This is a genomic window from Dactylosporangium sp. CA-139066 (genome assembly GCF_050936175.1).
GTDB lineage: Bacteria > Actinomycetota > Actinomycetes > Mycobacteriales > Micromonosporaceae > Dactylosporangium.
The window spans coordinates 1-47,885 of sequence record NZ_JBNJNH010000004.1; the positions used below are offsets into that span (position 1 = coordinate 1).

Annotated in this window: 64 protein-coding genes and 1 pseudogene; 42 read left to right on the forward strand and 23 right to left on the reverse strand. The window is 69.3% G+C overall.

The annotated features are described in order from the left end of the window. The first annotated feature begins 591 nt into the window (after positions 1-591). On the forward strand, positions 592-861 hold the full coding sequence (locus ACQEVU_RS58685; protein ID WP_433335483.1) for a hypothetical protein: 270 nt from the start codon (positions 592-594) through the stop codon (positions 859-861). A gap of 6 nt (positions 862-867) precedes the next feature. Here the strand turns inward: ACQEVU_RS58685 and ACQEVU_RS58690 are convergent, their stop codons facing one another. After that, the gene (locus ACQEVU_RS58690) at positions 868-1,377 is read right to left on the reverse strand and encodes a hypothetical protein (RefSeq protein WP_433335481.1); all 510 of its coding nucleotides are present in this window, start codon (positions 1,375-1,377) and stop codon (positions 868-870) included. Between the two features lie 101 nt (positions 1,378-1,478). Between ACQEVU_RS58690 and ACQEVU_RS58695 the strand changes: the two genes are divergently transcribed. The 5 genes from ACQEVU_RS58695 to ACQEVU_RS58715 all read left to right on the forward strand — a co-directional run bounded on the left by ACQEVU_RS58695 (position 1,479) and on the right by ACQEVU_RS58715 (position 3,508). After that, entirely contained in the window at positions 1,479-1,613 is a 135-nt protein-coding gene (locus ACQEVU_RS58695; protein WP_433335479.1) for a hypothetical protein, read from the forward strand. Positions 1,614-1,680: 67 nt separating this feature from the next. Beyond that, positions 1,681-1,992, forward strand: coding sequence for a hypothetical protein (locus ACQEVU_RS58700; protein WP_433335478.1), 312 nt, complete (start codon positions 1,681-1,683; stop codon positions 1,990-1,992). A 91-nt stretch (positions 1,993-2,083) separates the two neighbouring features. After that, positions 2,084-2,530 (forward strand): hypothetical protein, encoded by a 447-nt coding sequence (locus ACQEVU_RS58705; protein ID WP_433335476.1) that lies wholly within the window; start codon positions 2,084-2,086, stop codon positions 2,528-2,530. A gap of 391 nt (positions 2,531-2,921) precedes the next feature. Beyond that, entirely contained in the window at positions 2,922-3,128 is a 207-nt protein-coding gene (locus ACQEVU_RS58710; protein ID WP_433335474.1) for an Arc family DNA-binding protein, read from the forward strand. After that, entirely contained in the window at positions 3,125-3,508 is a 384-nt protein-coding gene (locus ACQEVU_RS58715; protein ID WP_433335472.1) for a type II toxin-antitoxin system death-on-curing family toxin, read from the forward strand. The genes ACQEVU_RS58710 and ACQEVU_RS58715 overlap by 4 nt, the downstream gene beginning before the upstream one ends. Before the next feature lie 57 nt (positions 3,509-3,565). Here ACQEVU_RS58715 and ACQEVU_RS58720 read toward each other — a convergent pair whose 3' ends face one another. Continuing rightward, positions 3,566-3,793 carry a hypothetical protein gene (locus tag ACQEVU_RS58720; RefSeq protein ID WP_433335470.1) on the reverse strand — a complete coding sequence of 76 codons (228 nt, stop codon included), beginning with the start codon at positions 3,791-3,793 and terminating at the stop codon, positions 3,566-3,568. Between the two features lie 207 nt (positions 3,794-4,000). Between ACQEVU_RS58720 and ACQEVU_RS58725 the strand changes: the two genes are divergently transcribed. Further along, positions 4,001-4,288 carry a hypothetical protein gene (locus ACQEVU_RS58725; RefSeq protein ID WP_433335468.1) on the forward strand — a complete coding sequence of 96 codons (288 nt, stop codon included), beginning with the start codon at positions 4,001-4,003 and terminating at the stop codon, positions 4,286-4,288. Between the two features lie 107 nt (positions 4,289-4,395). Here the strand turns inward: ACQEVU_RS58725 and ACQEVU_RS58730 are convergent, their stop codons facing one another. Together ACQEVU_RS58730 and ACQEVU_RS58735 are read right to left on the reverse strand one after the other, a co-directional pair. Continuing rightward, the gene (locus tag ACQEVU_RS58730; protein ID WP_433335466.1) at positions 4,396-4,647 is read right to left on the reverse strand and encodes a hypothetical protein; all 252 of its coding nucleotides are present in this window, start codon (positions 4,645-4,647) and stop codon (positions 4,396-4,398) included. Further along, a complete protein-coding gene (locus ACQEVU_RS58735) occupies positions 4,644-4,919 on the reverse strand; it encodes a hypothetical protein (protein WP_433335464.1) in 276 nt (91 codons plus the stop codon). Before ACQEVU_RS58735 ends, ACQEVU_RS58730 begins: the two co-directional genes overlap by 4 nt. Before the next feature lie 118 nt (positions 4,920-5,037). Between ACQEVU_RS58735 and ACQEVU_RS58740 the strand changes: the two genes are divergently transcribed. From ACQEVU_RS58740 to ACQEVU_RS58750, 3 genes are read left to right on the forward strand one after another with little or no spacing between them, the layout of a single operon-like run. Continuing rightward, positions 5,038-5,196 carry a hypothetical protein gene (locus ACQEVU_RS58740; protein ID WP_433335462.1) on the forward strand — a complete coding sequence of 53 codons (159 nt, stop codon included), beginning with the start codon at positions 5,038-5,040 and terminating at the stop codon, positions 5,194-5,196. A gap of 11 nt (positions 5,197-5,207) precedes the next feature. After that, complete coding sequence (locus ACQEVU_RS58745) at positions 5,208-5,606, forward strand: hypothetical protein (protein ID WP_433335460.1); 399 nt, start codon at positions 5,208-5,210, stop codon at positions 5,604-5,606. Continuing rightward, positions 5,603-5,824, forward strand: a complete 222-nt coding sequence (locus ACQEVU_RS58750; protein WP_433335458.1) for a hypothetical protein — start codon at positions 5,603-5,605, stop codon at positions 5,822-5,824. Before ACQEVU_RS58745 ends, ACQEVU_RS58750 begins: the two co-directional genes overlap by 4 nt. Positions 5,825-6,101: 277 nt before the next feature. Here ACQEVU_RS58750 and ACQEVU_RS58755 read toward each other — a convergent pair whose 3' ends face one another. The 3 genes from ACQEVU_RS58755 to ACQEVU_RS58765 form a co-directional block, all read right to left on the reverse strand. Next, positions 6,102-6,587, reverse strand: a complete 486-nt coding sequence (locus tag ACQEVU_RS58755; RefSeq protein WP_433335456.1) for an NUDIX domain-containing protein — start codon at positions 6,585-6,587, stop codon at positions 6,102-6,104. Then, entirely contained in the window at positions 6,587-7,957 is a 1,371-nt protein-coding gene (locus ACQEVU_RS58760; protein WP_433335454.1) for an XRE family transcriptional regulator, read from the reverse strand. The genes ACQEVU_RS58755 and ACQEVU_RS58760 overlap by 1 nt, the downstream gene beginning before the upstream one ends. Positions 7,958-8,198: 241 nt before the next feature. After that, a complete protein-coding gene (locus ACQEVU_RS58765; RefSeq protein ID WP_433335452.1) occupies positions 8,199-8,507 on the reverse strand; it encodes a hypothetical protein in 309 nt (102 codons plus the stop codon). A 182-nt stretch (positions 8,508-8,689) separates the two neighbouring features. Between ACQEVU_RS58765 and ACQEVU_RS58770 the strand changes: the two genes are divergently transcribed. The 21 genes from ACQEVU_RS58770 to ACQEVU_RS58870 all read left to right on the forward strand — a co-directional run bounded on the left by ACQEVU_RS58770 (position 8,690) and on the right by ACQEVU_RS58870 (position 22,165). Continuing rightward, positions 8,690-9,148, forward strand: a complete 459-nt coding sequence (locus ACQEVU_RS58770) for a hypothetical protein (protein WP_433335450.1) — start codon at positions 8,690-8,692, stop codon at positions 9,146-9,148. Between the two features lie 79 nt (positions 9,149-9,227). After that, positions 9,228-9,548, forward strand: coding sequence for a hypothetical protein (locus ACQEVU_RS58775; protein WP_433335448.1), 321 nt, complete (start codon positions 9,228-9,230; stop codon positions 9,546-9,548). After that, positions 9,545-9,724, forward strand: a complete 180-nt coding sequence (locus ACQEVU_RS58780) for a hypothetical protein (RefSeq protein ID WP_433335446.1) — start codon at positions 9,545-9,547, stop codon at positions 9,722-9,724. Before ACQEVU_RS58775 ends, ACQEVU_RS58780 begins: the two co-directional genes overlap by 4 nt. A gap of 138 nt (positions 9,725-9,862) precedes the next feature. Continuing rightward, positions 9,863-10,303 (forward strand): hypothetical protein, encoded by a 441-nt coding sequence (locus tag ACQEVU_RS58785; protein WP_433335444.1) that lies wholly within the window; start codon positions 9,863-9,865, stop codon positions 10,301-10,303. Further along, positions 10,300-10,611 (forward strand): DUF6907 domain-containing protein, encoded by a 312-nt coding sequence (locus ACQEVU_RS58790; protein ID WP_433335442.1) that lies wholly within the window; start codon positions 10,300-10,302, stop codon positions 10,609-10,611. The genes ACQEVU_RS58785 and ACQEVU_RS58790 overlap by 4 nt, the downstream gene beginning before the upstream one ends. Continuing rightward, positions 10,608-10,949: a hypothetical protein gene (locus ACQEVU_RS58795; protein ID WP_433335440.1), complete on the forward strand. Its 342-nt coding sequence runs from the start codon at positions 10,608-10,610 to the stop codon at positions 10,947-10,949. Before ACQEVU_RS58790 ends, ACQEVU_RS58795 begins: the two co-directional genes overlap by 4 nt. Then, entirely contained in the window at positions 10,936-11,382 is a 447-nt protein-coding gene (locus ACQEVU_RS58800) for a hypothetical protein (protein ID WP_433335438.1), read from the forward strand. The genes ACQEVU_RS58795 and ACQEVU_RS58800 overlap by 14 nt, the downstream gene beginning before the upstream one ends. After that, positions 11,379-11,786 carry a hypothetical protein gene (locus ACQEVU_RS58805; RefSeq protein ID WP_433335436.1) on the forward strand — a complete coding sequence of 136 codons (408 nt, stop codon included), beginning with the start codon at positions 11,379-11,381 and terminating at the stop codon, positions 11,784-11,786. The genes ACQEVU_RS58800 and ACQEVU_RS58805 overlap by 4 nt, the downstream gene beginning before the upstream one ends. Further along, the gene (locus ACQEVU_RS58810; protein ID WP_433318548.1) at positions 11,783-12,142 is read left to right on the forward strand and encodes a hypothetical protein; all 360 of its coding nucleotides are present in this window, start codon (positions 11,783-11,785) and stop codon (positions 12,140-12,142) included. The genes ACQEVU_RS58805 and ACQEVU_RS58810 overlap by 4 nt, the downstream gene beginning before the upstream one ends. Next, positions 12,139-12,768: a sigma factor-like helix-turn-helix DNA-binding protein gene (locus ACQEVU_RS58815; RefSeq protein WP_433318551.1), complete on the forward strand. Its 630-nt coding sequence runs from the start codon at positions 12,139-12,141 to the stop codon at positions 12,766-12,768. The genes ACQEVU_RS58810 and ACQEVU_RS58815 overlap by 4 nt, the downstream gene beginning before the upstream one ends. Then, positions 12,765-13,523 carry a sigma-70 family RNA polymerase sigma factor gene (locus ACQEVU_RS58820; RefSeq protein ID WP_433318554.1) on the forward strand — a complete coding sequence of 253 codons (759 nt, stop codon included), beginning with the start codon at positions 12,765-12,767 and terminating at the stop codon, positions 13,521-13,523. The genes ACQEVU_RS58815 and ACQEVU_RS58820 overlap by 4 nt, the downstream gene beginning before the upstream one ends. Beyond that, positions 13,520-14,443, forward strand: coding sequence for a hypothetical protein (locus ACQEVU_RS58825; RefSeq protein WP_433318557.1), 924 nt, complete (start codon positions 13,520-13,522; stop codon positions 14,441-14,443). Before ACQEVU_RS58820 ends, ACQEVU_RS58825 begins: the two co-directional genes overlap by 4 nt. Further along, positions 14,440-15,183, forward strand: coding sequence for a hypothetical protein (locus ACQEVU_RS58830; protein WP_433318560.1), 744 nt, complete (start codon positions 14,440-14,442; stop codon positions 15,181-15,183). The genes ACQEVU_RS58825 and ACQEVU_RS58830 overlap by 4 nt, the downstream gene beginning before the upstream one ends. Continuing rightward, entirely contained in the window at positions 15,180-15,386 is a 207-nt protein-coding gene (locus ACQEVU_RS58835; RefSeq protein WP_433318563.1) for a hypothetical protein, read from the forward strand. The genes ACQEVU_RS58830 and ACQEVU_RS58835 overlap by 4 nt, the downstream gene beginning before the upstream one ends. After that, complete coding sequence (locus ACQEVU_RS58840) at positions 15,374-15,682, forward strand: hypothetical protein (RefSeq protein ID WP_433318566.1); 309 nt, start codon at positions 15,374-15,376, stop codon at positions 15,680-15,682. Before ACQEVU_RS58835 ends, ACQEVU_RS58840 begins: the two co-directional genes overlap by 13 nt. A gap of 9 nt (positions 15,683-15,691) precedes the next feature. Next, positions 15,692-15,949 (forward strand): hypothetical protein, encoded by a 258-nt coding sequence (locus tag ACQEVU_RS58845; protein ID WP_433318569.1) that lies wholly within the window; start codon positions 15,692-15,694, stop codon positions 15,947-15,949. A gap of 1 nt (position 15,950) precedes the next feature. Then, positions 15,951-16,304, forward strand: a complete 354-nt coding sequence (locus ACQEVU_RS58850; protein WP_433318572.1) for a hypothetical protein — start codon at positions 15,951-15,953, stop codon at positions 16,302-16,304. Next, positions 16,301-18,856 carry an ATP-binding protein gene (locus ACQEVU_RS58855; RefSeq protein WP_433318575.1) on the forward strand — a complete coding sequence of 852 codons (2,556 nt, stop codon included), beginning with the start codon at positions 16,301-16,303 and terminating at the stop codon, positions 18,854-18,856. Before ACQEVU_RS58850 ends, ACQEVU_RS58855 begins: the two co-directional genes overlap by 4 nt. Continuing rightward, positions 18,853-20,484, forward strand: coding sequence for an MFS transporter (locus tag ACQEVU_RS58860; RefSeq protein WP_433318578.1), 1,632 nt, complete (start codon positions 18,853-18,855; stop codon positions 20,482-20,484). Before ACQEVU_RS58855 ends, ACQEVU_RS58860 begins: the two co-directional genes overlap by 4 nt. Continuing rightward, the gene (locus tag ACQEVU_RS58865) at positions 20,481-21,026 is read left to right on the forward strand and encodes a hypothetical protein (RefSeq protein WP_433318581.1); all 546 of its coding nucleotides are present in this window, start codon (positions 20,481-20,483) and stop codon (positions 21,024-21,026) included. The genes ACQEVU_RS58860 and ACQEVU_RS58865 overlap by 4 nt, the downstream gene beginning before the upstream one ends. A 56-nt stretch (positions 21,027-21,082) precedes the next feature. Beyond that, positions 21,083-22,165 (forward strand): M23 family metallopeptidase, encoded by a 1,083-nt coding sequence (locus ACQEVU_RS58870; RefSeq protein WP_433334724.1) that lies wholly within the window; start codon positions 21,083-21,085, stop codon positions 22,163-22,165. A gap of 7 nt (positions 22,166-22,172) precedes the next feature. Here ACQEVU_RS58870 and ACQEVU_RS58875 read toward each other — a convergent pair whose 3' ends face one another. Continuing rightward, positions 22,173-22,508, reverse strand: coding sequence for a hypothetical protein (locus ACQEVU_RS58875; RefSeq protein ID WP_433318584.1), 336 nt, complete (start codon positions 22,506-22,508; stop codon positions 22,173-22,175). Between the two features lie 140 nt (positions 22,509-22,648). Here ACQEVU_RS58875 and ACQEVU_RS58880 point away from each other — a divergent pair, with 140 nt between their 5' ends. The 6 genes and pseudogenes from ACQEVU_RS58880 to ACQEVU_RS58905 all read left to right on the forward strand — a co-directional run bounded on the left by ACQEVU_RS58880 (position 22,649) and on the right by ACQEVU_RS58905 (position 28,405). Next, a complete protein-coding gene (locus ACQEVU_RS58880) occupies positions 22,649-24,088 on the forward strand; it encodes a hypothetical protein (protein ID WP_433318587.1) in 1,440 nt (479 codons plus the stop codon). 32 nt (positions 24,089-24,120) lie between these two features. Further along, a complete protein-coding gene (locus ACQEVU_RS58885) occupies positions 24,121-24,597 on the forward strand; it encodes a hypothetical protein (RefSeq protein WP_433318590.1) in 477 nt (158 codons plus the stop codon). Positions 24,598-24,600: 3 nt separating this feature from the next. Continuing rightward, entirely contained in the window at positions 24,601-24,831 is a 231-nt protein-coding gene (locus ACQEVU_RS58890; protein ID WP_433318592.1) for a hypothetical protein, read from the forward strand. Between the two features lie 110 nt (positions 24,832-24,941). Beyond that, positions 24,942-25,235: a hypothetical protein gene (locus ACQEVU_RS58895; RefSeq protein ID WP_433318595.1), complete on the forward strand. Its 294-nt coding sequence runs from the start codon at positions 24,942-24,944 to the stop codon at positions 25,233-25,235. 760 nt (positions 25,236-25,995) lie between these two features. Beyond that, a pseudogene (locus tag ACQEVU_RS58900) lies at positions 25,996-27,324 on the forward strand (DNA translocase FtsK); the annotation flags it as partial. A 457-nt stretch (positions 27,325-27,781) separates the two neighbouring features. Then, a complete protein-coding gene (locus tag ACQEVU_RS58905; RefSeq protein ID WP_433318598.1) occupies positions 27,782-28,405 on the forward strand; it encodes a hypothetical protein in 624 nt (207 codons plus the stop codon). Positions 28,406-29,739: 1,334 nt separating this feature from the next. On the opposite strand, the gene ACQEVU_RS58910 is transcribed toward ACQEVU_RS58905, so the two are convergent. From ACQEVU_RS58910 to ACQEVU_RS58930, 5 genes are all read right to left on the reverse strand, one after another. Continuing rightward, a complete protein-coding gene (locus ACQEVU_RS58910; protein ID WP_433318601.1) occupies positions 29,740-30,030 on the reverse strand; it encodes a hypothetical protein in 291 nt (96 codons plus the stop codon). Positions 30,031-30,032: 2 nt separating this feature from the next. After that, complete coding sequence (locus ACQEVU_RS58915) at positions 30,033-30,767, reverse strand: hypothetical protein (RefSeq protein ID WP_433318603.1); 735 nt, start codon at positions 30,765-30,767, stop codon at positions 30,033-30,035. Continuing rightward, positions 30,764-31,102, reverse strand: a complete 339-nt coding sequence (locus ACQEVU_RS58920) for a type VII secretion target (RefSeq protein WP_433318606.1) — start codon at positions 31,100-31,102, stop codon at positions 30,764-30,766. Before ACQEVU_RS58920 ends, ACQEVU_RS58915 begins: the two co-directional genes overlap by 4 nt. Then, positions 31,099-31,422 (reverse strand): hypothetical protein, encoded by a 324-nt coding sequence (locus ACQEVU_RS58925; RefSeq protein ID WP_433318609.1) that lies wholly within the window; start codon positions 31,420-31,422, stop codon positions 31,099-31,101. Before ACQEVU_RS58925 ends, ACQEVU_RS58920 begins: the two co-directional genes overlap by 4 nt. A gap of 593 nt (positions 31,423-32,015) precedes the next feature. Further along, positions 32,016-32,624, reverse strand: coding sequence for a hypothetical protein (locus ACQEVU_RS58930; RefSeq protein WP_433318611.1), 609 nt, complete (start codon positions 32,622-32,624; stop codon positions 32,016-32,018). Positions 32,625-33,664: 1,040 nt separating this feature from the next. On the opposite strand from ACQEVU_RS58930, the gene ACQEVU_RS58935 reads away from it, so the two are divergent. Beyond that, positions 33,665-33,859: a hypothetical protein gene (locus tag ACQEVU_RS58935; protein ID WP_433318614.1), complete on the forward strand. Its 195-nt coding sequence runs from the start codon at positions 33,665-33,667 to the stop codon at positions 33,857-33,859. Positions 33,860-34,434: 575 nt separating this feature from the next. Continuing rightward, complete coding sequence (locus ACQEVU_RS58940) at positions 34,435-34,656, forward strand: hypothetical protein (protein WP_433318617.1); 222 nt, start codon at positions 34,435-34,437, stop codon at positions 34,654-34,656. Between the two features lie 5 nt (positions 34,657-34,661). On the opposite strand, the gene ACQEVU_RS58945 is transcribed toward ACQEVU_RS58940, so the two are convergent. From ACQEVU_RS58945 to ACQEVU_RS58965, 5 genes are all read right to left on the reverse strand, one after another. After that, the gene (locus ACQEVU_RS58945; protein WP_433318620.1) at positions 34,662-39,086 is read right to left on the reverse strand and encodes a hypothetical protein; all 4,425 of its coding nucleotides are present in this window, start codon (positions 39,084-39,086) and stop codon (positions 34,662-34,664) included. Between the two features lie 3 nt (positions 39,087-39,089). Further along, positions 39,090-39,440 (reverse strand): hypothetical protein, encoded by a 351-nt coding sequence (locus ACQEVU_RS58950; RefSeq protein WP_433318622.1) that lies wholly within the window; start codon positions 39,438-39,440, stop codon positions 39,090-39,092. Beyond that, positions 39,437-39,568, reverse strand: a complete 132-nt coding sequence (locus tag ACQEVU_RS58955) for a hypothetical protein (RefSeq protein ID WP_433318624.1) — start codon at positions 39,566-39,568, stop codon at positions 39,437-39,439. The genes ACQEVU_RS58950 and ACQEVU_RS58955 overlap by 4 nt, the downstream gene beginning before the upstream one ends. Before the next feature lie 71 nt (positions 39,569-39,639). Further along, positions 39,640-40,026, reverse strand: coding sequence for a helix-turn-helix domain-containing protein (locus ACQEVU_RS58960; protein ID WP_433318627.1), 387 nt, complete (start codon positions 40,024-40,026; stop codon positions 39,640-39,642). Between the two features lie 224 nt (positions 40,027-40,250). Then, positions 40,251-40,730 carry a helix-turn-helix domain-containing protein gene (locus tag ACQEVU_RS58965; RefSeq protein WP_433318630.1) on the reverse strand — a complete coding sequence of 160 codons (480 nt, stop codon included), beginning with the start codon at positions 40,728-40,730 and terminating at the stop codon, positions 40,251-40,253. 6 nt (positions 40,731-40,736) lie between these two features. On the opposite strand from ACQEVU_RS58965, the gene ACQEVU_RS58970 reads away from it, so the two are divergent. Then, complete coding sequence (locus tag ACQEVU_RS58970) at positions 40,737-41,018, forward strand: helix-turn-helix domain-containing protein (RefSeq protein WP_433318633.1); 282 nt, start codon at positions 40,737-40,739, stop codon at positions 41,016-41,018. Positions 41,019-41,255: 237 nt separating this feature from the next. Here ACQEVU_RS58970 and ACQEVU_RS58975 read toward each other — a convergent pair whose 3' ends face one another. The 5 genes from ACQEVU_RS58975 to ACQEVU_RS58995 all read right to left on the reverse strand — a co-directional run bounded on the left by ACQEVU_RS58975 (position 41,256) and on the right by ACQEVU_RS58995 (position 45,635). Continuing rightward, the gene (locus ACQEVU_RS58975; RefSeq protein ID WP_433318636.1) at positions 41,256-41,897 is read right to left on the reverse strand and encodes a single-stranded DNA-binding protein; all 642 of its coding nucleotides are present in this window, start codon (positions 41,895-41,897) and stop codon (positions 41,256-41,258) included. Next, positions 41,897-42,196, reverse strand: coding sequence for a hypothetical protein (locus tag ACQEVU_RS58980; RefSeq protein WP_433318639.1), 300 nt, complete (start codon positions 42,194-42,196; stop codon positions 41,897-41,899). Before ACQEVU_RS58980 ends, ACQEVU_RS58975 begins: the two co-directional genes overlap by 1 nt. Continuing rightward, entirely contained in the window at positions 42,193-42,516 is a 324-nt protein-coding gene (locus ACQEVU_RS58985) for a hypothetical protein (protein ID WP_433318642.1), read from the reverse strand. Before ACQEVU_RS58985 ends, ACQEVU_RS58980 begins: the two co-directional genes overlap by 4 nt. 361 nt (positions 42,517-42,877) lie before the next feature. Next, positions 42,878-45,148 carry a DUF927 domain-containing protein gene (locus ACQEVU_RS58990; RefSeq protein ID WP_433318645.1) on the reverse strand — a complete coding sequence of 757 codons (2,271 nt, stop codon included), beginning with the start codon at positions 45,146-45,148 and terminating at the stop codon, positions 42,878-42,880. 235 nt (positions 45,149-45,383) lie between these two features. Then, the gene (locus ACQEVU_RS58995) at positions 45,384-45,635 is read right to left on the reverse strand and encodes a hypothetical protein (protein ID WP_433318648.1); all 252 of its coding nucleotides are present in this window, start codon (positions 45,633-45,635) and stop codon (positions 45,384-45,386) included. A 147-nt stretch (positions 45,636-45,782) separates the two neighbouring features. Here ACQEVU_RS58995 and ACQEVU_RS59000 point away from each other — a divergent pair, with 147 nt between their 5' ends. Together ACQEVU_RS59000 and ACQEVU_RS59005 are read left to right on the forward strand one after the other, a co-directional pair. Beyond that, positions 45,783-46,502 (forward strand): helix-turn-helix domain-containing protein, encoded by a 720-nt coding sequence (locus ACQEVU_RS59000; RefSeq protein ID WP_433318651.1) that lies wholly within the window; start codon positions 45,783-45,785, stop codon positions 46,500-46,502. Then, positions 46,502-47,734 (forward strand): tyrosine-type recombinase/integrase, encoded by a 1,233-nt coding sequence (locus tag ACQEVU_RS59005; protein ID WP_433318654.1) that lies wholly within the window; start codon positions 46,502-46,504, stop codon positions 47,732-47,734. The genes ACQEVU_RS59000 and ACQEVU_RS59005 overlap by 1 nt, the downstream gene beginning before the upstream one ends. The last annotated feature ends 151 nt before the right edge of the window (positions 47,735-47,885 follow it).

A 47,885-nucleotide genomic window follows, 5' to 3' on the forward strand; every position in this document is an offset into this window, starting at 1 on the left:
GGTGACGTGCGCGGGGTACTTCCGGTGCGTCGAGTGCAGGTCAGGCGGCATTTGGCCCTACCCGATATGTGACGTTTGTGCGCTCCGTGCGTCCGGTGCGTCGAATACAGTGACACGTCCGTGAGACGTGATGTGCCTCCCGGGCCGGTCTGGAGGGCGGGCGGAGATCTCATGAGCGCCAGCAGTGCGCTGGCTGCACGCTACCTTCTGTAGTTGTCGGTCGGCCCGCGAGATATTTAGTTTCTCCCCTTGTAGGGGCTCTTAGGTGTCAGGAACCTGTGACACCTGTGATACGTGTGACATTCGCAGGTCAAGGGCCATTTTTGCCGTCACAGCCTAGCCGTCTGTCACAGGTCGGCACCTGTGACAGCGCCTCCGAAAGCTGTGACAGGGCGGCAAACCGACGCGGCCGACGTCGGACGCGGGTCGCCGCCCTGGTAGCTACCGAGGTCCATTCTCACTCTGCGTGTGGTCGGCGGCTAGTGGGACCATTTGCTTACGCGGGCACCCGCCAAGCCGTTATCAGTGACGGCAGGCAGCGTCGGCGGTACGGTCTGCTGCGACGCGACCCGACCGCGACAGGGGGCACTGATGGCCGCTGAACGCTTCACCTTCACGCTGCGCCTGAACGGCAAGCGGGTGCGCGAGGTGGACTCGTTCACCCGGGCCCTCGACCTCGACGAGGCGCGACGCACCGACCGCATCCTGCTCAACTGGATGGTGGCGGCGATCGAGCGGGCCGGCTTCGACCCGGCGAAGATGGTCAACCAGTTCGACCTGTCCGTGTGCCGAGAGGGTGAGGTCAGGTCCGCGTTCGTGTTCGCGGCCTCCGTCGATGAGGTGCCCGACGCCGAGCGGTAGCGCCGGCTAATTGCCGCGGGCGATTTTGCGTCCGACGAGGATGCCGTCGTGGATGTCGAGTCGCAGGGTTACCCAACCGTGTAGGACCAACGCCGCGCATTCAGCGACGGTGCGCGTCCGGTCCACCAGGCCCATGCCCTGCACGACGGCGCATGCAGCTTCCAGTCCCTCGGCCTGGAGCGCGTTGATCGCTGGGGCGGCGCCGACCTGCTCGAGTGCGAGGGCGTAGATCATCGGCTGGCGGGGGAGGCCGACGATCACACTGGCCGCGATGAGATGCGTCGTCAGATAGGGATCGCTTGCGACCTCGGCTCGATGGGCATCGAGGCATGGTGCTTCCCAGATGTTGGCGGCCATCATGCGCCACGTGGGCGTGGTGTCGACATCGAGCATGCCGTTGCTGCCTGGCCGCCGTTCGCGTGCTCCGTACTCTCTGGAGTCGATCCAGTCCATAGCGCTCGGCGCGGGGAACGGATGGGTCGGATCGCAGCGTGTACCGTCCAGTCCCTGGCGCATGGCGTGCCACCCTTCGACTATAGATGGTCGTGCATATCTTACTGGGCCACTGCAGGGGGCAATAGGGTGAATACGATTCGTTCACTTGAGGGTGGCGGGACGTGCCTGAGGAGACCGCCGAGGATCGGCAGGCACTCGAGAACCTGCAGCGGGCGGCGAACGCCAACAACAAGGCAGTGCGCGAGCAGATGGCCCGCGGGGAGAAGCCCATCGAGCGGCGGGCGGGGCGATCGTAAGCGGCTCGCGAGCGCTATGGCAGAGGCGCTCCCGCTGTCGGTTGCCGCCGGGCGGGACAATGGGCCGGTGAAACTTTGGCGGCGGAAGCTGAAGAGCCAGGGCGCGAACCTGGTGTTCGCACTCATGCTCGGGATGCAGCTGTTCAGCGGCGAGGCCGGGGATCCGCTCCTCGCGCACCTACCGAAGCCGGCCGAGCCGTACGCGGCCGACTGGGATCGGGCGGAGGTTGAGCCCGCCGTGGAGCCGGTCGACCTGAACCGGAACTCGAGCCCGGCGCCGACCGGGGGCATGGAGATGCGCGCGACCGGGACGCTCGGGTTGACCGGCACGGTGATCATGCCGGGTGATCCGTACGTGCAGATCCACCGGCAGGTCTAACTCGCTATGCCCGACCGATCGGCCGCCCCGGCCCGGGTGAACCGTCCCAGCGGCTGACCGGTTCCGGCTCGACCTCCGTCAGGATGCTCGGATGCGCCCCCGTCACCCCGCCTCCGCGGCCGTCGCCCTGCTCTTCCTTGCCGGCTGTTCGTCGCACAGCGACCCGGCTCCCGTCGATTCTGCGGCAGCTGCGGCGGCGACGTACTCGGCGAAGCCGTGGTCGCCGCCGGCGAAGGTGTACACGACGCCTGTACCCGCCGATTTCGAGGTCACCGTCAACGAGTTGGGCAGGAAGTGCTTCGGTAGTGCTGGCTGCAACGTGACGTTCTCGGTCGAGTTGAAGAACGTTGGTGGCCACGACTTTGACCCGGCGAAAACCTACAAGATCGTGTATACGGTGAACGGGACCGAAGACCCGTACAGCAACGCCGTGACGATGACCGGCGACCAGTACAGCCGCGCCGACGAAGAGTTCGTCCAGGTCAAGGACAAGTCGGCGAAGCTGACGGCGACCGTCACCTCGGTCGTGTCCGCGTAGGCCGATAGGGCTGGCGCGGCGGTTGCCGTGCTGCGGAAGGGCGGACCCCGGTTGGGTCGTGCCGCCGCGCCGACCGTCCATGTCTATCGACTGCTGGCGATCCCTGTCGTGGAATGGCGGTAGGTCTGCGGATGGTGCACGTCCCGGCGGCGAACGGGGGAGCGATTCCGGCTACCGGACCCGCTCGCGTTCGACCGCCCGTACATCCGGCCACGTCCACCCGTCGACCTCGACGGTCCGGTAGGCGAGCTTTGGCGCGTTCGTTGCGAAGTCCAGGGCGATGCCACCTTCGGCCTGCTCGAACTCGGCAAGGTGCAGCTGGCAGCAGATTGGCAGCGGGGGCGGCGCCGATCGGCTAGACGGTACAGTAGGAAAGTCCTACTATTGTCCTATGACCACCACGACCGTGACCCTGCCCGACGAGCTGCACGACAGCCTCAAGCAGGTAGCCGCCGCCGAGCACCGCTCCGCCAACGCCACCATCGTCTGCGCCGTCGCCGAATACGTCCAGAACCACGACAAGCGGGCCTCGGTACGCCTCATCGCCGCCGAAGTCGCCGCCAAACATCGCGAACTGCTCGACCGGCTGGCCAAGTGACGATCTACCTCGACGTCGATGACCTCCTCGACATCGCCGCAGCCGCCATCGGCAGCCCGGCGAAAGTCCGCGACTACGGCCTGCTGTCCTCGGCAGCGGCCAGGCCGCAGACGAACGTCTTCGGCCAGGAGGCATACCCGGACCTTGCCGGGAAGGCCGCCGCGTTGCTGCACTCGCTGTGCGCCAACCATGCGCTCATCGACGGCAACAAGCGGCTGGCGTGGGCTGCGACGATCACGTTCATCGTCCTGAACACCGGTGGCGGTATTCCCGACGTGGATGTCGACGATGCTGAGGCGATGATGCTGGCCGTCGCCCGGGGTGAGCTCGTCGAGGTCGACGACATCGCGGCGCAACTGCGCCGTCTCGGCGTCATCTAGGCCGGGCAGGGTTTCGAGCGCGCCCGAGGTGACCCCTCGGGCGTTTGCTTTTGCCCGCTATTCGCAGCCGTCGTCGAACTCGCTGAGCCGGTCCGGGGGCACCATCCGCAGGTCGGCGACGTCCAGCCCGTGCCTGCGAAGCAGCCGCTGCAGCTGCGCGATCGTGACGAAGTGGCGTTCCCCGGACGGCTCGACCGCCTCGAACCAGGTCCTCGAGCCGGTGTCGTCGAAGTCGCCGACGGTCTCCTCGACCCGCCAGCCGCCCGCGTGCAACACCACACCCACCCGACCATGATCGCTCGGCGTTTCCGCAGGTCAAGTGGTGCGAGCGAACTACAGCGATGGGATTCGCGGGTCCGCCTCGACGCGGAACAGGTCGCCGTATCGGCCAACGTCGAACAACCGTCAGCCATCCGGGACTGCCGGACATCCCGTTGTCCGCACACCACACCGTCGGCAGGATCGGGGATCCGCCCGACACAAGGAGATGCCATGACCCAGCCTGCCCACCCGTCGACTGGCCTCCGAGTCGGCGGCATCATCCTGATCGTCTTCGGTGTGCTGCCAATCCTCTGCGGCGTCGGATACGGAATCGCCTACTACACCACGCAGGGCTTCTTCGACGTCGAGGGTGCTGACGCGCTCGCCGACCTGCGGTACGGCAACCTTGCCGTCGCGGGTAGCGGCTTGTGCTGCGGTGCGGCGTTCATCGTCGCGGGTGTGGCCATGCTGGTCAGCGCCAAGCGGCGCGGCGCGCAGCCAGGCACGGCTGCCGGGTAGAGCGTCCCTCCTGCGGCTTGGTCACCTGGTCGCGGCGGTCGCAAGAAGTAGCCGATCCGTGTGTCGGCGATGGCGTGTAGATCGGGAGAGGCCAGAGCGTTCCGGCTCTACTGTTCGCTGGCCGCCACCCACTCGGCGAGCACGACCTCAACATCCACACCACGCTCTGCCGCCACCTGCCGGGCCCGCTCATCGACGACGAACGGCACCGCAACAGCCCGGATCACCACATGCGGCGCATCCGGCGGAGGAATCTCAGACACCGGGCCGGCGACCGGCGTGAACTGCCAACCACCGGGGGCCGCATCCTCGACGAGCTGCTCCATCTCAGCGAGCTCGCGGAAACTGCGCGTGGTCATGACCGCACCGTACCGCCGTCCCGGCCCAGTAGATCGCTTTCACGCAGACTAGGAAGCGCTTCATCGAACGCCTGCCGGAACGCGGCCACACCCTCAACCGGCACCAGGCGCTCCGCCAGGGCCGCATCCCGGGCGGCCTGCACGCCCATCCGGCGCCAGAACAGCGACGGGTCGGCCGCCTCCGCGGCGGTCCGTGCGTCCACCTGGGCTTGGATCTCGGCGAAACGCTTCCGAGACGCGGGCGGCACGGCGGGCAGGTGCTGCTCGTCCATGAGGTGAGGCTACGGCGTTACAGGCCGCCCCGTGACCGGCATCCCACTGCGGCGTTCGGACGTTCGGGCGAGCGCGAATAGCACGCAACCGGCGCGAAGAAAACTGCGATAAACGGACGTGACGAACAAATCGCGCCGACAAGTCGAGCCCCTCGACCCGGACAGCCCCGCCGGCCGGGCCGCCTCCCGCGCCCTCACCGCCGCGATCGACAACGTCCGCGCCAGCATCGCCGCCCGGCGGGCAAGTGGCATGGACGGCTGGGCGAATGAGCGATGAGGCAGCGTGACGTGACGCTCGACGCCCACCTACCCGAGCCTCGAGACGACCCCGACGCCTCCACATCGAGTCCCCCACCGGCTTGCACCTGCGGCCAGCAGCTCGTCGACGGCATCGCGCGCCTCCTGGACCTCGCCAACGCCCGGCGCGATCCCTGGCTCTACACATTCCAGGAAGTGGCCGAGCTGATGGGCGTTGGTCTACGGGTCATCGAGGACCGGGGCCGCAGACTTGAGTTCGCATTCGTCAGCTTCGGCAAGAGCCGCCTGCTCACCCAGGAGCAGCTCGACGCTCTCATCGCGAAGTTCACCGTTCAGCCGGCGGAGGTGACGTCGGCCGACGAGGAGATCGAGGCGCGCAGGAGGGCGCGGACTCGCAGCGGTCGCCGACGGCGGAGCGAGCTGCCGTGACCGTGGATGCAATTTTGCCTGAGCCGGAAATTGGAGCAGTTGCGGGGGAGAAGCGCAGCATTGGCGCCAAGCCGTCCCGGCGCCTGCTCGCACCAGGCATCGAGGAGTACATCCGTGTCGTTGTGGCCGCCGCCCCGCCGTTGACCGCTGAACAGGGCGCGGCACTGCGAGTGATGGCCTACCCGGACGAGCGCAGCCAGCGAAGCAAGCAGCGGTGACCACTAACGACGTCCCGCGCGTCCTCACGCTGCAGGATGCCGCCGCCGAGAGCGGTCCTCCGCTGGGCTGGCTCCTCCGTGGCTGCAAGACCCGGGAGCTACCTCACGTGCGCGCCGGCCGCGCTGTACGGATGACCCCCGAGCAGATTCGGCAGGCCATCCAGATCGCGGCAGTCGTCGCCGGCGACGACTGCCGAGCTTGCCGCCGACCGCATCGCGTACGCGTCGGGTAGACGGGCCTCACGGCGACGGCGAAACGCCGAATAATTGCGCGCGATCAGCGCAGCACGCCACCGAACAGGTACCGGGTCGCCCCCGACCTGCGCGCCTCCAGGCTGGCGGGGACGCGCTGCGCGACCGCCGCCGGCAGCAGCTGCGCGGACTCCAGCACCGACACGAACGCGTACGAGTCCAGCTCCTGCGTGCGTAGCCGGATCGCGTGTTCCGCTTCCTCGAGCACACCGCCGTCAAAGATCAGGTTCACCATCGCCCGCGGTCGAGGGTCGGCCGCAGGCGCCCAGTCGACGGCCAGCAGGGCGCCGATGTCGAGCGTCAGGCCGAGCTCCTCGCGGACCTCACGCCGGGCGGCATCGTGCGGGAACTCGTCCGCCTCGACGTACCCGCCCGGCATCAGCCATGACTCCCGGTAGTTCGGCTTCACCAGCAGCACCCGGCCCGCCGGGTCGGTGATGAGCACGGCCGCAGCCGCGTGGAACGTCGGCAGGTTCGCATAGTGGACCTCCGGCGGTGCCCACTCGCCCATCAGGCGGCCTTGGCGAGCTGGGCGGCCTGGTCGAGGAACGCGGCGGCGGCGCGGTTGCGCCGGTGCGGCTGCAGCAGGCGGCCGAGTTCGTCGACGCGCTCCACCACCCGCCGGGACCGGACCTCACCGGCGAGGGTCAACGCCTGGGCGCCGAGCGCGGCGGCGTGCTCCACGTCAGGCCGCGGCCCGGTCGCGTGCACGGTGGCGACCAGCGCCGTGTGGAGCGCGCGGGTGCGGGTGCCGCCCTCGTCGACGGCGACCGCGTCGGCGGCGTGCCGCAATGCTCGGTCGGGGCGGCCGAGGTCCCGCCAGCAGCGCATGGCGGTCCCGGCGTAATGCGCCGGCGTGAAGTAGCCGGCCCAACTGGGGGCGTCGCTCGAGGTCTTGGCCATGGCCTTCTCGGCGTTGCGGAGGGCGGTCGAGCAGCTGGCCTCGTCGGCGGCGATGGCGTGCGCGCATGCCTCGGTGGTGTAGAGCCGCGCCAGGACGGCCGGGTGTGCGCGGCGGGCGCCGTCGACTGCGGCCCGGGCCAGCCGGACGGCCTCGGCAGGCTGGCGGAGGAACACGGCCTGCGTGGCCATGTTCGCGAGGATGTGTGCGCCGAACGCCGGATCGTCGCCGGCCTTCGCCATGCGCAGGGCTTGGATGAAGTACCGCTGCGCGAGGCCGTGCTCGCCGACGTCGTACGACATGAACCCCACCTGTCCGGTGAGCTCGGCGACCGCGGCGAGCAGCTGCCGGCCGACGGCGTCGGTGTAGGAGCCGTGCAGCATCGGCGTGACCTCGCGGTGGAGCCAGCCGACCATGAGCGCGCGGGCGTGGCCGCCGCCGTGGCGGCGGTCCAGGTCGAGGATCTGCCGCTGCGAGGCGTGCAGAGCGGCGACGTCTCCGGCGGTGACGCGGCGGGCACCGACGTGGGCGGTGTCCCGGTCGCGGGGGTCGAACAGCCAGGCCCAGCCGGCGGTCATGGTGGCGCCCACGATGAGCGGGGCGGCGGTCAGGGCGTCACGGCGCAGTAACAGGTACCTCCACAGGTCGGCGACGGTGTTGCGGCTGTCCTCGAGGGACGGCCGGTACTCCAGGCCGAGGCGTGTGAGGTCGGGGCCAGCGCGGCGGAACCCGAGGTCGTCTTGGGTGACGGTCCGGCCGAGTCGCCGCGTGAGCACTTCGGCGATGACGGCGGGGGCCGGGTCGTCGGGTGTGCGTCCGCGCAACCACCAGTAGACGGATGCGCCGTCGTACTGCAGCTCGACGCTGCGCGTGGCCCGGCTGTGGGCGTTGACCTGCCGCGCGAGGGCGGCCTGGCTGTGGCTGTAGCCGGCTTCGGCGAGGAGTGCGTCGAGCTCGTGGTTGGTCACTGGCTTCGGCATGGCGACCCTGATCCGTTGCGCAGAGCGGTGAATGCTGGGGCGTTTCGAGCGTAGGCGGCGGCGCAGGCGGGGGACAGGTCTGCGCAAGGGCGCGCAACGGCGGGCATGAATGCGCAGGGGTGCGCAACCTGCTCCATCTCCCGCAAGCCTCCTTCCGGGCGGAGCGTGGTGGTCACGGGCTCGGCGGCGACTGCGGCCGTCGTCGGGCTCGCCAGACCAAGGGAGGTGCTCGGTGCGCGGACTAGTCGTTCGGCTCGACGCCAGCTTCACGACAAATGCGCCGGACGCTCTCACGGGTGTAGACGCCGGCGAGACGCTCGAGGATGTCCTTCTGCCTGATGCCGGCCTTCGCCTCGGCGACGATCTGTGCCGCGAGAGCGTCCCTCGCGGCTCGCATCTTCTCGCCGGCGGCCTGGCGGGCGCGTCTGGCTTCTTCCACGGCGCGGATGGCGGCCTTCTCTGCTGCCAGGCCCGCAGCATATGCAGCTGCCGCGGCGGCGAGCGGATCACCTGCCGCGCCCATCGCCTTCTTCGGCTTCTGCGTGGTCATGGGGCCGATCATCCCACATCGGCCATACAGCACTCAATCGTTGGCCCAATGCCAAACGCCTTGACCCATGTGGCACTGGGCCTTATGATTATTGGCGTAAGCAAGACGGGCCCCAGCCGGTGCTACCAACACCGACCGGAGCCCTTGACCGGACACCTGCTACCAACAGGAGACCGACCCAAATGCACGCTATCAAGGCCCCCGCCGCCACTCGCGAGCCCGTCCTGGCCATCGGCCAGCAGATCGAGGCCCAGGCGGGTCGGACCGTGATCACCCTCCAGCGCGTGACCGTTACCGCCTGGACCGTGGTGACCTACATCGGCACCCGGCGGATCACCGACCAGTGCGCGACCTTCGCCGACGAGCAGGCCGCGGCTCTCACCGCCTCCGCCTACTACCAGCTCGCCCTCGCCGAGACCGTTGAGCCCGCCGCCGACCCGGCCCGCTCGCTCGCCGTCGGCGAGATCCGCGAGCACGTCGCCGGGCCGGTCACCATCCGGATCTTCCAGACGGCGCAGGCCGGTGTGCTGGTCCAGGGCCGCCGCAACGGCGTCATCGACTCGGCGCTGTGCAGCCGCCACGACCACGAGTGGGACGCGCTCCGCGCCTACGCGGCCCTCGTCGCCGCGAACCCCGCCTGACTTTCCTCCCCGTCGTGGTGGCGGGGTCGTCCCCGTCGGCCCCGCCACCACCCCTCACCCTGCCCAAGGAGCCCATCCCATGCAGTTGCCCGAGTTGAAGTCCGTCGACGGCGGACGTCCCTACCGCGTGTGGACCGTCGGCCTGATGCCCCTCAACCAGCTGCCCCGTTTCGAGCCGGGCATGACCGCCCCCGCGTTCGTCCCTGTCACCGACTGGCGGGTCATTCCCGACTGGGACGGCCGGCTGTACGTGCACCGCGGCGACGGCATCCGCCACGAGCTGCACGGGACGCAGCACGCCTCGGAGCATGACGCCAGGCGCGCCGCGTACGGCGCCGGACTGCTCGGCGTCATGGTCTACGAGGCCGACGCTGCGGACTACGGGTTCCCGAGCGCATGACCAGCCCCGACGAGATGACCGCCGGCGAGCGCGCCCGCGTGCTCGCCGCCATCGAGGGCCAGCGGCCGGTCCGCATGATCCGGCCCTCCGACGGGCGCAACGTCCCCGTCGCTGCCGACCGAGTCCAGGAACGCCTCGCCGCCGGCTACCGGCTCGCCGAGGAGGACGAGCAGTAGCCCGGGTGACTTTCCCGTGCGCCCGACCACTCGTCGGGCGCACCGATGGCCACCCGGCCAGCAGAAACAAGACGGGCCCCAAACCTGCGATTCCGCCGCAGCCGGGGCCCTAGGGCAAAACTAACTGGAGGTCCGCCCATGGACACCAACACTACGGCCGCCCGCACGGCGACCATCACCGGCCTCGCGGGCGAGCCGAGCATCCGCGAGGTGCCGCAGCCCACATTCATCGACCTCGCCCCTTGGTGGAAGTGCCCGGCGTGGTGCGACAAGGGCAACAACTGCTACGGCGGCGATGCCCTGAGCTTCGGCGGCCCGGCAATCATCACGAGCCGCCACCACGCCAGGACGGTGCTCGTCGGCGACGTCAAGGACATCGACGGCGCCAGCACCAAGGTCAGCGTCGAGGTCGAGACCATCGAGGACATCGACGGGTACCCCGAGGCGCCGGTCGTCACCATCTCCATCCCCCTGACGTCCATCCACGCCGACGACGCGGAGCGGCTCGCCCACACGATCCTCGCCGCGGTCGCAGACGCCCGCCAGCCGCTCCCCAGCAAGGCGGGGGAGACAGCGTGAGCGCCGCGACCCTGACCCGCACCACGGCGCGGACCTGCCCGCCGTGGTGCCGCAAGCACGGCACCGACCCCGACGGGTCGATCTGCCACGAGGGCGAGCCGATCACCGTGCAGGCGGCCGGCGGCGGCAACCTCGTCGCCGGCGAGGTCGACCTGTACCTCAACCGCTTCGACGAGTACGGCATCACCGGGCAGGCCGCGATCGTCATCACGGCCAGCCCCGACGGGATCGACCTGACCGCCGCCGAGGCCCGCCAGGTCGCCGCCGCGGTGCTGTACCTGGCCGAGCAGCTCGAGGCGACCCGATGACCATCGCACGCCGCGACGCGCTACTGCTGATCGCCGCCGCTGTCGCCGAGGGCATGCCCTGCCCGGCCAAGATCGTCCTGACCCACCACGACGTCATCACCGTCCACACGAGCACCATCGCGGCTGGGCTGCAGTGGCTGGCGTGGTTCGGCATGGGCCAGATCGAGCTGACCGCGCTCGGCACCGGCTACATCGCGCTCCACAACCACCGCGTCCTGTGGTGGCACGGCCGCCGGGTCACGGTCTGCTCCAGCGAACAGGCGCCGAAGCCGGTCGAGTCCGACGCCGCCGCCCTCGTCCGCGCCGCTACGGCGGAGGTGGCTCGTGCCGCCGCGTGACGACGAGGGCCGCCGCGCCCGGGAGGCGCAGTACCTCACGGACCTGCGCACCCCGAAGGAGCCGTTCGGGATCGCCGCTGGCAGCATCCGGACCGGCCACGACGACGCGAGCATCACCCACCCGGCGTGGTGCTCGCCCAACGAGTGCACGGTCGCGTCGCCGAACTACGCGCACCACCTGTCGGAGTGGACGATCGTCTACCCGTCGCACGACGGCGAGGCGGCGATCTTCGTGCGGCTGTTCGCCGACGCGATGGACTCCGCCGAGGAGCCGCCGGGCGTCGAGATCTGCCTCATGCGCCCCGGGCAGGCCTCGTCGCTGGAAGGCTACGAGCTGCGCGGCGCGCAAGCCCGCCACCTCGGCCAGGCGCTCCGGGGACACGCGTCGGTCGTCGGCGACCCGCACCACTGGGACCGGCCGGTGACGCTGTGAACACCACGACGCGCATCCCCGTGTTCTGCACCCAGGCCGGGCGGTCCGACTTCGCCGGCGAGGTCGGCTACCTGATCCACGGCACCGCCCGCCCCGGGTACGTGTCGATCCGCACCGGCAAGGTGTCGGTCGCCGTGCCCGTCGAAGGGCTGACCGCGGCCGTGTTCGACGCCCGCGAGTGGACCTCGCCCGATGGGCTGCTCGGGACGGCGCTGCACAAGTCCTGCGGTGCCGAATGGCTGGTGGTGACCGTCGGCAGTGGCCGTCATCCCGAAGCCCAGCTGTACGTGTCGGCGCCGCCGGTCCGCTCCCATCTGGCCGAGGTGCTGCTGGCCATGTGCACGGCCGAGGACGCGTACGCCGGGGAGATGGACTGGCTCCGGACTGAGGACGGATCGCTGTGACCGGGACCTCGGCCTCCACCCATCCGGCGTGGTGCGACGACGCGCAGTGCGACGCCGAAGGGCTCCAGCTGCACCACAGCCGCGCGATCGACGTTCCGGCCGAGGCCGGCGCCGACCGCGACAGCGCCCGGTACGTCGTCAGCATCTACGGCACCCACCACGGGCAGCCGCTGCTCGAGCTGTCGATCGTCCCGGCGACCAGCGGACCCGTCAGCCCCGTCTTCGACATCGGCGCCGACCAGCTGCGCCGCCTCCGGGCCGCGCTCGCCGCGGCCGGTCACGTCCTCGACGCCGACCAGCCGCACCTCGCCAGCCTCAACCACCCTGACGACCAGAAAGGCGGAGTCCCCGCATGACCGTCACGACGATCCGCCCCAACCTGGCCCTCGTCTCGGCTGAGACCGCGGAGGCGCCGCAGCCGACCGGCTGCACGGCCGGGGTGCCGTGGTGCACCGGCAACGCGAACAACCACGACCTCGACCTCGCCCGCGAGGGGGAGCCGCTGTACCACGACAGTGCCGCCGTCGACCTGCCGCTCACGGCCGGGTCGGGCGAGGGCTGCGACGGGTACACGGTCAGCCTCGAGCGCCGCGACACCCTCGACGGCGAGATCGGGCACACCCGCATCTACATGGCGCTCCTCCGTGACGGCTCCCCTTCGGGCGCGTGCGGCGGCTACGCCACGATCCACGAGGCCGAGCAGGTCGGCCGAACGATCCTCGGCCACGTGGCGACCGCCCGCGGGCTGAGCATCGCGCCGGCCGTCATGGACGAGCTCGACGAGCACCTGTCGCGGCTGTCGTCCCGGCAGATGATCGCGATGCGGCTGCGGTACGGCTTCGGGTTCACCCTCGCCGACATCGGCCGCATCCTCGGCGTCGGCCCCGACCGGGTCCGCGTCTACATCTCCCGCGCCAAGCAGCAGCTGCGCGCGTGGGGCGTCACGGTCGATGGCTCGGCCACCACGGCGGGTGCGGCATGACGCTCGCCCTCTCCCAGCAGCAGGTCAACGACATCTTCGACGAGATGTGCCGCGAGCACCGCGGCGAACTGCTCCGCTACGCCCGCCGGCACGCCCGCACCTGGGACGACGCCGAGGACGCCGTTCAGCAGGCATTCATGATCGGCCTGCTGAAGCGAGACACGGTCACAGCGCTCGACGAGCCGATCGCGTGGTTGATGAAGACCACCAAACACACCGCTCTGCAGGTCACGCACCACCGCCAGCGCGAGATCGCCGGTAGCGACTTCCTGGACCTCTTCGGCGAACCCGAGCCGATCGAGGGTGACGAACGGTGCATGGCCGACGAGGAGACCGCGGCCGCCGTCGCGTCGGTGATCGAATCCCTGCCGCCGCTACGCCGCACCGCGGTCGAGCTGTGGTGCCTACACGGCTTCTCCTGGGACGAGATCGCAGAGTACATGGACGTGCCAGTTCCGGCCGCCCAGAAGCTCGTGTTCCGAACCCTTGAGCGTCTGCGCGCCGGCGCACCTGTGGTCGAGGGAAGGCGCCACGAGGACGTTCAGGCCGAGATCCTCTCGCTGATCGCACAGCCGCGCTTGCTGCGTCGGCTCGATCAGCATCACCGCCAGATCCTCGCAATGCGCTTCGTCGAGTGCCTCAAGGTGCGCGAGATCGCTGCACGCCTCGGCGTCAACACCACCACCGCGACCCGCCTCCTGACCGAGGCGCGGGACGCCTTGCTTTCGCTGAGCCACGAAGGAGAGCCGGCATGACCAAGCCGCTCAAGGCCGCCGCCAAACCGGACGACGTGAAGGCGGCATGGGACCTCCTCGGCCCGCCGGCACGGATGGCGGTCCAGCTGCACTGCGTCGACCGGCAGCCCGTGTCGACGGTCGCTGCCCGGCTCGGCGCCGACAAGGCAGTCGCCTACCGGCTGATCAACACGTCACTCACGCACCTGCAGGAACTGGGCATCGACATCCCGGACCTTCGTCAGTGGCTCGCCTCGGCGGTGTCGGCCGAGGTGACGATGCCGGATGAGCCGAAGCCCGACGAGGCCAAGCCGTCGCGCAAGACGGTCGTTCCGATCGAGCGGCTCGTCGACGTGCTCGCCAAGGAGTTCGGTGGGCGGCGGGTCAGCGCCAAAGGCGCCGAGGAACTGCTCCGGGCCACGTTGGGAGCCTGCTCCCGCGCCCGTGCGATCGAGGCCCGCGACGCGCACAACAGCAACCTCGACGCGGCGCTGGCGAAGTCGCTCACCAAGCCGCTGGAGACCCAAGGTGGTCCGAATTTGGACCCCCTCGACGAGGTCGCTGGTCGATCGCACTGCCGCCCCGAGGGTGTACCTACAGATACACCCTCGACGAAGCCGCCGGCGGACCCGGAGTTGGCGCCGGTCGTCGACGAGGCGCCGAGCGCGGGCGAGGTCGTCGAAAGCCCCGTTGTGGTGCCATCCGTGGCCGAGGTCTGGCTTATGGGTGCACGCCCGCCGATCAGCTGCATGCTCGTCCACACCGACGAGACGACCGGCACCCGCGACCTGACCGCCGTGTCCATGCTCGGCGCCCAGCGGGAGATCACCGGCCAGTTGATCGCCGACGGCTACCGGCCCGACGGCCCATGGGTCGACGTCGACCCCGCCGGCCCTGAGGCCATGCGGAAGTTTCAGCACGCCGAGGGGAGCCCGTCATGACGGCCGTCCTCGAGCCGGTCGCCGTGTCGGCAACTGTCCCAACTGGGACACTTGCCGGCCCCGACGTCGACCCGGACTGCCCGAAGTGCGGCACCTGCGCCGCTGTGGTCTATGTCGGGGCGACCACCGAGACCGTGTACGAGCTCGGCGAGCAGCCCGGCCCGAAGCATGCATGGTCATGCCGGACCTGCAGCGCCGAGTGGACCACCCTCGCGTCGGAGCCTGTCGACTGCCCCGCGGCCCTGTCCTGGTGTGTGTCGCACGAGGCCGACCACGATGGCGCCCAGCATCACGCGGGTGCCATGCGGGCGGCCAGCTACGACCTCGACGGCTTCCACGAGCCGACGCCGGGCCTGCTCGTCGTCGGCGCGACCCGCGACGAGCGGCCGGACGGCACGGTCGACCCGGTCGTGTGGGTCGACCCGTCGTCGCAGCTGAAGGCGGAGACGTACGGATTCTCCCCGGCCGCGGCCCGCGAGCTCGCCATGGCGTTGCTCGCCGCCGCGGCGGAGGCCTCCGGCTCGAAACGCGCGGATGACCTGCGCATCGGTGACCGGATCGTCCTCGACGGCCGGGTGCACGTCGTGCGGTTTCTCATGGTCGACGCGTGTCACTGCGACGACGTCGACGAGCCGTGCGACGGCACGGTCCAGGTCTACACGGACCTGTCGGAGGCGGTCGACGAGACGTCCCCAGCCGCCACGTTCGACCCGGCCGACCTGGCGGAGGTGGCTCCGTGACCCGCGCCTACCCGATCACGCCGCAGCCCGACGCCGGTCCGCGGTTCACGTACGGCCTGCTGCTCGCCGTCGGCCGCGTCCTCGCAGAACACGGCTTCCCCGAAGTCACCGACGGCGGCGACCTCGTGGCCCTGCAGCAAGCCCTCTACGACTTCGTCTACCAACCCTCGACCGGAAATGAGACCACGTCATGCACCTCCTGACCGCTGTCGCCCAGACGACCGCCGACCACCTGCACATCCTGGCCGCGCCCGAGCCGTCGGGAGCACCGACGCCGAAGGAGCTCAACACCGACGGCATCCTCAACTTCTTCGTCACCAAGATCGTGCCGATCCTGCTCGCCGGACTCGGGATCATCTTCGTCTCCCGCGCCAACAAGGGCGAGGTGTCGAAGGTGCTCACCTCGAGCAGCGTCGCCCTGATCGGCATCGCGTTCATCGCCGGCGCGACCAGCCTGTTCTTCTTCGGCGGATCCATCGTCGACCTGCTGTTCAAGTAGGGCCAGCCGATGACCACGCCCACCAGCAGCACCTTCGACCTGCTCGAAGCCGCCCAGTACGGCCACCCCGTGAGCTACATGGCCGACAACTTCACCGAGCATCTCCTCCTCGACGTAGCCGACCGTGGCCTGGTCGAGGTCCGCCACAGCGGCGGCGGAACCGTCTCCATGCGCTGGGCGCTCCGCCAGGCCGGCAGCGCCCAGCGCAGCGAGCTCCTCCGCATCCACCTCACCGCCGCGGGCCGTGACTTCCTGCAAGGAGCCTGACGTGCTGCTACGCACCGACGACGACATCTACCGGGCGAGGCTCGTCTACCTCGGCCCACCGAACTACACACTCCCGATCCAGCTCCCGTACGCCCAGTACGGCCTCTTCGCCGTCCTGTGCACGGGCTTCGTCGGCGCCGGGACCCTGCTGACCGGCGGCTTCGGCTGGATCGGTGTCGAGATCGGCGCGGCCATGGTCAGCACCTACGCCATCTGGCGGCACGTCGACCCCGACCGGCCCGCACGGAAGATCCTCGCCACCGCCGCCCGGGACTGGCGCCAGACCGGGCCCCCGCCGCCGGCCCAACTGCCGAGCCTGTCAGCCGCCCGTATCCGAATCGGAGGCCCGCGATGAAGCGCAACCTCACCGACGGTCGCACCCTCGGCCGGGTCGTGGCGCTCACGCCGTACGTGCGGCAGCCCCGCGACCCGGCGCCGACCGTCGACCTGCAGCTCCGCGAGTTCGTCAGCAACCTGACCTTCACCGCGAGCACCGCCACCGCCTGGTACGTCCTGCCGGAGCGGGTGTGGGCATTCCGACCCGACGCCGACCGCGAGACGTTCATGACCGCCGTCGCCGAGCAGTACGCGAAGCTCGCCGGGCATCGGCTCCACCTGCGCCGCACGTCCCGGCCGTACCCGACCGGCCAGTGGGCGGGGAACCTGCTCCGGTCCTCGGCGCCGATCGTCGGGCAGCAGGCCCTCGCCGATCACCTGCGAGCCGCCGCCAACCACGTCGACGCGCTCGGCTACGCCGAGGGGGTCACCTACCTCGGCGTGACCGTGGCCCGTCGGCACGTCGGCGATGCGGTCAGCGAGTGGGTACGCGCCCGCGCCGGCCGCGGCGGTGTGGCCCGCAGCGAGCGGGACCGGATCGCCGCCAAGGTCGAGAAGTTCACGGCCCTGCTGCGGCCGTTCGGCCTCGGCGCCGAGCCCGCGACGCCGACACAGCTTGCGTGGCTGCTGTACCGGTCGGTTGGCCTCGGCCTGACTCCGCCCGACCGGCGAGTCACCGCGACGGGGCCCGAGGACATCATGGCCCTCACCGAGCACGTCGACCGGTACCGGACCCGGTACGGGGCGACGACCCGCGTCGTCAACCGTCTCACCGGCGAAGAGTCGTATGCCGCCGTGCTCACCGTCGGCCGGATGGAGCCGCTGGAAATCCCGCAGCAGCACCTGCCGTGGCTGCACCTCGCCGACGAACTGCCGTACCCGGTCGAGGTGTCCTCGCGCGTCGACGTCCTCGGCCCGGGCGGCGCCACGTCCAGCCTGAACCGGCGTCTCCTGCTGCTGCGCAATCAGCAGCGCGACTACGCCGAGCACGGCCTGGACATGCCGCCCGAGCTCGGGCGGCTCGCCGAGCGGGCCGTGGCCGTCGGTGACGAGATCTCGACCGGGCAGCCCGTCGACGCCGCACGCGTGCACGGCTGGCACCGCCTGGCGGTCACCGGCCCGACCGAGAAGGTGGCGCTCGAACGCGCCGACGAGGTCGCCCGGCTCTACCAGCAGCACGCCCGGATTGCCCTGCAGCACCCGAAGGATCAGCCCGAACTGGCCCGCGAGTTCATCCCGGGCGAGCCGATCGCTGACACCGGCTACCTGCGGCGCATGTCCGTGAAGCTGTTCGCAGCCGCCGTCCCGCAGGCCGCCGCCGCGGTTGGTGACGGTCGGGGCGACCTGATCGGCTACACGTCCGGGACCGGCCGCCGGCCGGTCATGTTCGACCCGCACTTCGCGACCGAGGTCCGGGAGCGTTCGGGCCTGGCCATCGTCGTCAGCGAGCCCGGCGGCGGGAAGTCGACGCTCATCGGGTCCATCGGCTACCTTTCCGCGCTGCGTGGCGTCCAGACGACGCTGCTCGACCCGTCCGGGCCCCTCGCCCGGCTCGCCGACATGCCGCTGATGCGGGGACGAGCACAGGTGCTCAACCTCGTCGGCGCCAACCGGGGCACCCTCGCCCCGTACGCCCTGATCCCGACGCCGCGGCGTACGGACTTCGCGGCGGGCGAGCACGGCGACCACCTGTTCGACGTCGCGGTGACCGATGCCCGCGCCGAGCGGCGAACCCTCGTCCTCGACATCGCCATGATGCTGCTGCCGCCACAGGTCGCCCGCAGCGAAGCCGCCGCGTCGCTGCTGCGCCGGGCCGCCCGGCAGGTTCCCGCCGAGGAGGCGTCGCAGCTCGAGGACATCGTCGCGGTCCTGAATGCCGGCGACAGCAGCGCCCAGGAGCTCGCGGCGCTGCTCAACGACGCCGCCGAGCTGCAGATGGCGCGGCTGCTGTTCGGCCGCCCGCCCGTCGGGGCGCTCGGTTCCGACGCCCCCCTGACGATCATCACCATGGCCGGTCTGCGGCTGCCAGACATGACCGTCGAGCGCGACTACTGGTCGGCGGCCGAGGCGCTGACGGTGCCGATGCTGCACCTCGCGCACCGTCTGGCCGTCCGGCGCTGCTACGGCGGTGACATGCACCGGCGCAAGCTGGTGGCGCTCGACGAGGCGCACGTGATGCAGGGCTGGCGTTCCGGCCGCTCGTTCCTGGTCCGCCTGGCCCGCGACTCTCGGAAGTGGAACATCGCCGCGCTGGTGGCGTCGCAGAACCCGCAGGACATTCTCGACCTCGACGTCCAGAACCTTGTCTCCACCGTCTTCGCGGGGCGCATCGCCGCCGATCCGGAGGTCGCGGCCGGGGCGCTACAGCTGCTGCGCCTGGCTGGCGGAGTCGGCTACGAGGAGACCCTGGCCGCACTTTCGCAGGCCGACCCGACATCGGATGCCCGGCTCGGGTTCCGCGAGTTCGTGATGCGCGACGTGGACGGCCGCATGCAGAAGATCCGCGTCGACGTGTCCTACGCCGACCGGCTGCTCGCTCACCTCGACACCACCCCTGGAGGCGTCGCATGATCCGCCGCACCCTTCACGCGCTTGCCGCCCTGACTGCCGCCGCGCTGCTGGTCCTCGGTCCCGGCGTTCCAGCGCACGCCGACCCGGAGCCGGTCAAGCCGCTATGCACGGTCGAGGAGTGGCAGGTACCCGCGAACTTCCTCGACTGCGCCCACCGCCTCGGCAACGCTGCCGCTCGCCGCGCCGACTGCGTCAAAGCACCAACACCCGCCTCGCCGGACTCCGGCATCTCCGGCTGGCTCAGCCGCCGCCCCGACGCCGACCTGCGTCCCGGCGTCCTCGGCCAGTACGCCCGGCATGGCATGGCCGGCTACCCGCTCGACATGTACGACACCTCCTGCGCCGGGGCGGTGACGCACCCAACGGACACGGGCCAGAACGCAATCGCCGGTATGGAGTTCTCGATCGCCCAGATCACCCTCGGTACCGCCAACGGGCTGCGGGAACTCGCCTACGACCCGCACGCGATGTGGGGCTGGTCCGACTCGATCGTCCGTACCGCCACCGAGAAGACCTACGACTACGTGTTTTCCGTGCTCGGCGCACTGGCCCTCGCTGCCGCCGGCGGATGGCTGATCTGGCGGGCACGGCTCGGCAGGCTGTCCGAGGCGACCAAGCTCGCCGGATGGGCGCTGCTCGTCATGGTCGCCGTCACCGGCATCGGCAAGTACCCGCTGCTCGTGACCCACGGCGCCGACCGGGTCGCCGTCACCGGCCTGAGCGCGATGCACGAGGTTGTCGGCCCGGGTTCCAACGACATCCCGCTCGAGGACTGCGCTTCGCGGGACAGGAACCCTGACGCGTGCAAGGACCACCGGACCGTCGCCGTGAGGTCGTCGGACGCGGCCGTCTACGCGATCCTGTACCGCAACTGGGTCCGGGCCATGCTCGGCTGCGACGACTGCCCGATCGCCAAGAAGTACGGCCCGGCACTGTACGACGCGACCACGATCACATGGGGCGAAGCCGCGGACATCGACGCCCACCCGGAACTGCGGCCGGTGATCGTGCAGGCGAAGGCTGAACAGTGGATCTCGATCGCCGAGGCGGTCAAGGCCGAAGATCCGGAAGCGTACGAGCATCTGCAGGGTCTGCACGGCGACGACCGGCTCGGCAGCGGTTTCATCGCGATGCTGTCCGCCGGGATCTATTCGATCTTCGATATTGGCGCCAGCGTGGTCATCCTGCTCGGATTCCTCGTCGTGCGGGTGGCAGTCATGACGTTCCCGCTCATGGCCACCATCGGAATCCTGCAGCCCGGTCACCCGTCCGTCATGCGGCTGTTCAACGCCGTCGTCGGCTCCGTCGCCAACATCATCATGTTCGGGGCCGGTGCCGGCCTCTACCTGTGGATCGTCGACTCCGTCTTCGACTCGGACCTGTCCGGCTTCGTCCAGATCAGCGCGGTCGGCCTGACCGGTGTCGTGCTGTGGATGGTGCTGCGGCCCGTGAAGCGGCTCGTCCGGGTCGGGGCCCGCAAACGCGACGAGGAGGACGAGAAGCCCGGCTTGCTGTACCGGCTGCTGTCGTTCGCCGGGCAGACCGTCAAAGACGCCCGCGAAGCGGCGCCCAGTTCGCATCCCGCCTCACGGCCCCGGCCGGAGACGACCGCGGGGAACCGGGCATGAGGCGCCTGCCGGTCCGCTGGATCGTTGCCGCCGTGGCCGCTGCCGTCATCGCCGCGGTACTGCTGGCCGGACGGCATTCCGGGAGCGCTGAGCACGCCTCGGGCGGGTCGCAGGCCGCTCCCACGTCCGCCGCGGCGGCCGAGAGCGGCGACGAGGAGTCGGGCGACGACGGCAGCGCCGACGTGAGCGACCAGCCGGCGGACATCACCGCCGGGCCGATCGAGGCACGGGAGGCGGCCGTCGACCTGCTCGTGAAGATCCTCAACACGCAGGGCAAGTCACCGGAGCAGTGGCGGGCCGGGTTCCGGCCGCTCGTCACCGATGAGCTGGCTGCGGAGCTCGCCGACGCCGACCCGGCGAAGGTGCCGGTCGGTCGGGTCGGTGACCAGATTGCGGTCGCGCCCGCCGGCGATGAGCTGGTGACGGTCACGATCCCGATCGTCAGCGCTTCTGGGCAGACGCTCGTGGCCACCGCGAAGGTGACGCTGACGGGGGCGGGCCATCGGTGGCTCGGGTCGCAGCTCGACCTGGAGCAGGCGTGACCGGCCGCGGCGCGGTCACGCTCGCCATTGCGCTGGGCGTCGGGGCGGTCCTGTGCATGGGTGGGGTCGGCCTGGCGTCGTCGATGCAGGGCTGGTTCACGCAGCAGCAGGAGGCACCGCCGGCGTCGGACTGTGGCGGTGGCCAACTGCAGGTCCACGACGCCTCAGCGGTAAAGGCCGACGGGTTCACGGCGACCCAGGTGGCGAACGCGACGGCAATCGTTCGGACCGGCCAGCAGATGCAGGTGCCGCCGCGGGGCTGGGTGATCGCCGTGGCCACGGCCATGCAGGAGAGCAACCTGCACAACCTCGCCAACCCCGGCGTGCCGTCGTCCATGGCGCTGCCGCACGAGGGCTCGGGCCGCGACCACGACAGCGTCGGCCTGTTCCAGCAGAGGCCAAGCCCGCCGGAGGGCGCCGGCTCGTGGGGGACGGTCCAGGACCTAATGACGCCGGCGACGTCCGCGAGGAAGTTTTACGACGCGCTGCAGCGCGTGTCCGGCTGGCAGTCGCTGTCGCTCACACAGGCAGCCCAGCGGGTGCAGCGCTCAGCGTTCCCGGGGGCCTACGCGAAGCACGAACCTCGAGCGGCGGCCCTCGTCGGTGCGGTCTCCGGCGGCGCGGACCTGGCCGGACAGCAGCCAGGCCAGTGCGCGGCTCCCGCCGAGGTCACGGCCGGCGGCTGGGTACGCCCGGTGTCGGGTGAGGTCGGCTCGCCATTCGGGCCGCGGGGTGGTCGGCTGCACGCCGGCGTCGACTTGATGGCGTCGCGGCGGACACCGATCCGGGCCGCGTCGTCAGGCACGGTCATCAAGGCGGTCTGCGACGCGTCGACGGCCCGAACGGTCGGCACCTGCGACAGGGACGGGTCGCCGAGCGCGGCCGGGTGCGGCTGGTTCGTGGATATCCAGCATGCGGCCGGGATCATCACGCGCTACTGCCACATGACCCAGCGGCCAGCGGTGTCAGCGGGGGAGCACGTGGCGGCCGGGCAGCAGATCGGCATCGTCGGCTCGTCGGGGCACAGCTCGGGCCCGCACCTGCACTTCGAGGTGCATCTGAACAACGACCGTTCGCCTCAGGGCGCGGTCAACCCGGTGCCGTTCATGCGGGAGCACGGGGCGGCGCTCGGTGCATGAGCAGCTGCTACTCGGTGTCGGATGCCGGCGCAGTGGTTTCGGCCTCGGCGTCGCGGAGCTTCGCGAGCTCGCGGCGGACGTCTTCTGGGTTGCAGACCCGGTGACGGCTGGCTGGCTTGTTCCGGGATCGGATCTGGCCCTGCACGAGCATCGTGTGGACCTTGGTCCGGCCGAGCTGCAGCAGGAGGGCGACCTCGCCGGGCGTCAGCCAGTCGCCCCGCTTGAGGCGCTCTTCGAGCTTCCCGGGGTCTTTCTCGACGACCACTGCGCAGCCTGCCTTCGACGGTTGCTGGCGATCGTACAGATCGTTCGCACCGTTCGTGATGTTCGGCTGTCGTCTCACGCTACGAGTATGCGTTAACGTTCGTATTGTTCGCAACGTTCGCAACGTTCTACAATGAGAGGCATGACGCCCCGCCCGCCGCGGACCGGCACTCGCCAGGTCGCCAGGCGGAGCCCCACGACTCCCACCGAGGTGACGCTGTGAACGCCCTCACCACCTTTGACCCCCGCCCGGCGGTTCCCCCGGCCGTCGGGCGGGTCAACGGTCACATCCCGGCCGTCCTCGCCGCCGACGAGCCGCGCAGCGCGAACACCGCAGCAGCCGCCGAGCTCGACGCCGACCTGGCCAAGACCGTGAAGCGCACCTCGTACATGCGGCAGCTCTTCTACGTCGTCGTGCTCCTCGTCGCCCTCGCCGGGCAGGTCTCCGGCGCGGTCGCCGCCCTCGGCATTCCGCTGATCTGGGCGATCCCCGCGGTCGGCGCCCTTGAGCTCGGCGGCATCGTCGTGCTCGCCAACGCCGACGTGCGCCGCCGGCTCGGCGAGAAGGCCAACGCCTCCCGCATCCTGTCCGCCGCCATCGCCGCGTTCGCGGTCGCGTTCAACTGGATGGCGCACGACAACAAACTGCTCGCCGGGTTCTTCGCGGCGATGTCCGCGCTGGGTTACCTGGTGTGGCTGATGCACACCGAGAACCAGCGCCGCGACCGGCTGCGGGCCAAGGGGCAGCTGCCGCCGGTGACGCCGGCGTATGAGCTGATCGGGCACTGGTTGCGGCACCCCTGGCAGACGCTGCGCGCGAAGAATCTCGCCAAGGCCAATCCCGATCTCGGGCTGTACCCGTCGATTGCGGCGGCCCAGGCGGAGAAGCGGCGGGAGGTGCGCACGGCCGCCATCGCCAAGGTGCTGCACCGCAAGATCCGCGCCGCGGTCGACCCGACCACCGCCGACATCGCCGTGGCCGTCTACGACCTCGACGAGATCGCGGTCCGCCTCGCCGACGGCGCCGACTACGACGGCCTGACTGCGCTCATCGGCGCTGCGCTCACGCCCGACCGGCTCGCCGCCGAGCAGCCTCCGCGAAAGGTCCAAGCCGACGTCGGTACACCCCTACGCGACGTGCTCGCCATCGACGGGCAGATCGACAGCGCCATCGACAGCGGAGCCGACACCGACATCGCCAACCTGTCGGCGCCGGAGCCGACAGCGCCATCGACAGCCCGGCGCCTCGCACACCGACAGGCGCACCGACAGAACCGCCGACAGGTACGGACCGCCACGCGCCGACAGGTGTCGGCCGTCGACACCGACAGCGGGACCGACACCGACATCGACAGCCAGACCGACAGGAAGACCGACAGCGGGACCGACAGCTCGACCGCCAACAACACCGACAGCGGGACCGACAGGAAGCCCGCCAGAAAGACCGCCACCGGCACCGCCAGGCGGGGTGGGAAAGCCAAGCACTCGCCGTCGGCCATCGCCAACGCCGCCGCACTCCGCGAGCGGTACGGCAACCGGCTCCCGGCCGCCGACAACACGATCCGCACCGACATGAAGTGGTCGCACGACCGCGTCCGCGCGGCCCGCACCGCCCACCACGCCAAGGCCGACATCAACACCGACAGCACCGGCGCCTGACCGGGCCGCCGGACCGACAGAAGGAGCACCCCGTGGCCAACCCGATCATCAACGACAAGGGCATCGTCTACCTCGGCTGGACCTCGCTCGCCCTGGCCGTCATCGGCGGTTGCGCGATGACCGCCAGCTTCCTCGGGCACTGGATCGCCGCCATCGTCGGCGTCGGTCCCGACTGGCTCGCGCCGCTGCTCGGCGTCGTGCTTGGCGTCGCCGCCATCCTGGACATCCTGCTCGACGGCACCCCGAACCGGCCGGCGATCTGGACGGCGATCCTGCTGCCGTCGATCGCGCAGTCGATCAACGGCAAGGGTGGGCAGACGATTCAGCAGTGGGCGGCCGACCTCAACGCCTACAGCTCGGCGAAGCTCGGCGAGTGGCTCGGGCAGGGCTCCCTGACTGCGCTCGCGCTGATCGCGACCGGCGTCGCGCTCGTCCTGGCCCGCCGCGTCATCGCCAAGACCCGGGCCGGCCAGCGCGGCGGCAACGTTCCCGCCGGCGTGCGGGGCTGATCTGTGCCAACCCGGGCTGAGAAGTCCCGTGAGCGGCGGCGGGTGCACGCCGAGGCGCAGATCGCCGAGCAGCCCACCGACCGCGGCCGTTTCTGGAAGACGTGCGCCTGGCTCCTCGTTGAGGGGGGCCAGGTCGCCCAGCTGGAGCAGGTCACGAGCCTGGTCCGGACCGTGATCGACCTGATCCGAGAGGGGATCGACGTTGAGCGCATCCACGACCGCATCCGTCACTGACGGTGATGTTCGATCGAAGTTGGAAGCCCAAGGGGTCGAAGATGACAGCCCGGCCGTGTCGACGCGCGCGCGAGAGTAGCCGTGTCGTCGAACTTCGGCAAGCACCCTCCGTGATCGGCCGGGCAGTTCGCGGCTGGTGGGCATGGACGGCACGGCCGGCGTCGCTGGCCTCGATGTGGCGGCTGTCTGGCGTCGACGCCGACCGGGCACCCGAGCGGTTCCCGTGGCTGATCACCGCCTGGCGGTGGTCGAACCGCACCGACCGGCTGATCATGTTCATGCTCGTGCTCGTCGCGCCGACCGGCGCCCAGGGCCCGCTCCGCTGGATGTTGCAGCGACCCACCCGGCGGTGGGGCTTCTACCTGGTGGCGCTCGTCCTCGCCGCCGTCATGGCCGGGAGGTAGGACTCCGATGCCGTCGACATGGAGCTACGTCCGCAGCATCGCCAAGGCCGTCCAAGAAAACAAGGCCACACCCGAACCGGCCGGGGCCGGCAACGGCGGTCCGGGCCCGTCCCTCGTCGAGCGGCTCGAGCTGCAGGCGCTCATGCGCACCTCGGCGAAGACGTACCGCGACCACCTGATCCCGTGGGGGATCCTCGGCGGTCACATCGTGGCGGGCCTCGTCGCCGTCGACGGCGTGAACCTCGCGGCTGCGTTTGCTGCCGCGCCGGTCCTCGCCGTGGGCGGGTATGCGGTCCGCCGTCAACGACTGACTGCGCGGGCCATCAGGCGCGGGCGGATCGAGCGGGCGCAGCGGACCGGCCGCAGGGTCCTCCGCATCCATCAGCAGGCGCTCGCGTGGGGTGCCGCCGGCGGCACGTCCGGGCTGTGGCTGGCCGCCGCGGCGGCCACCGACCCGGGCACGGCCGCGGGCCGTGTCGTGTGGATCGCCGGCGCTACGGTGTGGGCGCTGTGGTCCTACCCGGTGTGGACGGCGGCCGAGCGGCGCCGGCTGCGACTGCCCGACCCGGAGCGCCCGCCGCGCCCGTCGAGCCAGCCGCCGGCCGCCGATGTCGCGAACGACCGCAAGCTCGACGAGGCCGTGGTGGCAGCCCAACCCACCGCCCGCTACCAGCTGCCGAGCCTGACGGCGGCAGCCGGATCGGCAGCAAAAACCGACGACACCGACGGACGCGGCAAGATGATCCAGCAGGTGCTCACGGACTTCACCGTCGACGCGAGGGTCACCGGATCAACCCGTGGCCCCGCGGTGACCCGGTTTGAGATCACGCTCGGCGCCGGCGTCAAAGTCGAGGCGGTCACCAAGCTGCAGCGGAACCTCGCGTATGCGGTCGGACAGCCCAAAATCCTGCTGCACTCGCCGATTCCCGGTCGGAGCGTCATGGGGCTCGAGGTCCCAAACGCCGAGCGGGTCACGGTCGCGCTCGCCGACGTCCTCGACGCCCCGGCGATGCGTACGGACCGGCATCCGCTCCTGGTTGCGATCGGCCTGGACCTCGAGGGCCAGGCGGTAGTCGCGAACCTCGCCAAGATGCCGCACATTCTCGTCGCTGGCGCGACCGGCGCGGGCAAGTCCAGCTGCCTCAACAGCCTGCTCGTGTCGCTGCTGACCCGGGCGACGCCGGACGAGGTACGTCTGTTGCTGGTCGACCCGAAGCGGGTCGAACTCACCAACTACGACGGTCTTCCGCACCTGGTCACGCCCGTCGTTACCAATGCCAGGAGGGCAGCCGATGCCCTCGAATGGGTCGTTGCCGAGATGGACATGCGCTACGACGACATGGCCGCGGCCGGGGTCCGGCACATCGACGACTACAACCGCAAGGTGCGGGCTGGGCAGATCACCGCGCCGCCGGGCAGCGAGCGGGAGATCCGGCCGTACCCGTACCTGCTCGTCGTCGTCGACGAGCTCGCCGACCTCATGATGGTCGCCCCGCGCGACGTCGAGGACTCGGTGGTGCGCATCACCCAGCTGGCCCGCGCGGCCGGCATCCACCTGGTGCTCGCGACCCAGCGGCCCAGCGTCGACGTCGTCACCGGCCTGATCAAGGCCAACGTGCCGTCGCGGCTGGCCTTCGCCACGTCCAGCCTCGCCGACTCGCGGGTCATCCTCGACCGGCCGGGCGCCGAGAAGCTGCTGGGCAAGGGTGATGCGCTGTTCCTGCCGATGGGCGCCGCCGAGCCGGTGCGGGTTCAGTCTGCGTGGGTGTCTGAGGCGGAGATCGACGCCGTGGTTGAGCACTGCAAGCGGCAGGCGGAGCCGGTCTACATGCCGCTGGTGATCCAGGAGAGGATCCGGCCGCCGCGCGACGAGACGCCGCCGGTGGTCCAGACGGGCCGGGCGCGCGATGTCGTCCTGGCCGCTGCCCAGCAGCTCGCCGCGGAGGGTCTGCCGCTGACCAAACCGGACCTGGTCGCCGCGACGCCAGGCATCGGCGACGACGCCCGGGACAAGGCCCTGACGGATCTCGTCAAAGAGGACGTGCTGCGGCGGTCCGGCCGCGGCCTGTACGAGGTGCCGACCAGCTAATGCCACTTCGCTACGGCAGTCGAGCCGTCCCACACCGATCAGAGAAAAGGTAACGGGCACAGATGAACGAAACTGTCGATCGTGGTAATCGCTGGCGGCGCGGAGGTGTCGGCGTGAGCGTGCTTGCCGACCCGCGGGTGACGGAGAAGGCGGGCGGCGGCGACACCGTTGTTCGCGGCATCGGTCTCACCGTTTATGTGCTGTGGATGGGCTCGTACCGGCGGTGCGTGTGCTTCGGCGACAACCTGCCCTTCATGCCGCTCAACGGGGGGTCCGTCATCGGATTCGAGACCGCGGCAGCAGCTGTTGAGCTGCGCTGCGGTAGCAGATACAGCTCGCCAGTTGGTATAAGCACAACTCGACTGGTGCGTGTGAACAACGCACGGTACGGTGCAAGAGTCATCGAGTACAGGGGCCGCGAGAGCCTGGGACTCCCCCTGTCGAAAGGGACGACTACATGCCACTGCCCACGTTTGCGCCGCCTTCAGAACCCCCTGTGCGGTCGGCGACACTGACCCGCCCTCAGGCCGCGGGTCGGCTCGGAATCTCCCCTGCCGGCGTCGACAAACTGGTCCGTGCCGGCGTCCTCGACGTGCCTATCGCCACCGGCCGGGTCGAAGAGTTGGCCTTGCGCGATCCGCTCCAGGTAGTTGATGGCGAGCTCACGGTTCTCCGCATCGACGCACGCGCGGAGGCCTACCCCGGGGAGGACAGGAAGTACATCGGGTTCCACGTCGCGCATAGCAACGATGAACTTGAACAATCAAGCCTCCGGTGGTGGCGTTCCGACCCAGCCCGGGTTCTTGACAACGTCCTGCTCGCCGTCACTCTGGCGACTTTCCCCGTCGCGGTGTATCGCGTCACCAACCGCGTCAACGAGAAGTACCGGGAAGGCGAGGACCAACCTCGCCACCACTACGCTGGGCAACTCCTGGCGCGGGTCCACCCCGGGATGCAGGCGGAACACTTGAAGAACGCGCCTGGCCACCTGCGGGAGCTGGCGAAGCAAATAATGGCCAGCAGGATCACTGTCTCCAGTGGAGGCCCGATCGGCTATCTCGAACCAACCGCTGCGGGATAGATCCCGCGCTGTCGCGTAACCGACCGCTGCCTGGGGCACGAGCAGCAGGCGCGGCGTATGCCGGGCTGGCGGTGGTCGCAACCGCTGTAGGGCTGTGGACAGCCGCTGTAGATGACGACAGCCGTGTAGTTCGGGCGTCACCCTAGGTCTGGGGGTGACGCCCGTTCTCGCATCGAGGCGTGGGGGTTGGCGGTGCGGGCAAGGTCCAGTGGTGTCGGCCTGTCGGGGCCGGGCGTCAGCCGGGAACCTGCCGTCAATGGCGTCGGTACTCAAGGCGGCCGGTGTAAACGGTATCGACCTGGCGCCCTACGTGAGTTCGGATTGCAATAACATGCGGACAGCGTTGGGTCCCATGCATTACGGAACGGGATAAGCAATACCGATCGTGTTATCCCGCGACTTCGCAGCGTCATTTTTGATCAAGTAAGCCCATGTGACTTGAGACACTCCGGCGCCGACATATTCGTCCGCGATGTCCGACTTCAGACGTTATGAAACTCGACTTTTCAGTTGCCTCTGATGGCCAATCGTTTACTCGCCTAGAACCTGCGGGGCGAGAGTGGACTAGCCGAATGGCTGAGTAGGGTGTGACGCTGTGTCACACCCTCGACATTCACCGCCAGTAATTCGCGCAGGTCAGGCATCTGTCGATCAAGAAGCCAGAGCCTCCCAGCTTCCAGCCAAGGAAAGCGGAAGTCTCGCCCGCCTTTCCGGCTGCGAAATTGATAGGGGGGCAGCGTAGGCTTTTGTCGTCAGCGCGACCACCACCCATTTGGGTCGAGGACGTGCAGTCCCCTTGGACAGCAACGCGGGCCCCCAGCTGCAACTGGAGACCCGCAGGTTGCCGACATCCGCACTAGAGCCCTGCAGGGGACGGAAGCGAGGACGTATGGCGAAGCCAAGACTACACGAAAACTTGCCCGGCGAACCACGCGGAAAACTTCAACGGATTAAAAACCGAAGCGAAAAACACCGAAGGGTCCTAGTGATTGCAACGACAATCGCGGTACTTGGCGGAGCAATCGGGGAAACTACAGAGATCCCGGTGGAAGTTAACGTGACGGTCAACGTCGAGCAGAACTAGCAAGCCCCAGAGGATGGCCCGTGCTAGTTAGCACGGGCCATCTTCGTTGAGGAACAGCTGTGGTGGTGATGGCTTCAACGCCTGAACACGAGCAGCCCGGCCCGTGGACCTTCAGCCGGCCGAGGTCGAAGTGGATGACCGGCACCATCCCGGCGGCACGCTTCACCGCGTCAAGGGTTCGCCGGTGCGCGTCGCCGGAGTCCACACGCCAGCACTACGCCGCCGTGCTCGCGGGCGGTTGCCGGCGTGATCACGTCGAGCCGCCGCGGCGCAATTCGGCCACCACCTCGGCCGCCTGCCGACCCTCCCGGTCGAACGCGGTCTCCCCGATCTCCGCGCGGTGGCTCGCCAACTCCCGAGCCGCCTCGGCGAACATGTGGCGGTACGCGCCCGATCGGGCCGCGTCCCGCAGATCGAGCACGCCGTCGGCGACGTCCCGGCCGATCTCCTGCCACATCTCGCCGGCCACACCGCGGGCGAGCGTCCGCATCAGCGCGGCCCGCATCTCGGTGCGAGCCCGGTCGTCGGCGTCGAACATCATCGCTACCTCCCCTGGCCGGGAAACGCGTACGGGACGTCGGGCAGCGGGAAGTCGCCGGTGTGGATCAGGTGCGTCTCCAATGCCTTGATCAGACCCATGCTGCTGAACGCCAGCGCGTTCGCCGCCACCGCGATCTGCGTCAGCTTCGACACCAGCTCGACGGCCCGGGCGAACTCGAGCGCGGCGAGTCCGTAGCCGATCACCGCGCCCACGCCGGTTTCGACCGCCACCGTGCCGGCCGCGGTGGCCGCGACCGCAACGATGCACGAATCGGCGAGCGCCTCGGCGAAGTTCGTCGCCTGGTTCGACAGCTGCCAGATCCCCTTCGACGTGCTGATGTAGCCCTCACCGGCCTTCCGCAGCGGCTCGGGCAGCGCCAGGACCGGCGCGGCGGTGCCGGCGAAGTAGTTGACGGCCGCGTCGGCGGCGTGCCCGTCCCAGCGGTTGCCGAGCTCGGCCGCCACCCAGTTGACGTTCGTGCCGGTCACCTCGGCCCAGTCGGCGAGGTGCTTCAACGCGTCCCCGGCCTTCGCGAACAGCTCCCAGTTGCCCATCAGGGCCTGGCCGACCTCGCCGAACAAGTCGAAGCCGGTGACCTCTTTGATGATCTCGTTGCCCCACCAGGTCGGGGAGAACAAGGAGGTGAACTCGGTGGCGTCGAAGTAGCCGCCGCCGGGCGTCGCGTCGCCGGCGTCGGGGGCCGTCAGCATCGCCGTCGCATCCTCGATCGGGATCATGACACCCGCTGATGGTCGGCGCCCGGGTACGTGCCCGGGTTCGCGTCCGGCAGTGCCGCGTCGAACCGGGCTGCCGCGCCGATGTCGGTGCCGCGGTAGTAGCCGGCGGCAGCGGTCAACGCGGTGCGGGACCCGTTCGCGAGGGTTTGCAGCTTGCCCAGCCATGATTCCAGGTTCGTGAGCATGTCCTGATGGCGCTGCACGAGTGTGGTGAAGATGCTGCCTTGGCCGTCGACGCGGGGCAGGTAGGTGGTCGCGGCGCCAATGTGGTGTGCGATCTGGTCGAGGTTGCTGGCGGCGTCGTCGAGAACTGCTGGGTCGATCCGCAGGTTCACATCGCCCCCCAGGCTCTGCGGCCGTAGATGGTTATGCCGGCGCCGACGAGCCACACGATGAATGTGGCGATGGCCAGGTGGCCCTGGCGTTGACGATCGCGGGTGCGCAGCAGTTTGACAGCGAGGACGCTGGACGCGATGAGCACGACGGTGCCGACTGCCCAGAGGGTGGTGGCGCCGGCGTTGATGAGGTGGTCGCGGGCGTTGGCAGCGAGGGTGGGGATGCCGATCAGCAGGGCGGATGCGGTGGTGAGGAGCGCGATGATGGCCGGGGCACGACGGAGGCGCCGGGTGTCGTCGGGCTGCTGGTCAGGGGGCACGGTTCTCCTCAGCCGATGGTGATCGATGGACGTGAACCAGGGTGCCGCGCGAAGGCGCAAGGGTTCAACAGCGGATCGCAGCCTGTGGATAAAAGTGCGTACGTCAGCCGCGGGGTCAGCCAGGGCATAGTCTCGGTACGGCCGGCGCTGGGCCGGGGAGTCATGCGCATAACCGCCGGTCATCGCGATCATGTTGGACGGGCCGAGATTCCGACACCCCTACCGAGGTGGCCTTCTCTCGCAGGAGGGGCGGCGATGGCTACATTTGAGAGCGGGCGGGTCAGAGCGGATCTCGTCCCTCAGGGCGAAAACGCCGTCAGCTGGGACAGTGCCCCAACATTGACGGGGCGCCATCCGGTTGATGATCACGAGATCGGCACGTCGGTCACTGTCCGCCCGCTCATCCGATGTGCGACCGTCAGGTGATGCGCCGCGCAATTTCCGGGCCGTCGGAGCTGCCTGAGCCTTGGCATGAGGACCCCGTCCGCGACGAGATTCCGCTCAGGCGTTCCGTGAACACGTCGGCTGGTGCCTGGATCTCATCGGCAGCCGACGCTGTGATCTCCGACTGCTGTTGCCCCAACCGCGTGGCGTTACATGAAGACGCGGGCGTCGTGAAGCGCAGCGAACGGTACGAGGAGTTCGGCCACGGCAAGCTCGCTCGGCCCGCGCCTCAGCGGCTGGCCGAAGCGGCCCAGGAACTTAGCCACGGCGAGCTCAGCCACGAAACTGGCGAACGCGCCACCGACCGGCCCGACGTCAAGCAACAGCTGGGCGAACTCGTCTCCAAGAGTCTCGAGAGCGTCGTCATGCTGGCGGCCGAACGTGGCGTTGAGGCACTTTTCCCCGGCTGGGGTTGCGTCGTCAAAGTCGCTGAGCTTGTAGCCGGTGCAATCGACGCGTTCCGCGAGCTGAACAACGGCCGGGCGGTTGACTTGTCGGTCCCGCTTCTGCGATCGCACGTGGGGTTGACGCTGGATGTGGTGATACGGATCAGCGACGACGACCCGCCGTCGATGCCGGAGCTCAAGGCGAGCATCGGTTGGGATTCGAAGTTCCAGGTACTGTCGGACCCGCTTCAGGTCGAAGCGGGGCGGCAGCAGCCTGTTGTCGTCGATGCCGACCTGCTGCGCGCGACGGAGACGTTGCGACGGCATACCGAGGAGCAGGCGGCTCTGCACGACCGCGACATCGCCGACCATGACCCACTGCGGGTCGCCTACCTGGCTTCGCAGGGGCCGAACGATCTTTGTATGTCGGTCCCCGCAGCCCGGACGGAACCCGTGGTCCGGGTGACGATGGGGTTGCGCTGCGGGCGCTGCGGTTGTTCTGCGGGTTCGCCGTCTGCGCCTGTGGCTTGCGGATGTATCTGGCCACTCTTCGGGCCCGCATCACATCGGGGTAGTTCGTCTGCTGGTCTTTGGCCTGGCCAACGCGTGTCTTAGCGTCGAGGCATGGGGGCGTGGGTCGGGTCGATGTGCACCGGCGACGGGGGCGAGTCGACGTGGGCGGTGTCGGGGCGACGAAGTGGTGCCGGCTTGCCGGGGCCAGCTACGAGCGGAACTTCCCGAGCCTGACGGCATTGACTGCCGGCGCGGCTACGGTCGGCGTGGACATCGTTGACTTGCGGGAGCAATCGGGAAACCTTGCGAGAAGTTGACTTGGTTTCGAATTGAGAATTCTCCCGTTGAGAAATCTCAGCGCGCACCGTGAAGATTGCGGTTCAGTTCGTCGCTGACCGACGCTAACCGTCGCCAACCCAATTGCAGTCCGAATCCACTAGCGAACCGCTACACACAGGCGTTCTACCCCACTGTCAGTAGTCACATAATTTCAAACATTAGTTCGAACGCACAGTTCAGAGGCGGTATGCCACACCGCCTAGGCATGGTGACGAGCGCCACATTTCCCGACTGCAACGCGTAGCGTTCGGCTGACTTTCGGCAATCATGGCAGCTAATGGGCTTGGCTCCACGCAACATTCTTGCCGCTTTTCCAACAAGAGTGCCATGATCCATTACGGTCTAATTCCGCACTGCCACTTTCGGGTGTAGGGTCCACGCTCAGCACCGAGCGCAACGCCGCCCTCGTGCCCGCTCACCCTCGTGCGGGCCGCCAACCGGCACCCGGCCACCACCGGACCCGGACAGCAAAGGACGGCACGGACTCTCACCTCCGCGCCGCCCGGTGCCACAGGTATGGTGGCGCCCCACTATAGGCGCCACCTCAACGCTTGCGTCAAGTGGAGATTGAGGTGCAGCACCGAGGGGACCGCCGCGCGCGGTACTTCACGTTCAGGGTCAAACGGCCCACCTGGCGCGCCGTCGGCAAGGCCGGCGCCGTGCTTCTCGCCGGGGTCGTCACCCACTACGAGCCGCACTACGGGACAGTCCTCGTGGCCATGCTCGTGGCGACCGGCGCGCTGTTCCGCCGGTAAGACCCCCGCCCAGGCAGAAGCCCCGCTGTCCAGCTGGACGCGGGGCTTCTTGCTGTGATGCCCGCGGCATCAGCGCAGCGACGCGAGAGCAGCCCAGCCCGTCCGCAGCCGGTGGGGCCGACGTAACAGTGCACCGCGCCGACTCGGCATCCCTCGCTGCCATCCGGAATCGGCCAGCTGGACCGGTCGTTCTCGCCCACCATCCGGACCAAGCGACTCGGCTGTACGTGCCGAACCAAGTATTGAGGCCTGACGCTCCATCGCGCCGATGTGACATTCTCGGCCATCACGCCGACCTGGAAGGCCCCGCCGTGCGCCGCACACCCCTACTCGCCGCAACCCTGCTCCTGGCCCTCGGCGGATGTTCGAGCAAACCCGCGTCGAACACCGCGGAGCCCGGCACGGCGGCGAGCAGTTCAGCGTCGGCGGCCCCGCCGCCGACGCCGAGTCGCTGCCCGCACGGCCGGCTCCCCAGCGGCTACTGCGCCGGCGGCACCGACGAGCCGCTTCCGCCGCCATCACCGGCGGCGCCGGACCCGGTCGGGGCGATCGTCTGCCCGAAGGTAGCCAAAGCGATGGGCACGACGGCGATCTACGACGATGCTGCTGCGATGCTGGCAATCGGGGAACAGGCGGCGACATCAGCTGACAGTCTCATCGCGGCGAAAGGGCGGGCGATCGTGGAGAAGGCGAAGGCGGCGAAAAGCAACCCCGACGACGTTGCCGCGAGCATCGAGATGGGCACGGCGGTGACGAACCTCGCCACCGTGTGCGCCCAGTCCGGGTTCAAGAACTAGCCCGGTCAGCTGACGGCTGCAAGGGCGAGCCTGCGGGCCGCCATCGTCGCCACCGCCCGTTCGTCCAAGTCGGCGGCAGGGTAGAAGTTCTGCACGACGGGCGCCCGGCCGGTGGCTGCCCGTTCGAGGCGTTCGGCGGGGATGACCGGTTCGGGCCGTCCGGTGCCGTTGTAGGCGAGGGACAGACCCTGAGGGAGGTAGCCGCCGACGTCGTAGGCGCCCAGCGGGATACGGCGGCCGTCGACGGTGATCCCGGAAGGGTCGCCGCCGATGTCGAGGCCGAGTTCGTCGAGGAGCGCTGCCGACACGAGACCACCCGAGGCCAGGTGGAACTGCTTCTGGAAAGTCGACGGTTTCCGAGCCGACGTGCCGATCTTGATACCGGAGCGGGTCGATGCCGCCTCGAACCCGAGCCCGCCGTAGTTGCCGGCCATGTGCGACTGCGGGTTCACGCCGAGCGTCAGGACGCCGCCTGCGCCGGGCTTCAGGCCGGTCCCTGCCGGGGCGCCGTTCGCGAAGTCGTAGGTGGTGAAGTACCGCTGCCCGTGGCCGCCGCCCCGCCCCGTGACAAGGCCGAACACCGCTGATGCGAGGCCGGAACAGTCGTAGCCGAACGGGCCCGCAGCCGCCCAGATGTACGGCAGCCGGTCCACGGCCCGAATGAACGCCTTGATGTCCTCGCGGCCACCCGAGGAGGGGCCTTCGGTGACAGCGCGGGCCACCTCGGCCCGGGTGGGGATGCGGGTCATCGCGGTCGTCGTCGGGTACGGGTAGTGGTCGGTGAGGAGCTGCTGGATGAGCCCACCCGACGCGTACCCGCGGACCGCCTGCTTCGGGATCTTCATGTCGTTAACGGCATGCATGAAGGCCGGACCGTAGTAGTTGACGGCCGCCGTCTTGTGCACGAACTCGCCGTTGGACAGCCAGAACGGTGCGCCCGTCGACCGCTCCATGGCCGGCACGTCATCGGAGGTGCCGGACCCCGGTCCGATGACCGGCCCACCCTCGGCAAGGAGCGAGCCGCGCGACTGGCCCCGCCCGCCGGGGCTGTGGGTCTCGGGGTGAAGCTGACCCTGCGCCTGACTGAAGGTGATGCCGTTGCGCAGCGCGTACTGGTAGGTCAAGAGCTCGTCGAGCTGCGCCTTCGTCGCATCCAAGCCGGTGACGGCTATGTCGGTCGTCGCCGAGGTCGGCACCTTGCCGTAGATGTCGATCAGCTTCTGGGTGGCATCCCGGTCGAGGCCCTTCGCCTCCCACTTCTTCTTCAGCGACTCGACCTCGGCGTCGTGCGCCTTCGTCGCCGCGTCGACACTCATACCGTTGGCAATGTTCGCCCGGTACGTGTTGTTGATCGCGATCAGTTCGTCCTTCAGGCTGTCCCGCACACGCAGGCCCGCCTCGGTCGTCATGTCGAGCTTCTTGGCACCCTTCTCGTTGAGCAGGTTCCGGTCGTCGAGGGTCTTGTTCGCGGCGATGATCGCCTTTGCCTGGTCCTCGGCTGCCTCGTCGGCCTGCCGGGCAGCACCGAACAGGGAATCCTCAGCGGCGCGCAACGCATCGGTCTTCTGCGCCGCCGTAGACGCCGTGTCGGCGACGATCCGGAAACTGTCGGCAAGGGACTTCACCGACGGCGAGGCGTCCCGGAACACAATCGCAACCCTGTTGGTCCGGTCCGCCGAATTGTTGGCAGCATCGGAGTAGGCGTCCGCGTAGAACTTCGCGTCCTCGTACGACTTCTTCAGCGACTCGTACAGCTCACGCGACCGCTTCGCCTTGTCGAGCTCCGCGCCGCCGCCGAAACCAAAGGACCCCTGGAACGCCCTCTTGTGCGCCTCGGCGTCCGCGTCGGCCTGCGCCTTAGCCGCGTCCAACACCCGTTTCTGCAGCTCAAGATTGTTTTGGTACGACCGGCCGAGGTCGTCGACGGTGAGGCCCTGCTGCCGCAGGACTGCGGTCAGGTCACGCAGCTGCGGGTTCTGACGGACCATCGAAGCGATCGACTCGGCTGACACCTTGCCGGTGCGTTTGTACTCGTCGCCGACGTCACTCAGCGACCGAGCGTTCTGATCGATCTCGGCTTTTGCCTGCTGGTGAGCGGTGATCAGGTAGCCGATCGCGGTGACGGCCAGACCGATTCCCAGCCCGAACGGGCCGCCCATGAACGAGGAGGTGGCTTTCGCCGCCGACTGGAAGCCCGTCACACCGGTTGCGGCGCTGGCTGTAGCGGCCTGGAAGCCGAGCATCCGCCCCGTGCCCTGCAGCAAGCTGGAGTTGAGGACGGCCTGGGCGCCCCCGCCGAGAAGCGCTGCGAGCTTGTAGGCAGTGAGCGCCGTCGCAAGCGCCGAGACGACCGGCACGGGGATGGCGTCGATGACCTCAGCGAGGATGCGCAGTTCGGTGACAACTACTGAACCGATCGGCGCGTACGCCTGGGCGATGTGGGATCCGGCGGTGGCGATCGCGCCAACGGTCTGAACGACCCGCGGCCCCTCGGTCTGGGCGTAACGGATGAACTCCTGGAAGCCCTGGTTGTGGTCAAGCCCCTGGCTGAACTCCGCGAAGCGTCGGGTGACGTTGACGAGGCCGCCGCCGACCTGCCGCTCGAACGGCGCGAACTGCTGGATGATCCGTGCGCCGCCCTCGGCGACGTTGACGGTTGCGGTGAACAAGCCGTCCATCGTCGGCACGGCCTGCGAGCCGACGTAGGAGAAGAACTGCCGCCAGAACGGGTTCGTGAACGTCTCCGCGCCCCGCCGGGCCAGGGTGCCCATCTCTGTCGACACGCCACCGATGAAGCCACGCACGTCGGCGAGGTGCGGCAGCAGAATCTGGATGCCCTCCTGCACCCCCGGCAGGAGCCCATCCGAGGCTGCCGTCTGCAGGTCGAGCAGTTCCGGTTTGAGGCCGAACAGGAACCTGGCGAAACGCTGGCCGGTGGCGGGCAAGTTGCCCATAGCGTCGTCGAGCTTGTCGACCGCCGAGCCGGCGGTGGCTGCGGAAGCGACGGTCGCTGCGCCAGCGGCCCGCTGCGCTGCCACGACGGCCTGCTGCGCCTGCTGGATGGCGTACGCCGACTGGCGGGCCTGGGCCGCGGCCTGCTGCCGGGCTTCGGTGACGGCACGTTCACCCTCGGCGATCCGCTCCTGGGAGCGGGCGACAGCGTCCTGGGCAGCTTGAACCCGCCTCGACCCGTCAACACCGGTCTGCTGATTGCGAGCCTGCTCCTCGGTGAGCCGACGGCCCTGAACCGCCAACTCCTCCTGGCGAAGCAGCGCCTCCTCGAGCGCATCCCGCGTCTGCTGGGTGCTTTTGGTCTTGACTGCGGCGGTGGCCGCCTCAACCTCGGCGGCGGCACGCCGCTGGTCGATAGCGTTCTGCCGAAGCCGCAGCGCCGTGTCCTCCTGGCTGCGCTTCTCCTCCTCGCGGGCATCGTTGAGCGCCTGCTGCGCGCGCTGCGCATCCTCCTGAACGCGGACCAGGGACCGCTCCGCGTCTGCGATCTGCTGCAGGGAGCGTCGCTGCGCGTCGGCGGCGGTCGCCCTCGAGTTAGCCAGCCCGGCCTCAGCGGAACGCAGCTGGTCGGCCGAGGACGCGAGCGATCGCTGCTGGCCGAGCAATGTCGCGCCGGTTTTCGCTGACGCCGACTGGGCGGCGTCGAGCGCTTTGACGGCGTCGCCGACACCGTGGAACGCGAGGGCCAGCACCCCGACTGCGGGCACGGCCGAGGCGGCGCCGATACCGAGGCCGACGATCGCGGCAGCGCCGGCCGCGGCGCCCGGCACGATCGCCGGACCCAGCGCCAGCCCGGCAGCGACAAGGGCGTTCATCTCCCCGCGGGAGTTGCCCGTGTCGACGTCAACCTTGGCGCTGGCCCGGCGCCCGTCGAGACGGGCAAGTTCCCGGTCGATGGCCGCCAGCTCGAGCGACGCCTGCCCGGTGTCGACCCGCACTTGCGCATTGGGGGACTTCGCCGCGAGCTCGTCAAGGGCGGCCTTCAGCCGGCGGACTTCCTCGAGCGCCTCGGTGGCGCCGATGTCGACACCGATCCGCTTGCTGGCAAGCGTCGACAGTTCGCCGCGGAGATCCTTCAGCTTCTGCTCGGCCTCGGTGGTCGCGACGCCGATCTGCGGGGTCGGCAGCGACCGCAGCGCCGCCTCGATCCGGCGGCGGGCGGTGTCGGCGAACGTGCCGCCGAATTCCTGCCCGTACCTGCCGCCCTGCGCGCGGACGCCGGCGCCGGCGCGATCAAGCCCGTCCCGGACGCCCTTGGCGACTTCGACGGCGATGGCCCGGCCGATGACTTTGCCGATCTCCTGGCCGGTCTTCTCGGCGCCGGCCTGGTTCTTGGCCACAAATTCCGGCCAGAAGCGGTCAGCACGCGGAACTATATCGACGTATACCGATCCGGCGGAGATGCCGTTGTCAGCCACGGCTCACCCCTCCACGACGTGGTTGAGCTGCTGAACGGCCTCGGCCACCGAAATGTCCTTGGCGTCGGCGAGCATCTGGAAGGCCAAGGTGAGCGCAACGGCCTGCTCGCCGACGATCCGCCCGAGCAGCTTCGCTGCCTCAAGGTCAGGGCAGGGACCGAAGAGGGGACTGCGGGCGCTGACGGCCGCCGCGTCGATCCGGGAGTCGTAGACGTGCATGATCGCCGATTCGACCGCGGTCATGGAGTCGACACCGGCATCAACGGCGGCCGAGAGCAGCAGCGCAACGTCGCCAGCCTGACGAACTCCGCGGCGGATCGACTGGACGAACGGTACTGCCGTTGGATGGCTCATGCGGCGGTCTCCAACAGCAGCGCGTTGGTGAGGGCCGACAGCCACCGCTTGCCGTGTTCGACGCCGCCGCGTGCCGTCTCCCGACGCTGCAGCGTGGCTGCGTACCGCTGCGCCGCGACAGCATCCATGCCGAGCGCATCGTGGACGGCCACCGCAAGCGCAGCAGTCGTAGCGGCAAGCCCCGCCGGCGCATCCGTCGTCAGGCTGCCAGGTACGACTCGCAGTCGGCGCGATGCACCCACCAGACGCCGCCCGCCCGGCGGCCGGCCAAGGCGCCTGATCGCAGTAGCTGGCGAACCCTCGAGGTGCTCACCCCAAGCAGATCCGCGGCGACGGCTGTATCGATCCATGGATCTGAGCCTGCGGGCATTTCCGCTGCGAGGACTTCCGTGCTGCCGTCTGCGGAAGCGCGGCGAGCCTTCCACATCTCCGCCGCGGCGATGACCTGAGCCCACGTTTGGCGCACGGCGACGAGCTGGGCCGGATCAAGCCGGCCCTCCTCGACTTTGCGGCCGAGACTGACCAGTTCGGCGGGCAGGTGCTTGGCGAGCAGCACCGAGATGACAAAGGCCGAGAAGCCGCCCACATGAGCGCCAAGCAGGGGCTCGCCATGGTGCGCGGCGGGCGGGACCGCACCGACGGGGGCTGTAGGGCGGCGAGACAATCCATCGGGGAGGGGTGCCCGACGGATCAACCCTGCCCTTCACTGGCAGTGGCAGCATCCGCCTGGGTGGGCGCGGCATTGTGTCCCTGGCCTGATGTGTCCATGGTGCCGGTCATCCTCCGGTCCCTCCTACTTGTGGGAGCGCCTCACGCGCTTCCGGTCGTCAGTTCGCTGGGTGCGGCTGCATCCGCGGTCGGGTGCAGCGCAGCCCTGATCTCTTCCATCACCACGGCCCGGACGTGGTCGTCCTCGGCGTCGATGCCCAGACGGCGCATCGACGCCGTCAAGATGTCGGTGAACAGCTCGCGGGCGACCCACGGCGGAAGCGTCGGGTCCGAGGCCAGCGAAGGCCCAGCCGCGTCCGCCAGGTCGTGAGCTAATGCCGCCGCCCGCACCGGATCGGCAGGGTGCAAGCCAGCCGCAAGACGCACCAGCGTCTTCCACGACGGCCGGGACCGGCCACCCTCGATCGCGGTAATCGTGCTCGAATTCACGCCGCACCTGGCGCTGAGCGCCGTACGGCTCAACGCGGCAGCCTCGCGGCGACCCCGGAGCAGGGCGCCCACCGTCGCGGCGAGACGCACCTGCTCCGCACCTTCCGGCTTCCGGGAGTTGTAGGCGATCATCAGGCAATGACCGCCGCGCTCAGCACCAGGCACATCCCCGACGCCGACTTCGGCCCGACACTGCGCCACGTGCGCCAGGCCCGGCGGCTGTCGCTGCGCCAGCTCGCCGCCAAGCTGCAGATGAGCCACGGGTACCTCGGGTCGCTCGAGCGTGGCGAGAAAGCCCCGTCGACCCGGCTGGCCGCACAACTCGTCGACGCGCTCTGCGTGGACGGTGACCCTGCGACGGTGATTCTCCGCAACGGCATCCCCGGCGTCGGCCGCGACGGGCATCGGCGTGCCCCATGAGGTTGGTCCAGTCCATGGGGTCGGCGCTGCGGGCCGTGCTCCAAGTTCCCATGAGCACTCATGGGGCACACCGCGCCGGGGCGGCTGACGGCTCGCAGCAGTCGAGGTGTCCCACGTCCTGCCGGTTGAGCAGGGTGTTCCATGTCGCGGGCGTCGTGGTCATGGTGCGGTCTCCCCCGCTGTGGTTGGGTGGTGGCGGGACCGGGCGCGTGCGAGGCGCCCGGTCCTTGCGTTCGTTCATGCGGGCTCGCCTCCGGTGCGGTTGCCCTGGACGTACGGGTTGCGGGCGTGGGCGCGGCGGAGCCGTTCGACGCCGTTGGTGGGCATGGCGAGCACGACGGCGTCACGCTGTCCGGCGTCGCGCTGGCGTGGGGTCGCCTCGGGCTGGACCGTTGTGACACCGGTACGGGTCGCTGCGTGGGGCTGATGCCTACGCGGGTCGGTGCGGGCCTGGCCGTGATGCTCTGCCCCATGACTGCCCGCGCCGGACGTGGCAGGGCGGGGCCAGTCGTTGCCCTGCTGTCCCTGGTGCTGGCCGCCACGGTTGCCGCGCGGCCGGCGTTCCGGCGGCGTCACCGACTTGACGGTGATCTCCAGCTCGGGCCGCTCGCCGCGCTCCGGCTGCCAGAGGCGCAGGCTGCGCAGCCGGCCCTCGATGTGTACGGCGTCGCCTTTCGCGTACCTGGTCAGCTGTTTGGCTTCGTCGCCGAACGCGGCCAGGGCGGCGACGAACGAGCTGTCCTCAACCCAGTCGTCGCCGTCCTTGCGGTAGCCGGTGAAGCGCACCATGCAGTTCGCCCACGGCGTTCCGGTCTTGGCGATGCCGCTGCGCGGCTCGGTGATCAACTTCCCGTCGCCGCGGATCTCAGGAAGGCTCATTACGGCACGACCTTGATACCGGGCTCGGGTGCGGCTGCGGCTTCGTAGTTCGAGCGCGCCTGCTCCAGATCCTGGAAGTACATGATCCAGTCGTGGCCGGAGAGGGTCACCTCGTCCTCGATGAGGCGGTGCTCGATCGACGCCGTCGGCGCCTTGAGGTGCGCCTCCGACGAGGAGAGCGTGACGAGGTACGGGAAGGCGTCGAGGCTTTCGACGGCCTGCCAGCCGACGACGAGGAACAGGTCGGCGCCGTACTTGCCGGACGCGACGGCGTACAGCGGGAAGGACTGCGGAATCATGCCGGCACCTCCTCGCGGGCAGCCAGCCGCACGACGCGTTCGGCGTCTTCGCGTTCGGCGGCAAGCCGGCGTTCGTACTGGCGGACCTTGTTGATGCACGACTCGTAGGCGATGCCGGCGAGCTCGCGATTGTCGTAGAACGTGATGCGCCGGTGCTCGCCGGCCATCGTGCGAGCGGTGTCCTTCGCGGAGTGCAGGTCGAGCATCACCGGAAGTGCGCTGTAGCCGTCGAGGGGCGTCCAGGCGACGACGAGCAGCAGGTCGATGTGGGTGTCCGCTTCACCGACGGCGTAGAGCGGTGAGGACGAGTGGGGGATCACGTGGTCTCCTCCGGAGCGGTCGTGGGTGGTTTGGCGGCGAGGAGGGCTGTGGGCTGGGTCCGCACGGGTGGCTTGGCGTCCGCGCCGGTGGGGCATGGAGCGCCGAGGTCCGAACGTGACGCAGTCAACGTGGCGCACTTCCTGGCCTGCTGGTGTGCTGTCGCGGGCTTGTCACAGGTGTCACAGGTTCGCGGGTCGTCCGGCGGAACCTGTGACACCAACCTGTGACGGCCTTGACCTGCGCTAATGGTTCGTTTCACGGTCTCTGTCACAGGTGTCACAGGTTCTTGGCGCAAGAGACACGCGTTAGGGACGCAAATGATGTCCTTGTTGATCTTGCTGGCTATTGCCGGTGCGGCACTCACGATGCCTCGCAGTTGAGGGCGTGGCCCTGCTCGTCGAAGCCGAAGCTGCACGCGGGGCAGCGCGGAGGGCCGTCGAACACGTCGAGCTGCTCGTCGCGGGGCGCCTGCTCGACCTCCGCGACCCGAGTCTCGGAGGTCTCCGCCGCCTGGTCGTCGTTCTCGACCGGGTCCAGGGTTGGAGCCGGAGTGGTGTTGAACAGCACCTCAGACCTGACGTGCAGAACCCACAGACTGGTACCGCCCACCCGCTTGGACACGACCAGCTTCCCGTCTTTGCTGACGGCGGCGAGGATGCCCTGTCGGTGCAGCTCCTTGTGCAGCGTCTCCTTCGTGGTGGCGAGCGGCATGTGCATACGCTTCGCCTGGGCAGTCGCTACGGAGTGCGCGTTCGCCGGGTAGAGGTAGACGCCGTCCTTGTCGATCCAGCCGACCTGCTCGCCGCGGGGCCGGTAGTCGACGCGGTCACCGGAGGCGACCCGCTCCCAGCCAAGCTGGCGGTAGCCGATGGTGCCGCCGAGTTCCGGGACGTCGTTCGTCTTCCGGTCCGCGAGGTGCGCATACCCGCCGACGAGGGCGCTGTCGATGGCGCTGAGGTAGATCTGGACCGGCTCGTAAAGCTTCGTGTTCTCGTGCTGCTCGCCGGCGAGCGCACCAAGGGCGGCCTTACACCGGGCGAACAACTCGTCCCGCTCCGTCGCCGTGACCGCCTTGACCGCGACCGCGAAGTCCAAAAACACCCTCCAGCCGGTGAGCAGCCCGGCTGTTGCCTCGGGCAGCCGGAGGTGCCCGCCGCTGCCGAGATCATCCCGCAGGTCGATGATCTGCTGCTGCAGGTCGTTGGCGTAGGTCGGGTTGGCGTCCATCTGGCTGGCGATCCATCGGACGTACCCGGCCATGCACAGGGCGTAGACCCCGTCCCGGCCCCGCTTCTGCGCCTCGGTGAGGAGCTTCTTGTCGACGTTCCCGGGTTCGGTCGGGACGGCGGTCATCCGGGCTCGCAGGGACTGCCCGCTCGGGAGGTCTTCGCCGCTGGACATCAGCTGTGCGTGCGGAGGTTTCGGCGGGCGGATCGTGGCGTCCGCGTTCATTCGCTGGCGGCCGGCGGCGTTCGCCGACCCGCGCACGACGCGGTCCACGGCGGCATTGAGGGTGGCCAGGTTCGCCACCGACTGAGGGGCGTAGTCGTCGATGACCATCAGCACGTCCTTGAGGACGTTCGCCAGGCCCTCGAGAACGTTCCCCGTTGATGTCCAGGAGGTGGGCAGCGCCTTGGCGTTCATGGCAGGGCCGAAATGCTGCTGGGCGACGGCCAGCACAGCGCTCTTGAGTGAGCCTGAAGGGCCGTGGACCCATACGGTCGTTTCGGGGTCACCGGGCAGCGGGGCACGGTAGACCGCGGCGAGGATTGGCACCATGACCGCGTCGGGCGCGATTCGCAGCATGTCGAGCGATGCCGCGACGGCTGCCCGCAGGTCCCCTTCGGCGACCGCCGTCGGGTCGGGAAGCCAGTACCGGTTGAGCGCCTCACTGCCGAGATCGACGGCGACGGTCGGGTCCAGCCCGTCGGCGCCGATCGCGCCGGACGTGGTGAGGAACCGGTACTTGCCGCCAATGTTCCGCCACCCCGTGTGGGCGTAGCGGACGGTCTGTGTCCATCTGCCGCGGGACAGGATCTGCGTTGCGGTCCAGACGTGGTCCTCGGCCCTGCTCATCGGCATGATCGTGGCGTGGGCGCCGACGGCGATCGCTGCCCATTTCCGCGCCTTGGGCGCCTCCTCGGCAGGGATCTCGGCCTCGCCGGTGTAGCCGTTGGGCAGGGTGACGCGGATTTGTACCAAGCTGAGCCGCTCGGTGCCGTCGTCGCGGATTACCTCGGACAGGATGCGGGGATCGAACTCTGCGAGCAGGGTCCGGCCACCGTCTTCGTCGACGATGTAGATGCAGCCGCCCTCGTCGAGGTATCTGCTTTCGGCGTCCAGAGTTGCAGTGGTGCGTTCTTTGCGACGGCTCGCCTTGTGCTTCGCCTTGGCTTCGGCGAGTGAGGTTCGCCAGTCTCCCGCCGTCTTGTATCCGGCGCCGACGATGGCGTCCCGGTAGTACTGCTGGACGTGGCTGTCCCGGGCGCCGAGCAGGTCGATGACGTTCTTGAGCTTGCGTCGCAGCGCGAGCTCGTCGGCCTTGATGCCGGCCAGCTCGACCATGAGGGCTGGCAGTGCGGGCAGGTCATCTGCGTCGTTCTGAACGCCCTCCAGTCCGGTGTCAGTCACGCTGCCGCTCCGGGTCGCTTGCTTTCGCGGCGCGGCCGGGTCTGGTTACTGTGTTCACGGGTGCGTCCCTCTTATGGGCGTTGGTGGTAGCGGCCGGTCCTGTCGGGGGACCGGCCCGCTTCGTTTCGGGGGGTCTCTGCGCCGAGTCGAGGGGTCTCCCGGGCGTGAGATTCGCGTTAGATGGCGGGTTGTTTTCGCAGGTCAGAGCCACGCCGTCAGTTCTGCTAACTGACGGTTACGCCGCTAGCGGATCGGTCTTGGCCGGCGTGAGGTCGTACTTGGCGAGGAACCGGGCCGTCGGCACGAGCTTGCGGCGGCCAACGGTGATCGTGGGGATCTCGCCGCGCTCCACGGCGCTGTAGCCCGCCCGGCGGCTGACGCCGAGGATCAGGCTCGCGCGCTCGATCGGAATCGTCGGCTCGGTCTTGGGGTCGGGGAGTTCGCGCGACTGCTCGGGGTTGCGGCTCGCGCTCTGGGCTGTTGACACGGGTCGCTCCTGATTGCGGTGAACGGATTTTTAGCAAGATCCGACGAAGCGCTCGGTCTTGATGCGATCACGGTAGTCGCCGCACGCAATGCACGCAAGTGATGCACCGGCGCACCCTATGCACAGAATCCGTGCAATACTCGCCCGGTGACCAGTGAAACCGACGGGCAGGACAAGCCCCGCACGATGGCGGAGCACCTAGCGGCCAATGTCAGACGGCTTCGTGAGCAGCAGCGCATTTCCGCAACCGACTTCGCGGAGCGGCTCGCAAAGCTCGGCGCACCCATGGGGCGTATGGGTGTTCAGCGACTGGAGAAGGGCGAGCGCCGAGTCGAGTTGACCGAGCTTGCCGCCCTGGCAACTGCGCTGGACGTGCCGCCGATCGTGCTCATCCTGCCGTTGGGCGAAGTGCCCACTGTTGAGCTGTTGCCAGGCAAGGTCGTCGACACCTGGAGTGCGGCCCAGTGGTTCAGCGGCCGGCGGCGTCTCGACAACGAGGGCAAACCCCGTGATGAGTGGTCGCACGTGCGGATCTATGAGGAACACGAGCGCCTCGTCAACGAGCTCGGCTACGCGCACGCTGAGGCCGAGCTGTGGCCAGCGGAGGAAGGCGACCCGGAGCGCAAGGCCGCGCGTCGGCGCGCTCGGGTGGCCCTGCGGGATCTCAGCCTTACCCGCGCGGCGATGCAACGGCGGGGGATGCAGCTCCCCGCCGTCGACGAGGACATTGCGGCGCTGCTGGAACGCCAGCGCTTCACATGGGTCCCAGTTGACGACTGGCTGGCGCTTCCCGCCGAGGAGCGCCGGAAGCTGAGGCCGGTCACGTTCAACGACGACAACGACGACCAGGACGAGACGGAGGAGTGATGGCGCCGAGACGCCAGGACCCGATCAAGAAGGTCACGCTCGCCGACGGGGCGACCCGGTACCGGTTCGTGATCGACGTCGGCAAGAAGCCCGACGGGAGCCGCGACCAGCGGACGTTCACCTTCGACACGCTGAAGGAGGCGAAGGCCGAACGGGCGAAGATCATCGCGGCGAAGTCAGCCGGGACGTACGTCGCGCCGTCGAAGATCACTGTCGCTGAGTTCTGCGAACAGTGGCTGGCGTCCAAGCGCAACATCAGACGTGGCACCCGCACCACCTACCGCAACAACCTCGCCCACGCCGTCGAACGCATCGGCCACCTGCGCATGCAACAGGTCACCCAGGCCGATATCGACAAGATGGTGGACCACATGCTCAGCGGCGGGCGGCGAGGCACCGGCAACGTACAGCGCCAATCCCTCGAGCCGGCCACCGTCAACCGGACCCTGACGGTCCTGCAGCAGGCGTTCGACAACGCCCTCGCCCAGGGCATCATCGGCCGCAACGTCGTCCGGCTCGTTGAGCGGCCGTCGCCGAACGCGTACGAGATGAGCACCTGGACCGAGCACACCGCCGCGGCGTTCCTGCAGTCGGTGAGCACGCACCGCCTGTCGGCCGCCTGGCAGCTCAGCCTGTACGGGCTGCGCCGCTCGGAGGTTCTGGGCCTGCGCTGGTCCGATCTCGACCTGGTGGCGGGCACGTTGACGGTCAACAACGCTCGGAAGATGTCCGACGGGGTGATCTACGAGGAGGACCCCAAGACGGAGCGGTCGAAGCGAACCCTGCCGCTCAAGTCGATCCCGGGTCTGGTTGATGCGCTCGTGACGCTACAGCTGCGCCAGCGTGAGGAGGGCGACCTGGCGGGCGAGGCGTACCAGCCTCTGTGTCCGCTGTGCGGCGGGCACCATGTGGTCACCGACGAGCTCGGCCAGCCGTATCGGCCGGAGTGGTACGGCGACCAGTTCGAGCGGCTCGCCCGCACCGCGGGGCTGCCGGTGATCCGGCTGCACGACGCGCGTCACACCTGCGGGACGCTCATGCACCTGCGCGGGGTGAAGGTGGCGGTGATTTCAGCGTGGCTCGGTCACGCCAAGGTCAGCTTCACCATGGACACCTACGTGCACAGCCAGGACGAGGCGCTCACGGCCGCCGGCGGGGTCATCGGCGCTGCATACGCCGGTTCCGGCGACGACATAGTGATCAATCGGAACAGCATCAATCCGCCCCGCTAAGCGCCGAAAACCGCATGTGAGAAAACTGTGCGAGATGATCTCGCCTGGCACACCATATGGCCATCGGTAGCCAGTCTGCCTGATGCCGCCTGACCTGGACTTGGAGCTTGGAGCGGGCGAGGAGAATCGAACTCCCACCGTCAGTTTGGAA

Coding starts and splice junctions, on each gene's coding strand:
- ACQEVU_RS58770 (WP_433335450.1), top strand. CDS start 8,690: ATGCACGCTATCAAGGCCCCCGCCGCCACTCGCGAGCCCGTCCTGGCC.
- ACQEVU_RS58815 (WP_433318551.1), top strand. CDS start 12,139: ATGACCGTCACGACGATCCGCCCCAACCTGGCCCTCGTCTCGGCTGAG.
- ACQEVU_RS58710 (WP_433335474.1), top strand. CDS start 2,922: ATGACCACCACGACCGTGACCCTGCCCGACGAGCTGCACGACAGCCTC.
- ACQEVU_RS58965 (WP_433318630.1), bottom strand. CDS start 40,730: ATGATCGCCTACAACTCCCGGAAGCCGGAAGGTGCGGAGCAGGTGCGT.
- ACQEVU_RS58820 (WP_433318554.1), top strand. CDS start 12,765: ATGACGCTCGCCCTCTCCCAGCAGCAGGTCAACGACATCTTCGACGAG.
- ACQEVU_RS58870 (WP_433334724.1), top strand. CDS start 21,083: ATGGGTGGGGTCGGCCTGGCGTCGTCGATGCAGGGCTGGTTCACGCAG.
- ACQEVU_RS58970 (WP_433318633.1), top strand. CDS start 40,737: ATGACCGCCGCGCTCAGCACCAGGCACATCCCCGACGCCGACTTCGGC.
- ACQEVU_RS58830 (WP_433318560.1), top strand. CDS start 14,440: ATGACGGCCGTCCTCGAGCCGGTCGCCGTGTCGGCAACTGTCCCAACT.
- ACQEVU_RS58950 (WP_433318622.1), bottom strand. CDS start 39,440: ATGAGCCATCCAACGGCAGTACCGTTCGTCCAGTCGATCCGCCGCGGA.
- ACQEVU_RS58915 (WP_433318603.1), bottom strand. CDS start 30,767: ATGATCCCGATCGAGGATGCGACGGCGATGCTGACGGCCCCCGACGCC.
- ACQEVU_RS58705 (WP_433335476.1), top strand. CDS start 2,084: ATGCGCCCCCGTCACCCCGCCTCCGCGGCCGTCGCCCTGCTCTTCCTT.
- ACQEVU_RS58825 (WP_433318557.1), top strand. CDS start 13,520: ATGACCAAGCCGCTCAAGGCCGCCGCCAAACCGGACGACGTGAAGGCG.
- ACQEVU_RS58910 (WP_433318601.1), bottom strand. CDS start 30,030: ATGATGTTCGACGCCGACGACCGGGCTCGCACCGAGATGCGGGCCGCG.
- ACQEVU_RS58905 (WP_433318598.1), top strand. CDS start 27,782: ATGCCACTGCCCACGTTTGCGCCGCCTTCAGAACCCCCTGTGCGGTCG.
- ACQEVU_RS58845 (WP_433318569.1), top strand. CDS start 15,692: ATGACCACGCCCACCAGCAGCACCTTCGACCTGCTCGAAGCCGCCCAG.
- ACQEVU_RS58780 (WP_433335446.1), top strand. CDS start 9,545: ATGACCAGCCCCGACGAGATGACCGCCGGCGAGCGCGCCCGCGTGCTC.
- ACQEVU_RS58855 (WP_433318575.1), top strand. CDS start 16,301: ATGAAGCGCAACCTCACCGACGGTCGCACCCTCGGCCGGGTCGTGGCG.
- ACQEVU_RS58755 (WP_433335456.1), bottom strand. CDS start 6,587: ATGGGCGAGTGGGCACCGCCGGAGGTCCACTATGCGAACCTGCCGACG.
- ACQEVU_RS58760 (WP_433335454.1), bottom strand. CDS start 7,957: ATGCCGAAGCCAGTGACCAACCACGAGCTCGACGCACTCCTCGCCGAA.
- ACQEVU_RS58690 (WP_433335481.1), bottom strand. CDS start 1,377: ATGCGCCAGGGACTGGACGGTACACGCTGCGATCCGACCCATCCGTTC.
- ACQEVU_RS58865 (WP_433318581.1), top strand. CDS start 20,481: ATGAGGCGCCTGCCGGTCCGCTGGATCGTTGCCGCCGTGGCCGCTGCC.
- ACQEVU_RS58955 (WP_433318624.1), bottom strand. CDS start 39,568: ATGGATGCTGTCGCGGCGCAGCGGTACGCAGCCACGCTGCAGCGTCGG.
- ACQEVU_RS58775 (WP_433335448.1), top strand. CDS start 9,228: ATGCAGTTGCCCGAGTTGAAGTCCGTCGACGGCGGACGTCCCTACCGC.
- ACQEVU_RS59005 (WP_433318654.1), top strand. CDS start 46,502: ATGGCGCCGAGACGCCAGGACCCGATCAAGAAGGTCACGCTCGCCGAC.
- ACQEVU_RS58725 (WP_433335468.1), top strand. CDS start 4,001: ATGACCCAGCCTGCCCACCCGTCGACTGGCCTCCGAGTCGGCGGCATC.
- ACQEVU_RS58975 (WP_433318636.1), bottom strand. CDS start 41,897: ATGAGCCTTCCTGAGATCCGCGGCGACGGGAAGTTGATCACCGAGCCG.
- ACQEVU_RS58860 (WP_433318578.1), top strand. CDS start 18,853: ATGATCCGCCGCACCCTTCACGCGCTTGCCGCCCTGACTGCCGCCGCG.
- ACQEVU_RS58840 (WP_433318566.1), top strand. CDS start 15,374: ATGCACCTCCTGACCGCTGTCGCCCAGACGACCGCCGACCACCTGCAC.
- ACQEVU_RS58735 (WP_433335464.1), bottom strand. CDS start 4,919: ATGGACGAGCAGCACCTGCCCGCCGTGCCGCCCGCGTCTCGGAAGCGT.
- ACQEVU_RS58730 (WP_433335466.1), bottom strand. CDS start 4,647: ATGACCACGCGCAGTTTCCGCGAGCTCGCTGAGATGGAGCAGCTCGTC.
- ACQEVU_RS58980 (WP_433318639.1), bottom strand. CDS start 42,196: ATGATTCCGCAGTCCTTCCCGCTGTACGCCGTCGCGTCCGGCAAGTAC.
- ACQEVU_RS58685 (WP_433335483.1), top strand. CDS start 592: ATGGCCGCTGAACGCTTCACCTTCACGCTGCGCCTGAACGGCAAGCGG.
- ACQEVU_RS58795 (WP_433335440.1), top strand. CDS start 10,608: ATGACCATCGCACGCCGCGACGCGCTACTGCTGATCGCCGCCGCTGTC.
- ACQEVU_RS58785 (WP_433335444.1), top strand. CDS start 9,863: ATGGACACCAACACTACGGCCGCCCGCACGGCGACCATCACCGGCCTC.
- ACQEVU_RS58930 (WP_433318611.1), bottom strand. CDS start 32,624: ATGGTCGGCGATGTCGCGGTCGTGCAGAGCCGCCTGCTCCTCGGTATG.
- ACQEVU_RS58940 (WP_433318617.1), top strand. CDS start 34,435: ATGGGCACGACGGCGATCTACGACGATGCTGCTGCGATGCTGGCAATC.
- ACQEVU_RS58765 (WP_433335452.1), bottom strand. CDS start 8,507: ATGACCACGCAGAAGCCGAAGAAGGCGATGGGCGCGGCAGGTGATCCG.